The 57,671-nt window shown below is 71.4% G+C and carries 49 protein-coding genes and 3 pseudogenes (1 of these 52 running past the window's edge); 29 read left to right on the top strand and 23 right to left on the bottom strand.

Annotation, left to right across the window (positions count from 1 at the left end):
• On the bottom strand, nt 1-924 hold the 5' portion of the coding sequence (locus AC559T_RS21285) for an APC family permease (RefSeq protein WP_498869845.1). Its footprint begins 729 nt before the window's first position; 924 of the gene's 1,653 nt are visible here — the first part of the coding sequence; it begins with the start codon at nt 922-924; its stop codon lies off the left edge, out of view.
• Nucleotides 925-1,673: 749 nt separating this feature from the next.
• Between AC559T_RS21285 and AC559T_RS21280 the strand changes: the two genes are divergently transcribed.
• Nucleotides 1,674-4,097: a diguanylate cyclase domain-containing protein gene (locus AC559T_RS21280; protein WP_498869844.1), complete on the top strand. Its 2,424-nt coding sequence runs from the start codon at nt 1,674-1,676 to the stop codon at nt 4,095-4,097.
• 455 nt (nt 4,098-4,552) lie between these two features.
• Here AC559T_RS21280 and AC559T_RS21275 read toward each other — a convergent pair whose 3' ends face one another.
• Complete coding sequence (locus AC559T_RS21275) at nt 4,553-6,079, bottom strand: hypothetical protein (RefSeq protein WP_498869843.1); 1,527 nt, start codon at nt 6,077-6,079, stop codon at nt 4,553-4,555.
• 453 nt (nt 6,080-6,532) lie between these two features.
• Between AC559T_RS21275 and AC559T_RS21270 the strand changes: the two genes are divergently transcribed.
• Complete coding sequence (locus AC559T_RS21270; RefSeq protein ID WP_071066835.1) at nt 6,533-6,925, top strand: nucleotidyltransferase domain-containing protein; 393 nt, start codon at nt 6,533-6,535, stop codon at nt 6,923-6,925.
• Nucleotides 6,926-6,928: 3 nt separating this feature from the next.
• Nucleotides 6,929-7,351, top strand: a complete 423-nt coding sequence (gene hepT / locus AC559T_RS21265) for a type VII toxin-antitoxin system HepT family RNase toxin (protein ID WP_112108434.1) — start codon at nt 6,929-6,931, stop codon at nt 7,349-7,351.
• Here hepT and AC559T_RS21260 read toward each other — a convergent pair.
• Complete coding sequence (locus AC559T_RS21260) at nt 7,327-7,911, bottom strand: LLM class oxidoreductase (RefSeq protein WP_112108433.1); 585 nt, start codon at nt 7,909-7,911, stop codon at nt 7,327-7,329. The two genes, hepT and AC559T_RS21260, sit on opposite strands and share 25 nt — an antisense overlap.
• Nucleotides 7,912-8,036: 125 nt before the next feature.
• On the opposite strand from AC559T_RS21260, the gene AC559T_RS21255 reads away from it, so the two are divergent.
• Entirely contained in the window at nt 8,037-8,381 is a 345-nt protein-coding gene (locus AC559T_RS21255; protein WP_498869842.1) for an ArsR/SmtB family transcription factor, read from the top strand.
• 237 nt (nt 8,382-8,618) lie between these two features.
• On the opposite strand, the gene AC559T_RS21250 is transcribed toward AC559T_RS21255, so the two are convergent.
• The 3 genes and pseudogenes from AC559T_RS21250 to AC559T_RS21240 form a co-directional block, all read right to left on the bottom strand.
• On the bottom strand, nt 8,619-9,308 hold the full coding sequence (locus tag AC559T_RS21250; protein WP_498869859.1) for a YncE family protein: 690 nt from the start codon (nt 9,306-9,308) through the stop codon (nt 8,619-8,621).
• Nucleotides 9,309-9,476: 168 nt separating this feature from the next.
• Nucleotides 9,477-9,641: pseudogene (locus AC559T_RS21245) on the bottom strand (hypothetical protein); the annotation flags it as partial.
• A 532-nt stretch (nt 9,642-10,173) separates the two neighbouring features.
• Nucleotides 10,174-11,103 (bottom strand): class I SAM-dependent methyltransferase, encoded by a 930-nt coding sequence (locus tag AC559T_RS21240; protein ID WP_112108430.1) that lies wholly within the window; start codon nt 11,101-11,103, stop codon nt 10,174-10,176.
• A gap of 145 nt (nt 11,104-11,248) precedes the next feature.
• Between AC559T_RS21240 and AC559T_RS21235 the strand changes: the two genes are divergently transcribed.
• A complete protein-coding gene (locus tag AC559T_RS21235) occupies nt 11,249-12,646 on the top strand; it encodes a histidine kinase (protein WP_498869841.1) in 1,398 nt (465 codons plus the stop codon).
• 13 nt (nt 12,647-12,659) lie between these two features.
• On the opposite strand, the gene AC559T_RS21230 is transcribed toward AC559T_RS21235, so the two are convergent.
• Complete coding sequence (locus AC559T_RS21230; RefSeq protein ID WP_498869840.1) at nt 12,660-13,577, bottom strand: response regulator; 918 nt, start codon at nt 13,575-13,577, stop codon at nt 12,660-12,662.
• On the opposite strand from AC559T_RS21230, the pseudogene AC559T_RS21225 reads away from it, so the two are divergent.
• Nucleotides 13,527-14,410: pseudogene (locus tag AC559T_RS21225) on the top strand (sigma-70 family RNA polymerase sigma factor). The gene AC559T_RS21230 and the pseudogene AC559T_RS21225 sit on opposite strands and share 51 nt — an antisense overlap.
• A 43-nt stretch (nt 14,411-14,453) precedes the next feature.
• Here the strand turns inward: AC559T_RS21225 and AC559T_RS21220 are convergent.
• On the bottom strand, nt 14,454-14,912 hold the full coding sequence (locus tag AC559T_RS21220) for a carboxymuconolactone decarboxylase family protein (RefSeq protein ID WP_498869858.1): 459 nt from the start codon (nt 14,910-14,912) through the stop codon (nt 14,454-14,456).
• Nucleotides 14,913-15,085: 173 nt separating this feature from the next.
• Between AC559T_RS21220 and AC559T_RS21215 the strand changes: the two genes are divergently transcribed.
• Complete coding sequence (locus AC559T_RS21215; RefSeq protein WP_498869839.1) at nt 15,086-15,385, top strand: NAD(P)-binding domain-containing protein; 300 nt, start codon at nt 15,086-15,088, stop codon at nt 15,383-15,385.
• Between the two features lie 4 nt (nt 15,386-15,389).
• On the opposite strand, the gene AC559T_RS21210 is transcribed toward AC559T_RS21215, so the two are convergent.
• Entirely contained in the window at nt 15,390-15,917 is a 528-nt protein-coding gene (locus AC559T_RS21210; RefSeq protein WP_498869838.1) for a TetR/AcrR family transcriptional regulator, read from the bottom strand.
• Nucleotides 15,918-15,998: 81 nt separating this feature from the next.
• On the opposite strand from AC559T_RS21210, the gene AC559T_RS21205 reads away from it, so the two are divergent.
• Entirely contained in the window at nt 15,999-16,913 is a 915-nt protein-coding gene (locus AC559T_RS21205; protein WP_498869837.1) for a TIGR03564 family F420-dependent LLM class oxidoreductase, read from the top strand.
• Between the two features lie 202 nt (nt 16,914-17,115).
• Here AC559T_RS21205 and AC559T_RS21200 read toward each other — a convergent pair whose 3' ends face one another.
• Nucleotides 17,116-18,003, bottom strand: coding sequence for an SCO6745 family protein (locus AC559T_RS21200; RefSeq protein WP_368952780.1), 888 nt, complete (start codon nt 18,001-18,003; stop codon nt 17,116-17,118).
• 128 nt (nt 18,004-18,131) lie between these two features.
• On the bottom strand, nt 18,132-18,470 hold the full coding sequence (locus AC559T_RS21195) for a helix-turn-helix domain-containing protein (RefSeq protein ID WP_498869836.1): 339 nt from the start codon (nt 18,468-18,470) through the stop codon (nt 18,132-18,134).
• Between AC559T_RS21195 and AC559T_RS21190 the strand changes: the two are divergent.
• The 7 genes and pseudogenes from AC559T_RS21190 to AC559T_RS21160 all read left to right on the top strand — a co-directional run.
• A pseudogene (locus AC559T_RS21190) lies at nt 18,414-19,058 on the top strand (NmrA family NAD(P)-binding protein); the annotation flags it as partial. The gene AC559T_RS21195 and the pseudogene AC559T_RS21190 overlap by 57 nt on opposite strands.
• A gap of 94 nt (nt 19,059-19,152) precedes the next feature.
• Entirely contained in the window at nt 19,153-19,308 is a 156-nt protein-coding gene (locus AC559T_RS21185; RefSeq protein ID WP_498869860.1) for a hypothetical protein, read from the top strand.
• A 278-nt stretch (nt 19,309-19,586) separates the two neighbouring features.
• Nucleotides 19,587-19,961: a hypothetical protein gene (locus AC559T_RS21180; protein WP_498869835.1), complete on the top strand. Its 375-nt coding sequence runs from the start codon at nt 19,587-19,589 to the stop codon at nt 19,959-19,961.
• 204 nt (nt 19,962-20,165) lie between these two features.
• Entirely contained in the window at nt 20,166-21,380 is a 1,215-nt protein-coding gene (locus AC559T_RS21175; protein WP_498869834.1) for an amidohydrolase family protein, read from the top strand.
• Nucleotides 21,381-21,463: 83 nt separating this feature from the next.
• Nucleotides 21,464-21,904, top strand: coding sequence for a Zn-ribbon domain-containing OB-fold protein (locus AC559T_RS21170; protein ID WP_235013722.1), 441 nt, complete (start codon nt 21,464-21,466; stop codon nt 21,902-21,904).
• A complete protein-coding gene (locus AC559T_RS21165) occupies nt 21,901-23,085 on the top strand; it encodes a thiolase C-terminal domain-containing protein (RefSeq protein WP_498869833.1) in 1,185 nt (394 codons plus the stop codon). The genes AC559T_RS21170 and AC559T_RS21165 overlap by 4 nt, the downstream gene beginning before the upstream one ends.
• Before the next feature lie 25 nt (nt 23,086-23,110).
• Nucleotides 23,111-23,884, top strand: coding sequence for an SDR family NAD(P)-dependent oxidoreductase (locus AC559T_RS21160; protein ID WP_498869832.1), 774 nt, complete (start codon nt 23,111-23,113; stop codon nt 23,882-23,884).
• A 12-nt stretch (nt 23,885-23,896) separates the two neighbouring features.
• Here the strand turns inward: AC559T_RS21160 and AC559T_RS21155 are convergent, their stop codons facing one another.
• Complete coding sequence (locus tag AC559T_RS21155; protein ID WP_131626673.1) at nt 23,897-24,313, bottom strand: winged helix-turn-helix transcriptional regulator; 417 nt, start codon at nt 24,311-24,313, stop codon at nt 23,897-23,899.
• A gap of 61 nt (nt 24,314-24,374) precedes the next feature.
• Between AC559T_RS21155 and AC559T_RS21150 the strand changes: the two genes are divergently transcribed.
• A complete protein-coding gene (locus AC559T_RS21150; protein WP_235013723.1) occupies nt 24,375-25,136 on the top strand; it encodes an NAD(P)-dependent oxidoreductase in 762 nt (253 codons plus the stop codon).
• A gap of 74 nt (nt 25,137-25,210) precedes the next feature.
• Here AC559T_RS21150 and AC559T_RS21145 read toward each other — a convergent pair whose 3' ends face one another.
• Nucleotides 25,211-26,398 (bottom strand): glycoside hydrolase family 26 protein, encoded by a 1,188-nt coding sequence (locus AC559T_RS21145; protein ID WP_112105193.1) that lies wholly within the window; start codon nt 26,396-26,398, stop codon nt 25,211-25,213.
• A 1,264-nt stretch (nt 26,399-27,662) separates the two neighbouring features.
• Between AC559T_RS21145 and AC559T_RS21140 the strand changes: the two genes are divergently transcribed.
• The 3 genes from AC559T_RS21140 (at nt 27,663) to AC559T_RS21130 (ending at nt 30,605) form a co-directional block, all read left to right on the top strand.
• Nucleotides 27,663-28,196 carry a peptidase inhibitor family I36 protein gene (locus tag AC559T_RS21140; RefSeq protein ID WP_112105194.1) on the top strand — a complete coding sequence of 178 codons (534 nt, stop codon included), beginning with the start codon at nt 27,663-27,665 and terminating at the stop codon, nt 28,194-28,196.
• 140 nt (nt 28,197-28,336) lie between these two features.
• Nucleotides 28,337-29,311, top strand: a complete 975-nt coding sequence (locus AC559T_RS21135) for a hypothetical protein (protein WP_498869831.1) — start codon at nt 28,337-28,339, stop codon at nt 29,309-29,311.
• 175 nt (nt 29,312-29,486) lie between these two features.
• Entirely contained in the window at nt 29,487-30,605 is a 1,119-nt protein-coding gene (locus AC559T_RS21130; protein ID WP_498869830.1) for a S8 family peptidase, read from the top strand.
• 110 nt (nt 30,606-30,715) lie between these two features.
• On the opposite strand, the gene AC559T_RS21125 is transcribed toward AC559T_RS21130, so the two are convergent.
• The 4 genes from AC559T_RS21125 to AC559T_RS21110 form a co-directional block, all read right to left on the bottom strand.
• Nucleotides 30,716-31,699 (bottom strand): ADP-ribosylglycohydrolase family protein, encoded by a 984-nt coding sequence (locus AC559T_RS21125; RefSeq protein ID WP_498869829.1) that lies wholly within the window; start codon nt 31,697-31,699, stop codon nt 30,716-30,718.
• Between the two features lie 161 nt (nt 31,700-31,860).
• Nucleotides 31,861-32,301, bottom strand: coding sequence for a carboxymuconolactone decarboxylase family protein (locus AC559T_RS21120; protein WP_498869828.1), 441 nt, complete (start codon nt 32,299-32,301; stop codon nt 31,861-31,863).
• A 160-nt stretch (nt 32,302-32,461) separates the two neighbouring features.
• A complete protein-coding gene (locus AC559T_RS21115) occupies nt 32,462-34,519 on the bottom strand; it encodes a protein kinase domain-containing protein (protein WP_498869827.1) in 2,058 nt (685 codons plus the stop codon).
• A gap of 228 nt (nt 34,520-34,747) precedes the next feature.
• The gene (locus tag AC559T_RS21110) at nt 34,748-36,640 is read right to left on the bottom strand and encodes a protein kinase domain-containing protein (RefSeq protein WP_498869826.1); all 1,893 of its coding nucleotides are present in this window, start codon (nt 36,638-36,640) and stop codon (nt 34,748-34,750) included.
• Between the two features lie 397 nt (nt 36,641-37,037).
• On the opposite strand from AC559T_RS21110, the gene lat reads away from it, so the two are divergent.
• Both lat and AC559T_RS21100 read left to right on the top strand, forming a co-directional pair.
• Entirely contained in the window at nt 37,038-38,486 is a 1,449-nt protein-coding gene (gene lat, locus AC559T_RS21105) for an L-lysine 6-transaminase (protein WP_498869857.1), read from the top strand.
• The gene (locus tag AC559T_RS21100) at nt 38,483-40,084 is read left to right on the top strand and encodes an aldehyde dehydrogenase family protein (protein WP_112104986.1); all 1,602 of its coding nucleotides are present in this window, start codon (nt 38,483-38,485) and stop codon (nt 40,082-40,084) included. The genes lat and AC559T_RS21100 overlap by 4 nt, the downstream gene beginning before the upstream one ends.
• A 73-nt stretch (nt 40,085-40,157) precedes the next feature.
• On the opposite strand, the gene AC559T_RS21095 is transcribed toward AC559T_RS21100, so the two are convergent.
• The 3 genes from AC559T_RS21095 to AC559T_RS21085 all read right to left on the bottom strand — a co-directional run bounded on the left by AC559T_RS21095 (nt 40,158) and on the right by AC559T_RS21085 (nt 47,486).
• Nucleotides 40,158-41,639, bottom strand: a complete 1,482-nt coding sequence (locus tag AC559T_RS21095; protein ID WP_498869825.1) for a class I SAM-dependent methyltransferase — start codon at nt 41,637-41,639, stop codon at nt 40,158-40,160.
• A 330-nt stretch (nt 41,640-41,969) separates the two neighbouring features.
• A complete protein-coding gene (gene dnaE, locus AC559T_RS21090; protein ID WP_131626678.1) occupies nt 41,970-45,506 on the bottom strand; it encodes a DNA polymerase III subunit alpha in 3,537 nt (1,178 codons plus the stop codon).
• 405 nt (nt 45,507-45,911) lie between these two features.
• Nucleotides 45,912-47,486 (bottom strand): pyridoxal phosphate-dependent decarboxylase family protein, encoded by a 1,575-nt coding sequence (locus AC559T_RS21085; RefSeq protein WP_498869824.1) that lies wholly within the window; start codon nt 47,484-47,486, stop codon nt 45,912-45,914.
• A 430-nt stretch (nt 47,487-47,916) separates the two neighbouring features.
• Between AC559T_RS21085 and AC559T_RS21080 the strand changes: the two genes are divergently transcribed.
• The 7 genes from AC559T_RS21080 (at nt 47,917) to AC559T_RS21050 (ending at nt 55,689) form a co-directional block, all read left to right on the top strand.
• Nucleotides 47,917-48,846, top strand: coding sequence for a tyrosine-type recombinase/integrase (locus AC559T_RS21080; RefSeq protein ID WP_498869823.1), 930 nt, complete (start codon nt 47,917-47,919; stop codon nt 48,844-48,846).
• Nucleotides 48,847-49,372: 526 nt separating this feature from the next.
• Nucleotides 49,373-49,663 carry a hypothetical protein gene (locus AC559T_RS21075; RefSeq protein ID WP_498869822.1) on the top strand — a complete coding sequence of 97 codons (291 nt, stop codon included), beginning with the start codon at nt 49,373-49,375 and terminating at the stop codon, nt 49,661-49,663.
• 218 nt (nt 49,664-49,881) lie between these two features.
• The gene (locus AC559T_RS21070; protein WP_498869821.1) at nt 49,882-50,130 is read left to right on the top strand and encodes a hypothetical protein; all 249 of its coding nucleotides are present in this window, start codon (nt 49,882-49,884) and stop codon (nt 50,128-50,130) included.
• Entirely contained in the window at nt 50,127-52,367 is a 2,241-nt protein-coding gene (locus tag AC559T_RS21065; protein ID WP_498869820.1) for a DUF3987 domain-containing protein, read from the top strand. Before AC559T_RS21070 ends, AC559T_RS21065 begins: the two co-directional genes overlap by 4 nt.
• Before the next feature lie 91 nt (nt 52,368-52,458).
• Entirely contained in the window at nt 52,459-52,644 is a 186-nt protein-coding gene (locus tag AC559T_RS21060) for a hypothetical protein (RefSeq protein WP_498869819.1), read from the top strand.
• 268 nt (nt 52,645-52,912) lie between these two features.
• Nucleotides 52,913-55,276 carry a phage major capsid protein gene (locus tag AC559T_RS21055; RefSeq protein WP_498869818.1) on the top strand — a complete coding sequence of 788 codons (2,364 nt, stop codon included), beginning with the start codon at nt 52,913-52,915 and terminating at the stop codon, nt 55,274-55,276.
• Between the two features lie 5 nt (nt 55,277-55,281).
• The gene (locus AC559T_RS21050; protein ID WP_498869817.1) at nt 55,282-55,689 is read left to right on the top strand and encodes a hypothetical protein; all 408 of its coding nucleotides are present in this window, start codon (nt 55,282-55,284) and stop codon (nt 55,687-55,689) included.
• 523 nt (nt 55,690-56,212) lie between these two features.
• On the opposite strand, the gene AC559T_RS21045 is transcribed toward AC559T_RS21050, so the two are convergent.
• Genes AC559T_RS21045 through AC559T_RS21035 form a run of 3 tightly spaced genes read right to left on the bottom strand, consistent with a single transcriptional unit; the run spans nt 56,213 to nt 56,825 of the window.
• Nucleotides 56,213-56,386: a hypothetical protein gene (locus tag AC559T_RS21045; RefSeq protein WP_498869816.1), complete on the bottom strand. Its 174-nt coding sequence runs from the start codon at nt 56,384-56,386 to the stop codon at nt 56,213-56,215.
• Complete coding sequence (locus AC559T_RS21040; RefSeq protein WP_498869815.1) at nt 56,383-56,604, bottom strand: hypothetical protein; 222 nt, start codon at nt 56,602-56,604, stop codon at nt 56,383-56,385. Before AC559T_RS21040 ends, AC559T_RS21045 begins: the two co-directional genes overlap by 4 nt.
• A complete protein-coding gene (locus AC559T_RS21035; protein WP_498869814.1) occupies nt 56,601-56,825 on the bottom strand; it encodes a hypothetical protein in 225 nt (74 codons plus the stop codon). The genes AC559T_RS21040 and AC559T_RS21035 overlap by 4 nt, the downstream gene beginning before the upstream one ends.
• A gap of 259 nt (nt 56,826-57,084) precedes the next feature.
• Here AC559T_RS21035 and AC559T_RS21030 point away from each other — a divergent pair, with 259 nt between their 5' ends.
• A complete protein-coding gene (locus AC559T_RS21030; RefSeq protein WP_498869813.1) occupies nt 57,085-57,231 on the top strand; it encodes a hypothetical protein in 147 nt (48 codons plus the stop codon).
• Nucleotides 57,232-57,671 lie beyond the last annotated feature (440 nt).

Genomic DNA, 57,671 nt, shown 5'->3' with positions numbered 1-57,671 from the left:
GAGACGGGAGGCCATCACCATGTTCATCAGGGCGGTGTTGGCGACCGCGACCAGCGCGACCGCGGCGAACAGCTTCGACGGCACCGGCACGTCGGAGGCCTTCACCACTTCCAGCAGCGGGGCACCGGAGCCGGTGAGGATGTCGGGATCCACCAGCATCGCGCAGGTGAACGCGACGAACAGGTAGACCGTGCCGGCGATGAACATGCCGCCGAACAGCGCCCGGGGCAGGTCCCGGCGCGGCCGGCGGGCCTCCTCGACGAGGTTCACCGAGTTCTCGAAGCCGAGCATCGCGTAGAACGCGAGCGTCGTGCCGGCGAGCAGGGCGAGCGGCGCAGGCCCCTCGGCACGCAGCTCGAAGGCCCGTCCCGGTTCGCCCGCTCCGGTAGCCAGCGCGTGCACGCCGATCCCGACGATCAGCAACAGCCCGGTCAGCTCGATCACGGTGAGCACAAGGTTCACCCGGGCCGACTCCCCGATCCCACGGGCGTTGAGAACCGCGGTCAGCAGGATGAACACGACCGCGACGACGACCGTCGGGGCCGCCACGAACTCCGCGAGGTATTTGCCCCCGATGGCCCGCGCGGCCGTGGCGGTGGAGGTGATCCCGGCGGCCAGCACGGTGAAGCCGACCATGAAGGTGAGAAACGGGCGACGGAACGCCTCGTTGGCGTAGAGCGCTGCTCCGGCCGCCCGGGGGTACTTGCCGACAAGCTCGGCGTAGGCCGTCCCGGTGAGGAACGCCAGTGCGAAGGCGATCAGGAACGGTGCCCAGATCATCCCGCCGACGTCGGCGGCGATCTGCCCGGTGAGCGCGTAGATCCCCGATCCGAGGACGTCACCGAGCACGAGGAACAACAGCATCCGCCCACTCAGGACACGCGCCAGGGTGGGCTGTGCGGCGTGCGCCGTTCGTCCGGTCACCGCCGTCTCGTCATCGGTTGTCCTGTCCCCGCGGGCTTGGCCGGCCGTCGTCCGGCCGATAGCGGTCGGACGCCCGTTCATCGTGTGGGTGCCCCTGATCCGCGGGCTGGTCGCTGCCCGCCACGCCGCCGGGAGAGCCGGGCCGACGTCCCCCGGGCCGAATACTGACACCGTGCCCGCCAGCCCGCCTGTTGGAGCTTGCCCAGCTCAGATGGTCACGATCGGGAACTGTCGGACCCGGCGTGGACGATGACGGCGCTTCGCCCAGGGCGCCCCCCCCCGCGCCGCCGGCGGGCCGGTCATCCTCCCGACCGGGGCCCCGGCTGGTCGGCCCGGTCGGCCCGGTCGGCTCGCCGAAACCCGCCTGTCGCTCCGGGGGGCGCCCCCGGTGACAACGGGCGTTCCGGCTGGAGACATGTAATGCCAAGTTGCATCACACCGGGCCGGATGCCGAGCGTGTGCCGGAGCTCATGGACGAGCTGTGTGGCTGGCTCCAGGGTGGATCGCCAGGCCGTTTCGGTCTGATCGGCACTGGGATCGGGGCGAGGAACGCACGGAGGGCGTATCGGGCATCCTCGGCTCGTTGGCGGTCTTCGTCCGCCCGTACTAATGTACGTGCCATCGCTCTGGGTATATATGGCGTCGCTTTCGGTTGGATGGGTCCGAGGGAGGTTCGTCGCGGCGATCCATTCCGGCTGGCAGGACGATCCAGGCCAGATGGGCGGAAATGATCCCAGGCGGAGAGGACGATGTCGCGCGCGGAGATCGCTCGAGCGGCCGCGGCGGAGTGCGACGCACCGAACTGCGGCGCGGCCGTTTTCCGCCGAATAGTCTGTGTGTGGGCGGCAGTCGCGCCCGCAGTCATGCTTGCTTCCTTCGTCCTTCCCTCGCGCACCGCTGACCTGGTGGTCCGCGCCTGCGGCATGGCCGCTATAGCGTTCCAGGGTGGGTGCGAACTGTGGTCGGCACGGCGAGCGAAGGGTGGCGAGCGACGTTGGCGACTGCTCCTTCTCGCCGGATGGATCACGGTGGCAGCCGGCCTGGTCATCACTTCCGTCAGGGCGTTGTTCTCGGGCCAGAGCCCGGTGCCACCCTTGTCGGGGACGGAACCGGCGTATCTGGCGTTCATTCCAGCATCCGTTGCCGCGCTGCTGGCTTTTCCCACCGACCCACTCAGCCCGGAGGACGAGCCGGTGCGCCGAGCCGGCCAGCACGGCACCCATTGGCGGACTGTCACCGTCATGGACGCGGTGCTCCTCGCCGGCTCGCTGAGCCTGCTCGGCTGGGTGGTCGTCCTCCAGCCTCTGGTGCGTGCGCGAGCACCCGCACCAGTTAGTCTCGCGGCCTTGTTGGCGTTCGGCATCGGATGTCTCCTGCTACTGATCACCGTCCTGCTCGTAGCGGCGTTCCGGCGCCCGCGCCAGAAGAAGCCGTTCGCATTGCTCGGTGGCGGGCTGGCCTCCATCACCATACTTCTGCACGTGTCGCTCTACTTCATCGCGAGCGGCCAACCGGAGCCCCTGCAACTCGAAGCCGCCAACGCCATTGGCACTGTGATGATCGGGCTTGCCTGCATCGCGCCACCACGGCCATCGACTGGCTCTGTAGTTGCCGCTGCCCCCCTAAGTCTCGAATCCGCTCCTGACTCGTGGCGCGTCCGGTGGGCTGGCTGGCGGGCCGGACCCGGCGTACGCTGGGTGAGGATATTCCTCCCGTACGTTCCGCTGTCCGCGCTGGGCGTGCTGGCGGTCATTCAGATGTCAACCGAGGCGCGGGTCGAACCGATCGAGATATACGGCATCTTCGCGCTCGTGCTGATGGTGCTGATCCGGCAGATGCTGACTTTGGCGGACAACCAGAAGCTGCTGGACAGGGTTCAGCGCAGCCGTCGCCAGCTGCGCCACCAGGCGCTCCATGACCCGCTGACCGGGCTGGCGAACCGTGTGCTGTTCGGTGACCGGGTGGAAGAGGCGGTCGCTCGGCGAGCCCGCGGCCGGCCGGCTCTGCTCTTCTGCGATCTCGATGACTTCAAGAGTGTCAACGACACCCTGGGTCATCCGGCCGGGGACGAATTGCTGAGGATAACCGCTCGGCGGCTGCTTGGTTGCGTACCGCCCTCGGACACGGTCGCCCGTCTCGGTGGCGACGAGTTCGCGGTTCTTTTGGCGGACGATGCCGCGGACGCCGAGGCGGTCGGCAAGAGGGTGGCCGCGGTGGTCCGGGCACCGTGCTTTCTCGCCGGGCAGCCGTGCGCCATTCACGCGAGCCTTGGCCTGACAGTCGCCGTGCCGGCATCCTCGATAAGTGCCGAGGACCTGGTCCAGCAGGCGGATCTCGCCATGTACGCAGCCAAGCGGCGGGGGAAAAACAGTCTGGTCGTCTACGATCCTGAAATCTTCGCTCACGGCCGGTCGCCGACGGCGCAACTCGCGCTGTCCCAGTTGTTGCGGGGCGATCCCGCCGGCGGCGTCATCGATGTCCTCTATCAGCCGATCGTCGATCTGACCCGCCATCACACGGTCGCGTTTCAGGCTTCAACGTGCTGGCACCATCCGACGCTCGGGTCGTTCACGGCAGAGCAGACGGTCACGGTCGCGACCGGAGTGGGGCTAAGAGCACAGCTCGAACAGTTGATCCTCGGCCGCGCCTGCCATGATATCGGCCACTACCGAAGGCAGACAGGGCAGAACGTCGCCGTCTGCGTCGGCGTTTCGGCGGCGAGGCCGGCTGGTGACTTACTGCCCGACGTCGAGGCGGCGCTGGCGGCCTCCCGCCTCCCCGCCCAGGCCCTGATCCTCAGGCTTACGGACATGGAGTGCCTCGACGAGGAGGCCGCGCGCAGCCTGCGGACATGCGTCACCCGTGGCCTGCGCCTCGCACTGAACGCCATCGCCAGGAACCAGAGCACCTTTCTGGCGCTCGACGAGCTGCCGATCCAGATACTCATGTTCGACAGCTACTACGCCGGCGGCCTGACGGGCAGCGCCAACCGGGCCGACCTGCTCCGCCGGGCACTGCTCGCCCTCGCCAGGGACCTCGGTCTCACGGTCGTTGCCACCGGCGTCCAGAACCGAGAGCAGGCACGCACATTGGCGCGCCACGGCTGCCGCTTCGGACAAGGACAGTTCTTCGGACCGCCAGCCGCACTGCCTGGTCAGCCGCGGCAACAGTGACATTGCAGGTGCGGTCCGTGGCGTCGAGACCATCACGACTGGTCTGAGATGGAAGCGGTTGCGTGAGCCGATCACCATCGTCGGTGAGCTGACCGCTGCGGACCGCGAGGCCTGCTGGGATCTCGGCGCCACGGCCCCGCGAGCCTTGTGATGTAGGCGAGGCGCTGCGGCCCTGCTCCGTGCGGGCCGGGCCGGACGGTTCTTTGCCGTGGACCTCGGTCGCTCCGCTCTGCTCGGCTTGTCCCGGAGGCTGATGCGACTGCCGATGGAGTGGTTGATCGCTGATGCGACGTCGGTGGCATGGGGTTGGCCTGGGGCCCGGCCTACCAGCGCCGCGCCGCCCCACCTCTACAGCGTCCTGACCGTTGGCTCTACGGCGTCCTGACCGTCGGCGAGGAAAGTGCGCGCCCGCGGGGCGCGTCGCCGGACGGAACAGGCGTTGCCGACCGGGCATGTCAGAACGTCGTGGCCTCGTACGAGACGTACGCCAGGGTGTCGACGTCGCTGCTGAACCGGTCGAAGCAGTGGAAGTGGACCGTGACGTCACCCGTCGGTACGGCCGTGGCCCCGGCGGTTCCCGGGCTGGGCGGGTTCGTCGTCCAGCCATCGACGGCGCAGCGCGGCGCGCCGCGGCCAGCCTCGTCGACTGGCGTGACCTGGACGTGTCCTGCCCCGCCCTCGACATCGGGAAAGATCGCCTCGTACCGGCCGATCGCGGTCCGAACGATCCAGTTGTCCGCGCCCGCGCCCGCGCCCGCGCCATTCAGCGATCGAGCGGCGTCGGCTCGGACCCGGGCGCCGATCGGCGGCACGTCGAGTCGACCCGAGCCCGTCCCGTTTCGGTCGTCACCGGCGAGGCGGACACCGTTGACGAGGTAGGCAAGGTGGGTGAACGACCTTTCGTCGCCGCCGGCCGGCGACCCGGCGTAGGTCAGCGCGAACGGCACGTCAGCAAGGGCCCCGTCGCGGATGCAACCGACCGTGACCGTCGCAGTGTCGTGACCGTCGTCGACCGCGACGACGTCGGTCGGCGCGCAGAAGACGTCACCTTCGCCGAGCGCGTTCACCTGCAGGTTTCCCGCCATCCGTCCGAAACCTTCCGCCACCAGACGGACTTCGTGCCGACCCCGGGCGAGCCGGACCACCTCGACCGTGCCCTCCCCTGAACTCCAGCCGTCTGTGAGCCGCATCGGCTCGGCCTGCTGGTCCGAGGCCGCAGCGGATGTCGAGGCCGCGGCAGGCGGCACTGGTCCAGCAGCGATCGACGGCGCAGCAGGAGGCGAGGGTCTGTCGATCCGCAGGTACGCGAACACCTCGTCGTGTCCCGGGTCGCCGGGCAGCCGGTAGGCGAACATCACCGAGAACGCTGCGTCCACCGGCTCTCCGCCCGCCCCGACGCATACGACGTCGACCTGTTCGTCGCCCCGGTGGTCGTCCCAGTCGCTCGCCCGGCAGGTCACCGCGTCGTCGCCGATCGCGGTCACCACCGCCGCGCCATGCCGGTCCGGGATCCCGCTGCCCTCGAACAGCACCCGATAGGCGCCGGGTGCCAGCCGGACGCCCCGGTCCGGCGGCGGCGGGAAATCGCCGGCCGCCGGCGGCGCCCGATCCTCGTCGGTCGACAGGTCCTGCTCTTCGCCGATCGGGGCGTTGCGCAGGTCGACGAGGGCCGCTTCGTAGCCGGACTGGTAGTGGTCGTCCTCCGCATCGGGCTTGGTCTGGAATCGGAACGAGCCGACGAGGGCAACGACGGCCGCGATCACGATCGAGACCGCGACCGACGCCTCTGCCCGGTCGACGTCGCGCGACCAGGCCACCAGCCTCGCAGTGGGCCTGGACCCTCGGCCCGGCGCTTCGGTGTCCTGCGCCGCATCGGGCTCGGCGTCCTGCGTCGTGTCAGGCGTCGTCCGGTCGATCGGTACGGAGCCCGTGCCGTCGGTTCCCGCGTCGCCAGCCCAGACGTCGTCAGTCCCGTCGACCATGCTCACTCCCGCATGAATGGCAGCACCGCGCCGCGGACCTGTCCGATTCTGCTCAATCTGGACGACAGGGGCGCGTGACCCGTGATGCGCGAACACGGCACGGCCGCGGAAGCGCCACTTGGTCGCGGCTGCTCCGTCGTGCTCATCGCCTTGTAGAGGCCCTGGATCGCCTCCATCGTGTGCGGGAGCACCATCGCCGGGTTGACCATCCGTGATTGCATCGTCAACTCTCCTCCTGGGGCGTCCGCCCACTCGACTGACGAGTCACGGCTATGACGGATCGGAGCGACGGAAGGTAACGCGCACGGGGCTCGGTCGGACGGCCTTTCTGCGATGCCGCCGCCGGAGGGGGCTTGTGGGCGGCGGCGTGTGGCCGCCCCGCGCGCCCGGTGCGGATCGCGACGCGGGCGGAGGTGAATGCCGCACGGCCGTCCCGTCTGCGAAGATCGGGGTGTGGACGAGACATTCGCACGCACGGCGACGCACGACGCTGTCGCCGTTCTGCGTCAGGCGGGCGCGCGGTTCGCCTACCTGCACGGCAGTCGCGCTGTCGGGCGCCAGCGGGCGGACTCGGACATCGACATCGCTGCCTACTTCGGCGGGCCGCGGCCTCCCAACGCCTTCGACGTACTTCTGCCGCCTGGAGTCGACCTCCTCGTCCTGGACAACGCTCCGCTCGAGCTTGCCGGCCGGGTCGCCGTCGGCGGAACACTGCTCTTCGAAGACGACCGGGCCGCGCGCGTGCACTGGGAGGCGATGACCAGAAAGATCTACTTCGACGAACTCCCACGGATCACTCGCTCCCACCGGGAGTTCGCCGCCGCCCTGCTGCCCAGGACCGTGTAACCGGTGGTCGACCAGGTCCGGGTGCTGCGCCTGCTCCGCGCCGTCACCGACGACCTTTCCGTGCTGCGCCGCGAGGCAGACGCCGGCGACGAGCGCCGCGCGGACCCGATCTGGCTGCGCGGCGTCAAGTACACCTTCGTGACAGCGATCGAGGCTTGCGTCGACGTCGCGCAGCACATCTGCGCGGCGCGGGGCTGGGGGCCACCAGCGGACAACGGCGACGCGGTCCGCCTTCTCGGCGATCACGGAGCGATGGACCCGGCACTCGCCCGGTCGCTCCGCAAGGCCGTCGGCTTCAGGAACGTCCTCGTCCATGACTACATCGACGTCAACGACGAGATCGTCATCGCCCGACTGAGGGCCCTCGACGACCTTGACGAATTCGTCCGGGAAATGGTCGTCTATGTGTCCGAGGCGGACGCGTAGCCCACGGCCTCGGGAAGGTGCGACGGTAGCCGCCGGGTGAGGATCCCGTGGTGAAGGGCCGGATTCAGGTACCCGGTCACGAGGTAGGGATGGGCCCCGGCGGAGCGGGTTGCCGCGAGAGCAAGCGCCTTCGGGCGCAGCGCGGCCAGGACACGGGAGCCGGCCGGCACCGGCTCCGGCGCCGTGTCGAGGGTGTCGAGAAAGCCGGCCAGGTATCGCAGGGGCCGGGTGTACGTCCTGCCGAGCGCCGCCACGCTGGGGGCGTGGCTGGCGCCGAGGCCGAGCAGGAGCCGGTCCGGGTACGTCCGTGCGACCTCGTGGAAGGCGGCGGCGAGCGCGGTGGCCTCGGTGGCCCACACGTTGACGATCGCGGTGGCCACGACCATCCTGCGGGACGCCGCGAGCAGCTGTGCTGGCTGGCGCAGCTCGGGGGCGGAGGCGCCGAGCCACAGCGCCCCGTGCCCGAGCTCGTCGAGCTCCGCCGCCGCCTCGGCGGCATCCGGCGTGTTCCAGGCGAAAGACGGGGACCAGATGCCCACCCGTCCCAGCGTCGGCGTCATGGCAGCTCTCCACGATGCGTGCGAGCACCCTCGCGGGTGGCAGTGTTCGATCCAGGTCGAACACTTCAACTGTACGATAGCGGTCGAACAGTTGGGAGATTGGTGAAAGTGGGGCTGAGGGGAGAATGGCGACGAAGTCGAGACGGGTACTCGGCCTGCGGCACACGGACCCGGGCGAGGTGAGCCTGCAGGAGGCGCTCGAGGCGCTGGCCGACCCGGTGCGCCGGTCGATCGTGCGGACGTTGGCGGGCGAGGCGGACTTCGCCCTTACCTGCGGCACCTTCGACCTGCCGGTGTCGAAGGCCACCGCCAGTCACCACTTCGCCGTTCTGCGCGCCACCGGCCTGCTCGAACAGGTCGACCAGGGTCCGCGTCGACTCAACCGGCTGCGCCGGGCCGAGTTCGACGCCCGCTTCCCGGGCCTGCTCGCCCTGGTTCTCGCCGAGGGCGAGCCGGCCGCCACGCACTGAGGGCCGCCTGTCCGGGTCGGTGTAGGACAGGCCGGGCTCCGGTTGCCGCCAGGAGGTGCGCACTCCCGACAACCGGGTCGTTGCGAACGCGACTGGCCGAGACTGAGCCAGTCCGTGCTCATAATCGCCGCTTCCAGGCGCGTGCCAGGCGGCCGACCCCGGCGTCGGGCGGAGTCACGGCCCGACGCCCAACCGGCTAACTCGCACCTCGCTCGGGCGGTGAGGGTGGGCCCGCCGCTACTTCTTCAGGACCGCCACGCCGAGTGGATTGCCGCCGACGGGGACCGTCGCGACGACGGCGCCGCGCTTCAGGTCGATCACCGAGACGTCACCTGACCAGAAGTTACTGGTGTAGGCACGGGGCTGGCGATGGTCGTCGTCCAACGCCACGGTGTTGGGGGAGTCACCGACGGGAATCTCGGCAATGACCGTGTTTGTCCTCAGGTCGAGCACCGTGACGTTGTTGCTCAGCTGCTCGGGAATATAGGCGCGCGGCGCGCGCGGATTGTCGTCGATAGCGAGGAACGACGGCCCGATGTCCTCCGCTGGGAGGGCGATCGTGGCGACCACCTTGTTGCTGGTCGCGTCGATCACCGACACGGTGTTGTCGAAAAGGTTGGTGACATAGACACGCGGGTGGACGGGACGGTCGAGGACGGCGACACCGTACGGTCCTGCGCCGGCGGGGATGGTCGCGACGACCTTGTTGGTGACGACGTCGATCGCTGACACGGTGTTGTCGTCGGTGTTGGCGACATAGACCCGGGGCCGGGGCAGGCTGTCGGCGACCGCCACACCGTACGGTCCTGCGCCGACGGGAATGGTCGCGACGACCTCGTTCGTCGTGAGATCGATCGCCGAGACGATGTTCGCGGAGACGCCGGTGACGTAGGCGCGCGGTCGCGACATCCTGTCGGTGACCGCCACCTTGACCGCTCCCGCATCCTGTCCTGGCAGCAGCGGGACGCCGCCGACCGTCCTGTTGTCCCGGGGGTCGATCACTGTGAGACCGTCAATATAGTCCTCTGTCCCGAAGCCGTTTGTCCCGGCGACGTAGACACGCCCGCCGAGCTTTTTGGTCGCCGCTATGCCCTCCGGGTCGTCGTGAGGAATCGTGGCGACGAGGTTGTTGCTCCGCGCGTCGATGACCGAAACGTTGGAGGCGCCCCAGTTGGCGACATAGACCCGCGTCGAACCGACCCCTCCTCCCTCCGGGCGGGGCAGCGCGCCACCAGCCTGGCCTGGTATCGCGGCTTCCATCGGACGGGGAAACACCTTCACCGCCGGACCGGGCCTCGCGGCTTCCGCCCGGCTCGGCACCCCGGCCAGGACAAGGGTCGCGACGACAGCCTGCACCCCCAGCGCGAGGAGCCGCTTTCTCCGGGAGCTGTCGCTTCTGCCAGTCAATCTCCTCAGGTCACGTCTTCGAGTCGACACCGCTTCCTCCGGTATTGATGACGACCCTGCCGCGCGGCGCACGCCGTCGACAGAGGATTACTGGAAGTAGTCGACGCGAATCTAGTGAGATTGCAAAGAGTTTGCCTTTTTTGCCTGATTTGGCGCTGCTTTCTCGGCGCGCCGTTTCGACCTCGCCGCCGACGCCTGGAACGCGCTGGCCGAGAGATGGGCGGCTTGAGATCGTTCCCGCGCCGACACCGATGACGCTGGTGGGCGAGGGCGACGGTGTGGCCGCCGTCGCCGAGACGGAAATGCCGGTGCTGACGGGCCGCCCTGGTACGTGCCGCGCTGGAACGAACCCGGCGATGAACCGGCGCCGCCCCGAGGGGGCGGATCAGGCCGATGCCTCGGCGCGACGCCGCCGCGGTCGGACCGGGTCCGGCGTGAACACCAGCAGGAAGGAGTAGTAGAAGCTCTCCTCGCCGATCGTCTTCTGCTCCGCCACCCGGAGGCCGGCCGCGCCGGCCCGGCGCATCACCTCGAACGGATCCACCGGCGTTATGCGTAACGCCACGACGGCACCGTCCACCCAGACCTTGTAAAGCGGGTTGTCCCGGGTGTATCCGGGGTTGATGTCGGTGACGATCAGTGATCCGCCCGGCCGGAGCAGCCTTCTGAGCGCGCCGAAGTCGGGCGGCTCCGGCATCGAGGACAGCACCAGGGACAGCATGATGACGTCGTAGGAATGGGCCTCGAGCTGACCGAGTGCGCGGTTCATGTCGTCGACCACGACCTCGGAGCCGCGCCCGAGCGGATGACCCCAGAGATTCCGGCGGAATTCGGCCGCCATCGCCGGGCAGTTGTCGACGTACGTCCAGTTCATCGTCGTGTCATTGAAGAAATGGATCGCGATGACCTTGCCCGTGCCGCCGCCGAGGTCGAGCACCTTGAGGCCGGGCCGCTGGTCGCGGATGGCCTGCAACTGCGCGACGGTCGCGAGATGTGTCGACACCAGGTTCCCGGAGTTGCGCAGGTCGTAGTTCGATGCGATTTCCTGGTAGAAGTCGCGGGACTGGTCCACTCCATACTCGCGCTGGGGCGCCGCGGCACCGCCGGTGGTACCGCCGCGGCCGCCCAGCCAGCCTGAACGCGACCTCCGGGACGCGAACGGGGTCAGCCGGCGCCCGATCTGCGGCGGCCAGAACGAAATCGAGCGCCCCTGCCAGAACGCCGCCACGAACAGGAACGCCGCGAACACACCGACGGTCGCGGCGGCCCAGGGCGCTGCCGGGCCGAACACCTCGAACACGTTCGATACGTCCATAGTCACCCCGTGGTCGCGGTTGTCGGATCAGAATGGCCTGTCCGTGCGTTCCCGCCGGCTCGCCGGAGGGATCCTGGAACCGAGCATCAGATACAGCACCCCCGGTGGTGAGGGTGGAGTGTCCCGGGAGAGAAGGACATCTGACATGGACGCGACACGCTGGGTGCCCGACGCCGGAATTCAGGCGCTGGTGGCCGGCGCCGGCGAGCTGATGTCCGGGCTGTGCGGCGACCTGCTTGCCGCGGGATACGAGGCGAGGTCGGCCCCCACCGGCGCGGCCGCGCTCACGACACTCGGCGAGGCGCCCTACGACCTGATCTTCATCGATGGGGGACTGCCGGACTGCGCCGACCTGTGCCGCCAGATCCGGGCCCGGCCTCAGCACACCGACCTGTACATCACCCTCGTGGTGCCGGCCGGCGAACAGACCCTGCCCGACGGCGTGGACGACTACCTGATCAGCCCGTTCGACCGGCTCCAACTGCTGGCCCGGGCGTCTGCCGGCGTGCGCAGCGCCCAACTCCACCGCAACGAGACCCGCCTGCGGACGCTGCTCACGAACGCCCCGGGCGCCATCTACCGCTGCGCCAACGACCTCAGTTGGACGATGGAGCTGATCAGCGACGACATCGAGCGCATCTCCGGGTATCCGGCCACCGATTTCGTCGACAGCGCGGTGCGCAGTTTCGCCAGCGTCATCCACCCCGACGACCGGGAGATGGTGGAGCGCGCCGTTACCGAGGGAACCCGGCAGGGCAGGGCGTTCGTGCTCGAATACCGCATCGTCCGGGCCGACGGAACCGTCGCCTGGGTCCGCGAGCGCGGCCAGGAAGTGCACAGCGGCAACGGCCGGAGCTGGTTGGACGGGGTGATCTTCGACATCACCGAGTGGAAGCTGACCGAGGATCAGTTGGAGCAGTCGCGCCGCCAGCTCGCCGTGGCCGACGAACGCCAACGTATCGCCCGAGAACTGCACGACGGGGTGATCCAGTCACTGTCCGGGGTCCTGCTGACGCTCCAGGCGGCCGAGACACTGGCCGACCAGCCTGACGCGACCCGCGCCCGCCTGGCCGACAGCGTCGACCGCATCGACATCGCGATCCAGGAAATCCGGGATTACGTCTTCAACCTGCGCCCGGGGCTGCCGCCCGACCGGCACCTCTACGACGAGCTCCAGGCCCTGGCGGAGAGCTTCCAGCGTGATACGGGGATTGTCGTCGCCGTCGACCGCGATCCGACGGTCACAGCCGAGCTTGCCCCGCAGGCCGGCGACATCCTTCAGATCGCCCGGGAGGCGCTGTCCAACGTCCGCCGGCACGCGCAGGCCACGACCTGCCGGCTGAGCCTCATCCGGGCGACGGGTATGGCGGTGCTTGAGATCGACGACGACGGGCGCGGATTCGACCTGGCCGCGGCGGCCGGGCGGGGCCAGGGGCTGCGGAACCTCAGCGAGCGGTCGGCGAACCTGCGCGGCCGGCTCGACATCGAGTCCGGTGCGGAGGGCAGCACGGTGACGGTGCGGATACCACTTCCGCCGGGATGAGTGAGCCGTCCGCCTACCGGGTGCCCCGGCGGGCCAGGAAAGCCGCCGCCTCGCCCCGCCGGGAAAGGCCGAGCTTCTGAAGAATGACCGACACGTAATTGCGGGCGGTCTTCTCGGCCAGATTCAGATGGAGGCCGATCTCCCGGTTGGTCCGGCCGGCCGCCACGAGCGCCAGGATGCGCCTTTCCTGGGCCGACAGCCGGCTTAGCCGCTCGTCGGCTCCCGACGGTTCGCGGGCCGCCCCGAGCCGGATCTGTTCCAGCAGTACCCCGGTGACCGTCTTGTCGACCACGTGCTGGCCGTCGCCGACCGCCCGGACCGCCGAGACCAACTCATCGCGCCGGATCTGTTTCAACACGTAGCCGCTCGCGCCGGCCTGGATCGACGAGATGAGCGCCTGCTCGTCGGGGAACGATGTCAGCATCCGGACCCGGACGTCGGGAAACCGGGTCCGGACGGTCCTGGTCGCCTCGATGCCGCTGCTGTCGTCCAGCCGGATGTCCATCACGACCACATCCGGACGGTGGTCGCGGACCACCTCGACAGCGGTTGAGGCGGAGGTGGCTTCGGCGACCACGACGATGTCCGGGTGGGCTTCCAGCATGGTACGGACGCCCTGACGGACGATTTCATGGTCGTCCACGAGGATCACACGCAGACGGTCGACCACGACGACATGATCGCATGACCTCGGCCGTCTGTGGCCGTTTACCAAAGCCAAGCTCTGAATGTCAACGGCTGCGCGTGGCCGAGTGATCAGATCCGGGCCGCGCCGGCCCCTGGATGGGCACCGGAGGTCGGGGCGCGGTGATGCGCGTGTTACGTCGGCCTGATCATCCGCGTCAGGGTCGTGACGGTGGATGGCGAGACAAGGGCGATCATGACTGGACAGGACTGGCTGGCCGCGCGGTTCGACGAACATCGGGCGCATCTGCGCTCGGTCGCATATCGGATGCTCGGCTCGTTGCACGAGGCGGACGACGCGGTGCAGGAGTCCTGGTTGCGGTTCAGCTCGGCCGACACCAGCGACGTGGCGAACCTGCGCGGTTGGCTGACCACGGTCACCGGCCGGCTCTGCCTGGACATGCTGCGGTCGCGCGGCACGCGGCGAGAACAGTCGTTGGACGTCCACGTGCCGGACCCGATCGTGAGCCCGGCCGACGGCGTCGACCCTGAGCGGAGGCGCTGCTCGCGGAGTCGGTGGGGCTCGCGCTGCACGTGGTCCTGGGGACTCTCACCCCTGCTGAGCGGCTGGCCTTCGTGCTGCATGACATGTTCGCGGTGCCGTTCGACGACATCGCGGCGATGCTCGGCAGGTCGACGGCGGCGACCAAGCAGTTGGCGAGCCGGGCCCGGGGGCGGATCCGGGCCGGCGGGCCGCTGCCGGAGGCGGACCTGGCCCAGCAGCACGAAGCGGTCCGCGCGTTCTTCGAAGCGGCCCGTGGAGGTGACTTCGACGCGCTCGTCGCGCTCCTCGCGCCGGATGTCGAGATGCGTTCGGACGGCGGCGCCGCGCGTCCGCGGGCCTCTGCGGTGCTCCGGGGAGCGGCGTCGGTCGCCGGCCGGGCGCTGATGTTCGCCCGGCCGGACGCCGAGGTTCACCCGGCCCTGGTCAACGGGGCCGCTGGCGTGGTCGTCACCGTGGGCGGTCGGGCAGTCTCGATCATGGGATTCACGGTCCGGGACCGGCTGATCGTCGCGGTCGACGTGCTCGCCGACGTCGACCGGTTGGGGCGGTTCGAGTTGTCCGCCTTCGAGCGCTGACGGCAGGGCGGCCCGAGCGGGGGCCGGGCCGCCCCGCTGTTCCTCAGCCCCAGTTGGCGCCCGCCGGTTCCTTGATCGTGGTGTTGATCCGGTTGAAGAAGTTCGTGGTCGCGATCATCAGAATGATCGCCGCGAGCTGCTTGTCGTCGTAGTGCCCGCGGGCCTCGTCCCAGAGCTCGTCGGTGACCTGACCGGGCCGGTCGCTGAGTCGGGTGGCCGCCTCGGTGAGGGCGAGGGCGGCCCGTTCGGCGTCGTCGAAAAGCGGAGACTCGTACCACGCCGCCACGGCGAGCAGGCGGTCCGCGCTCTCGCCGGCCTTCGTGGCTTCGGTCACCCCGGCGTGCACGCACGCGCTGCAGCCGTTGATCTGGCTGGCTCGCAGGTGCACCAGCTCCAGCGTCCGCTGTGCCACGCCGCCCGTGCTCATCGCCTTGTAGAGGCCCTGGATCGCCTCCATCGCGTGCGGGAGCACCATCGCCGGGTTGGCCATCCGTGATTGCATCGTCAACTCTCCTCCTGGGGCGTCCGCCCACTCGACTGACGAGTCACGGCTATGACGGATCGGAGCGACGGAAGGTAACGCGCACGGGGCCTCTGCCGCGGGACTGTGGACTCGTGTCCGTGGCGACCACCGCGCAGGCGCACAGACCTCCGAGCACGGAAGGTGGACGGCGGATGGTGACAGTGGCGATCGTGAGTCCCGGCGCGATGGGCTCGGCGCTGGGGCGCGGCTACGTCGAGGGCGGGGGCAGGGTCATAGCCTGCGTGGCGGGCCGATCAGAGCGGACCCGCGCGCTCGCCCACGGACTGGAACTGGCCGACTCCCCGGAGGAGGCGGTTGGCGCGGCGGACATCGTTCTGTCGGTGGTTCCGCCCGGCGAGGCGCTCGCGGTGGCCGGGATGATCCGACGGTCGGCTGCCGCAGCGGGCGTCTCGCCGCTGGTCGCGGATCTCAATGGCGGGGTTGGGTCGTAGGCCGTCACCGCGCAGCCCGCAGGCCGTCGAGCATGACGGTGACGAGGTGGTCGTCGGCGCGGGCTCCCGGCCGGCAGACCATGAGGTTCAGCAGCCCGACGACATCGCGGGACGGGATGTCCGGGCGCAGCGTCCGCTCCCGCTGGGCCTGTTCCACGATGGCTGCGAGCAGGGCGTCGGCCTCGGCCGTCAGGCTGGCCACCGTCGGTGCGGTGGCCACCCCCTCGGCCAGCGTCTTGACCAGGGCCAGCGGCAGCTTGGTGCAGTGCTCGATGATGCGCAGCAGGACCTGCCAGCGGGGGAGGTCCCGTGCCGCCTCGGCGCGGCCGAACGCGAGGAAGCGCTCGAGGGTGTCGGCCGCGATGGTCTCCAGCAGGGCCGCCCGATCGGGGAAGTGCCGGTAGAGCGTCCCCACTCCGAGCCCGGCCGTGCTTGCGATCTCCTCCATGGAGACAGCCGCGCCACGCTCGGTGAACAGCTCGCGTGCGGCGGCGGAGATCAGCTCGCGGTTGCGTCGGGCGTCGGATCGCACAGCCTGGCTCCCCCCGGAATCTGAGCCCTCAGATTACTGTCCAAGGGGAAGCGGAACATCCGATTCATCTTGGAGGCATCGATGCGGTTGGGTGTTTACGTGGGCGGGGCCGGCTCCACCCTGGAGGAGATGATCGGGCAGGCGTGCGCGGCCGCCGACGCCGGCCTCGACAGCGCCTTCTTCAGCCAGATCACCGCGTGGGACGCGCTCACCGTCGCCGCGCTCGCGGGGCAGCGGGTGCCGGGCATCGAGCTCGGCACCGCCGTCGTGCAGACCTACCCCCGCCACCCGCTCGTGCTCGCCGGGCAGGCGCTCACCGCCCAGGTGGCAACGGGTCACCGGGTCACCCTCGGGGTCGGGCCTAGCCACCGGCACTTCATCGAGGGCGCCTTCGGCCACTCCTACGACCAGCCGGCGCGGCACACCCGGGAGTACCTGTCCGCCCTGCGCCCGCTGCTGCGCGGGGAGCACGTCGAGCACCGTGGATCCTTCCTGACCGTGGCGGGACAGGTCGAGGTGCCCGGTGCCGCCGCCGTCCCGGTCCTGCTGGCCGCGCTCGGGCCGGTCATGCTGCGCGTCGCCGGCGAGCTGGCCGACGGGACGGTGACGGTGTGGGCCGGTCCCGAGGCCATCGCCGGGCATGTCGTGCCGACGATCACCCGTGCCGCCGCGGCGGCGGGCCGGCCCGCCCCGCGGATCGTGGCCGCCGTCCCGATCAGCGTCACCGCCGATCCGGAGGGGGTGCGGCAGGCGGTCGAGGCGCACGTGGGCTTCGCCGCCAGCTTCCCGGCCTACCGCACGATCCTGGCGCGGGACGGCAGGGCGGCTGTGCGGGAGACGGTCGTCGCCGGAGACGAGGCGACCGTCGCGTCGTCGATCCGGCAGTTCGCCGACGCCGGGGTGACCGATCTGCTGGCCAGCCTCGTCGGCAGCGACGAAGATCGACGGCGGACCCTGCGGTGGCTCGGGTCGCGGCGTCGGGCCGACTGGAATTAGCTGAACGACCAGGTGGGATCGGCGCCTTCGTCGCCACCGGCCTGGTCGGCGGATTCGTGCCGGTGGTGGCCACCCAGATGTTGTGGGGGCTGTCCTGGACGTTCGCCAGCGGCGCGGACGTGGCCTGGATCAGCCCGGACGTCCGACGGTTCCTGCCGAGGGCGCGTTCTGGACGGCCTCCGGTCGGGGATGCGCCTACCGGTCAGCCGGCCCCCGGCTGACCGGTGGACGGCTCGCCGCGTGGGTCGGGGACGCCGACGGGGTTGGGCCAGAGCAGGAGGGGGGCGGTGGCCTGGGCGATCGGGGCCAGCAGGGCTGCGGTGCGCCGGGTGGCGTCCGGGCCGAGCGTGTCCCAGGGGGAGCGCGCGAGTCGGTCCGTCGTCGCCTCCAGTTCGCGGGCCGCGCGGAGGGCCGCGTCGGTCGGCGTGCCGGTGGGGTCCAGCCATCCGCGGGCGCGCAGCCGGTCGGCGGCGGCGTCCCACTCCTCGTCCGTCCAGCCGCGGATCCGCTGGTAGAAGGCACGGTCGGTGCCGCCCCTGCTGACCCGCCACACGAGGCTCTCCGGGCCGTCCAGGCCCGCGGTGACGAGGGCGGCGACGTGCCCGTCGCCGCGGTGCTCCCGGAGCACGGTGGCGGCGTGCCAGATGATCTCCAGTGGGTCCTCGGGCCAGGGCAGCGCGGCGTTCGCCGCGCCCAGCACCCGTCCGGCGACCGGGACGCGCTCCGCCGCCGCGCGCAGCAGCCCGGCGAGCTCCGCGAGTCCGGCCTGGTCGATCTCGGCGACCAGTGGGCCGAGTACCGCCGTGGCCGCGCTGAGCCGGACGGCCAGGGCCTTCTCCGGTGAGATGCGGGTCCAGACGTCCGGCAGCGCCCTGGCCACCATGGCCGGCGCGAAGCCGAAGAAGCTCCCGACCACCGGCCCTGGTCCGACCGGCCCGAGCGGGGCGACCCGGCCGGCGAAGTACGCGCGCCAGTACCCGCGCAGCCCGGCGTCCTGCCACGCTTGAAGGCAGCCCGGCGCGAAATAGGTGACGGCGTGCACCGGTTCGAACAGCCGCCACATCTCCTGGGCCACGTTCTCTTCGGCCATGACCCCACCTAATTGCGACCGTCCCCCCGGGTCAAGCTCTGAATGCCGACGGCTGTACCTGGCCGGGTGGACAGCACTTCGCCCGGAGAGCACTGTTCCTGGAGAGCACCGTGCCCCGCTCCGCGCGGTCAGGAACGGCTGAAGGTACGGCGGTAGTCGCCGGGCGACACCCCGCGACGTAGGACGAACTGTTCGCGCAGGACGGCCGCGCTGCGGTAGCCGACCCTATCCGCGGTCTGCTCGATGGACAGGTCGGATGTCTCCAGCAGTTCCTCGGCGAGGGACAGGCGCTGGCTGCGCAGCCACGCGTGGGGGGACGTCCCGGTGGCCAGCCTGAAGTGGCGGGTGAAGGAACGCCGGCTCATGAGGGCCCGGGCTGCCAGCAGGTCGACGGAGATGCGATCGCCCAGGTGCGCCCGAGCCCATGCCAGGACGGCGGCCAGCTGGCCGCCGTCGTCCGTGGGCACCGGAGCGCTGACGTACTGGGCCTGCCCCCCGTCGCGGTGCGGTGGGATCACCAGGCCGCGGGCGATCCTGTTCGCCAGCCCGGCGCACAGGTCATCGTGGGTGATCTGGACGACCGCGGGTCGCTGGACGCCGCCGCCGAAGGCGCCCACGGGGTGTTCAGCGTGCAACAGGGCGCACTGGGCACACCACCGGTTCCCTTCGAGGACGAGGTCGGACGGGGCCGGAACGTGGCGGACGCGGCGGCGGCCGCCCGGGTGCCGCACCTGGTGTACGCCTCGGTCGCCGGTGTCGAGCGCGGCGGCGGTGGCCGTGCCTTCGCGAGCAAGCGGGCGATCGAGGAGCACATCCGTCGGATCGACATTCCGGCGACGATCCTGCGCCCGGCCTCGTTCATGGAGAACTACGCGGACCCGGCGTTCGGAGTGCAGACCGGCACGCTGGCCACGCCGTTCGCGCCGGACATCCCCGAGCAGCTGATCGCCCTCGACGACATCGGCGCCTTCGTCGCGCTCGCCTTCACCGATCCGGTGCGCTATCTGGGGCGGGCGGTCGCGATCGCCGGCGACGCGCTCCGGCCGGGCCGGACGGCCGAGGTGCTCAGCCGCGCCACCGGCCGCGAGATTCGCTACGTGCACGTCCCGGTCGACGCCGGTCCGGACCCAGAGTGCGGACGGCGCGGACGTGGCGGGCTTCCTGAACGGTCACGGCGGGTACGGCGTCGACATCGCCGCCGCCCGCGCACTGCATCCGGGGCTGATGAACTTCGAGACCTGGCTGTCCGGTCAGGGCCGGGACAAGCTCGCCAAGTTGTTCGCGGGTGGGAACCGACCCGACTGAGCGCCGACTCTCTCCGGCGCTTGACCTTCACGTGGGCGTCAGGGTTCAGCGTCCGGCGGCGACCGGCCTTTCGCGTCCTGGCAGTCCGTCAGACAGCCCCACAGGCAACCCCGGAAGCAACCCTGGAGGCAGCCCCGCAAGCCTCGCCGGGGGCGGCAGTGGCTGGCAGGTGCACCTCGCCTTCGACAACACCGGCGGCGCGCGGCTCGAGGCGGCGATCGAGGTGATGAATCCGCACGGCCGGATCGCGCTGTGCGGGGCTCTGCCGGCGAAGAACGGTGGCACAGCGCAGAACGGCGGCACCGGTGCGGCCGGGGCCGTCGAACCTGACCCTGGCCATCGGTAAGCGGCTCACGATGCGGGGTTTCCTCACGAGTGATTATCTCGACCGCACGAAGCAGGCCCACACCGAAGTCGCCGGATGGCTCCGTGACGGCAGCCTGACCCTTGACCAGACGATTGTCGACGGGCTGGAGAACGCCCCACAGGCCTTCATCGCTTCAGGCACGGCCGGTGGAGGTATGTCCGGTGGAGGGGCGCCCGACGGGCTGGTCGAGGACCGCGGCGACCTGACCTCGCCGCGAAGGACACTGCAGGTCACGGCCTCGGCATTCGTGGTGCGGGAGGCGCCGGGCAAGCCGTCCACGCCTTGACTTGCATAGTGAGTATGTGCTTACTTTTGACTTGGCGTCGCGGCCCCACAGAGGTGAGTTCCGGCGGGAGGAGGATCGCCGAGCGCGCGGCCGAGTTCCTCCGCCTGGTGCGGGCGAGGTCCGCACCATCCTGTCCGTTCCGGTGTCCAGTTTTCGCGCGCCGCGAGGCGTGGGTGGGCGACGTACTGAGTGGGGAGCCTTCTCGTGAGTACCCAGCAACCCGAAACTCGTCCGGATCTCGGTTACCCGCTGATCGACGCCGACAATCACTACTATGAGCCGTACGACTGTTTTACCCGCCTGATCGAACCGGCCTTCGCCGACCGCGCCATCAACGTGCGGGTCGACGCCAGGGGTCGCGGCAAGCTCTACTTCGGCGACCGGCAGTTCCGTTTCATGCGGGTGATCCAGACCGACTACATCGGCGCGCCGGGATCGCTGCGCCAGATGCTGGACGACCCCGACAGCAAGGACGGCTTCGTCCACCGCGAGATCATCCGCGGCTGGGACCACCCCGACATGATGCAGCGCGACGCGCGCATAGCGAAGATGGACGAGCAGGGCGTCCAGGCGGGCCTGATGCTCGGCACGGCGATGCTGCAGGCCGAGAACGAGCTGCACGACGACGTCCCCGCGCTCTACGCGAACATCCGCGCCTACAACCGCTGGCTGGACGAGGAGTGGGGCTTCAACCGGGACGACCGGATCATCACCGCGCCGATGATCTCCCTGGTGGACGCCGAGCTGGCCACCGCCGAGATCGAGCGGGTCATCGCCGCCGGCGCCCGCGCCGTCGTCATGAAGCCCGGTCCGCTGTGGGGCCGATCCCCGGCCGACCCCGTGTACGACGGGTTCTGGTCGCGGTTGCAGGAGGCGGACGTCAAGCTCGTCTTCCACAGCACCGACCCGCGCTACCTGGCCACGCTCGGCGTGCAGTTCGGCGAGTCGCCGACGCCGCCCCTGCAGGGCCAGACGCCGTTCCAGTGGTACCTCGTCTCCGGCAGGCCGGTCGCCGACACACTCGCGTCCTACGTCCTGAACAACCTGTTCGGACGGTTCCCGCGGCTGACCGTCGTCGCGCTCGAGTGTGGCGTCAACTGGGTCGTCCCGCTGCTGCACGACGTCGACCACGCCGCGCACATGGGCCGTAAGGGGCACTGGCCGGGCGGTGAGGTGGTCGGCCGGCCGAGCGAGATCCTCCTGGAGCACCTCTACGTCTCGCCGTTCTACGAGGAGGACGTGGTCGGCCTGGTCAGGGCGATCGGCCCGGAGCGTGTGCTCTTCGGGTCCGACTACCCGCACCCGGAGGGGGTCCTGTGGCCGGTGGAGTTCGCGGCCAAGCTGGACGGCCTCGACGAGCGTTCGGTGCGCATGATCATGCGCGGTAACGCCGCGCGCCTGCTCGGCATCGAGGACTGATCCCGGCCGGCGCGAAACCCGACCGGGGTGCAGTCCGTCCGGCGTGCAACCCGTCCGGAATGAGAAGGGAGCGAGCGGAAACGGTGACCGAAGCTGTCAACCGGCCGGCCGGCATGCCCGACCCTGTCGTGGCCCCGGTCAACGAGGGGATGTGGCGGGCGGCCGCGGCCGGGCGCCTCGACGTCCAGCGGTGTGCGTCCTGCGGCGCGCACCGCTACCCGCCCACCGACGGCTGCTACCGCTGCAGCTCACCGGAGTGGGAGTGGTCGACGGTGCCCGGCACCGGCACCGTGTACTCCTACATCTGGGTGCCCGACCGGACGCGGGCGGCCGAGCCGCGACCGGCCGTCTACAACGTCGCCGTCGTCACGCTGGACGGCACCGAGGGAGATCCCGTGCGGATCCTCAGCAACGTCGTCGACGCCTGGACCCAGGACGACCTCCAGGTCGGGCAGCGGGTCGGGCTCGCGCCGGTGACCTTCGGCGACGGCCTGGCCCTGCCCTGCTTCCGGACGCTGGCATGAGCGGCGGGTTCATCCGGGACGCCGCGTGCATCGTCGGGATCGGTCACTCACAGTACGGAACCCGCGGCTCGCTGGCGGCGCTCGGCCTGACCCGCATCGCCTTCGACGCCGTCCACGACGCCTGCGCCGACGCCGGGCTCGACGTCAGGGACATCGACGGGTTCGCCGGCTACTGCGACGACCCGACCCTGCCCGCCGACCTGGCCGTAGCGCTCGGCACCCGGGAGCTGCGGTACGCCGGCATGACCTGGGGCGGTCGCGGCTCGGGGCTGCCCGGCGCGGTGGCGGGCGCCTACGCCGCGGTCGCCACCGGACTGGCCGACCACGTCGTGGTCGTGCGCTCGATCATCCAGCAGGCGCGGCTGGGGCAGTCGGTGGCCGCCGGTGTGCAGCCGGGGCAGGCGATTGGGCTGTCGGCGTCCTACACCTCGCCGTTCGGCATGGCGCTGCCGGCCGCGATCTACGCGATGAAGGCCCGCCGGCACATGGCGCTGCACGGCACGACGACCGAGCAGTTCGCGCAGGTCGCCATCAACGCCCGGCGCAACGCGGCGAACAACCCCGACGCGCGTTTCCGCACGGAGATCACCGTCGAGGATCATCACGCCTCCCGGCTGATCTGTGACCCGCTGCGGCTGCTGGACTGCTGCATGGAGTCCGACGGCGCCGCCGCCGTGATCGTCACGACGCCCGAGCGTGCCCGGGACCTGCGCCAGCCACCCGTGCGCCTCCGCGCGGTCGCGGCGACCGGCGAGTACAAGTGGGCCACCGCGTCGTTCAACACCGTCGACGAGGATTTCGTCAGCACCGGGCACCGCCGAGCCGCCCGCGATCTCTACCAGCGGGCGGGTCTGGGCCCCGAGGACGTCGACGTCGCACTGATCTACGACGGGTTCACGCCGTCGGTGATCATGAGCCTCGAGGATTTCGGCTTCTGCGGTATCGGCGAGGGCGGCCCGTTCGTCGAAGGGGGCGCCATCCGGCGGGAGGGCAGCATTCCCGTCAACACCCACGGCGGGAATCTCGCCGAGGTCTATCTGCAGGGCATCACCCACCTGCTCGAAGGCGTCCGGCAACTGCGCGGGACGGCCGTCAACCAGGTGGCCGGCGCCGACGTCGCCCTCTACGCTTCCGGGGTCGGCGCCTCGCCGGGCGGCGGGGTGCTGCTCCGCCGCTGGTGAGCGGCGCCCATCCGGAAGGAGAATCATGAGCTTGTTGGAGAAGTACGGACCCTGGGCTCTGGTGGTCGGCGGCTCGGAGGGAATCGGCGAAGGCTATGCCCGCAAGCTCGCTGCCCAGGGATTCAATCTGGTTCTCACGGCGCGCAAGCCGGGCCCGCTGAACGCCCTCGCCGACGACCTGCGTGAAGCCGGTACGGAGGTACGGGTCTTATCCGTCGACCTGAGCCGGCCGGACGCCCTCGAGCAGACGCGGACCGTGACCGACGACATCGAGATCGGCCTGCTCATCTACAACGCCGGGGCCAACAGCGTCCGCGGGGACCTCGTCGAGCTGGATCCAGAGGTCTACCGGGCGGTCATCGCCGTCAACGTCCTCGGCCAGACCGAGTTCGCCCGGCACTACGGCGGCCTCATGTGCGGGCGGAAGCGCGGGGGAATCATCCTGTCCGGATCGAGCGCCGGTTACATGGGCGCGCCGTCGCTCGCCGCCTACTGCGGCTCGAAGGCCTTCAGTCGCATCTTCAGCGAGGCGCTGTGGATTGAGTGCGAGAAGTACGGAGTCGATGTGCTCCACTTCTGCGTCGGCTTCACGGCCACTCCCGCGATGGCCCGGCTGGGGTACCTACTGGACGCCGCTCAGCCCGCCGACGAGGCCGCGCAGGAGGCCCTGGACAATCTCGCGAACGGCCCGGTGTGGATCGCCGGCGGGCAGCGGTCCGTCGAGAACGCGATCAACCGGTCCAGAGTCGACGACCGAGCCGAAGCCGTTCGGACCTTCGCCACCCCGGGAAGATTCTAGGAAGGGAAGCCTCTAGGAAGAACTGACGGAGCCTGGGTGCGAGACGGTGCCGTGACCGCGGAGAAGCAGGTCGTCGTGGTGCCGGCGGGCGGCCAGGAGGTCGTCGAGGTTGTCCCGGGCCCAGCTCCGGGCCGCGTCGACCAGTTGCAGCAGCGACCGGCCGAGGGCGGTCAGCCGGTACTCGACCCGGGGCGGGTTCTCGTCGAAGGCGTTTCTGCTCACCAGGCCGTCGCGTTCCATCGCGCGGAGGGTTTCGGTCAGGACCTTCGCGCTCACCGAGCCGAGGATCTGCCTGAGCTCGGTGAACCGCCGTGGCCGCGCCTCGAGACACAGGACGACCATCGCGGTCCACTTGTCGCCGATCCGCACCGGGAATGCGCTCATCGGGCAGGCCGGATCGAACGTCGGGGCTTCGGCCGCGTTCTCCATTCGGCCAAGGGTAGCCGGTCACGTTGCGGTAACCGGCCCATCGTCCCCTAGTTTCTCCACCATGACAGGAACACAGCCCGCCGGGACGGGACCCCGGCCACCTGCTCAACTGCGCGCTGCCGTGCTCGGTGCCGGTGGCCGAGCCGGACGAGCCGTCAGCCGGGAGCTCGTCATCCGGGGACATCGAGTGACCGGGGTGGTGCGGGACATCCGTCGACACTCCTCACTCGGAGACCTCGGGGTCGACGTGGCAGAGGCGGATGCCACCCGCGGCGCCGACCTCGTCGAGATTCTGCGCGAGGCCGATGTCGTCATAGTCGCCGTGACGCCCTTTTCGGCGCCGCCGCCTTCGTTCGACGATTTTGACGAGGCATTTTACGAACATGTCGTGGCCGGGGTCGTCGGCGCCGCGCGGGGGTCGCCGGCGACCCGGCTGATCACGGTCGGGCTGTTCGCCACGCTGACCATGGCCGACGGGAGCACGGTCATGGACGACCCGGCGGTCTTCCCGCCACGGCTTCTGCCGTTCGCACGGGCCCACGCCCGCGAGCTGCCCGCGCTACGCCGCCTCGCGTCGGCGCACGACTGGTTGGTCGTCACCCCACCCGCGGGGCTGCGGGCCGATGGCGTCGATGACACGGCGGGCTACGCGCTCGTCGAACCGCCCGTCGACCACCGCGTGTTCGAAGGGGTGCTCGGGTACGGCCAGCTGGCGCGGGCCGTGGCGGATCAGTCCGAGACCCCGACCCTGCACCGGACCCAGGTGGCCGTTCTGCCCGCGCCGAGCACAGCCGTGGACGAGGCGGGCACCGGAATCGGGTGACCGCGGGCCGTGGCGCGAACGGGCGGCCGCCGGACGCCGGGACGGTGGGATGCCACCGCCCCGGCGTACCCGGATCAGGACCTCGTGTACGGCCCCGTCCAGAGTTCCTTGTAGCGCTGTGCGGCCGCCTGGTGGTAGTCGTAGCCGCATTCCTTGTCGTGCAGGGTGAACTTGCAGCTGTAGGCCTTCGAGCCGTCGAAGTAGGACTCGTAGGCCAGCCCGGTCGGCGACGCGGCGGCGTTGGTGAACACCGTGCGCATCTGCGTGATGAACGCCGGGTCGGTCGAGCCCCAGTCCTGGTCGTTGACGCCCCACTCGGGCACTGCCAGCGGGACGCCCTTCTCGGCGACCCAGGCAGCCCAGGCGCCGATGCCCAGCGGTTCGCCGTGCGGCCCGCGCTTGTCCGGGTCGCGCAGCTGGCCGTTGTCACTGATCGCGTAGAAGTCCGGCCCCGCGGCGTCGACGTACTGCGCGCCCGGCCAGAACTCGGTGACGTCGACGTCCTGGTTGGAGCTCTCGGCGTTGGGGTTCCACACCAGCTTGAAGTCCGGCGAGATGGACTTCACCACGTCGTGCCAGCGGATCCAGCAGGCCTTGAACGCCTCGGCGTCGCCCGGCTGCACACTCCAGTGGTACCAGTTTCCGTTGAACTCCCAGCCGAGCCTGATGAAGGCGTTCTTGGACGGCCAGTACTCGACGAGCTTGTTCATGAGCGTCGAGATCTGGTCCTCGGTCGCGCAGTCCTTCACGTTCTGGTCGCCGGCGAACATCGGCTGGGCGAGGCTGAGCTCACCCGGCCAGGCGGCGTCGGTGAAATACTGCTTGACCGTGTAGAGACCGTTCATCGACCCCCAGGTCGTGACGCCGGTCGCCGGGTCCTTGGCGTCGTTCCAGGTCTCGGAGATCTGGACCGGCCAGCCGCGCCACGAGGCCCATTCATCGTGGTCGGCGTAGCCGGTACCGCTCAGTGCGGCCGCGGCGGGAGTCCCGCCGCCTCCGCCGGGCGCCGGGCTGGTGCCCGGCGTCGCCCCGGCGGTGGGAGTGGCACCCGCGGTGGGCGGCGTGCTCGGGCCGGGCGTGCCGGCGGGAGCGGTGCTGGTCGGGGCGGTGCTGGGCGGAACCGTGCTCGTCGGCGCGGCGGTGACCGAGGCGGTCGCGCTCGGTACCGGGCCGGCGCCGCCGCCCGAGCCCTGGGCCGGAAGGCAGGCGGACAGCCCCACCGCGGCGGCCGCGACAACGAGCGCGGCTCGCGCGGGCAGCACGGCCCTGTTTCTGGCCGCTGGTTTCGCCCGCCGGTTTTTCTTCACTGTTGACAGCATTGTCGATTCGTCTCCTCAGACGTTCGGGTATGTCCCCCTCCCCATCCCGTCTGCAATTAACGGCGCCGGTCGCCGGCTTCTCCAAGGCCATCTGTCCGGACGCAGGGCGACCGTAGGAAAACGGTCGTCGGGTTGTCAACGACCGGGGGTTGGGCAACGCCGTGACTGTTGCGGCGACAACATCGCGCGCTGTGTGGCACATCGGCGGCGCCGGCCGGAATTGTGGCCCCGTCGTTTTCGGGGTGGTGTCCGCGGTCGGGCGGTCGGCGGGTCACGGGGCGTCCCGGACCGGCTGCGGGGAGCGGACATCCCCGGTGGAGCACGTGGTCCGGGGGTGCCCGTGCGGCGGTGCCCGACGGGCCGGGCGCGACGCCGGTTGAGCTACCGGTCGGTAGCGATGCCACTGTTCGAACCGCCAGCGGTGTCAGGTTCGCGACCGGCACCTTCGGTTCATGTCTTTCGTCCCTTTCCTACCCTTGTGGCCCCTCTTGGTCTCTCCGGCTCTCGGTGCCGCGGCGCCTGGGTGGCCGTCGCCGCACCGGAGCGGCGGGCTGGGCGCCGTCGGTGGTCGCCACCGCACCGCGGTGGCGGGCCGGGTTCCACGGTCGGCGGCGGGCCGCGCGTGCGGCCGGCGAGCCCGGGTGCGGCGATCGCCCCGTTGCGATGGCCGGCGGGGTGGGCCGCCGTCGGCGAGAACACTGGGAGCCACGCGGCGGCTGGTGTCGCGGCCACGACAGGTCGCCGCGTGGCGCCGGGCGTCGAGGCGTTTCTCCGCCGCGGCCGGGGCCTCGAATGCGTGCCGTAACCCGGGCACGTCGCCCCGAATCGCCAAACGTATCCGGACTTTCCTTCTGTTTCGGCCGGACGTGTGCGACACGTGTGCGACGGTGACATTCCGCCGGCCATTGCCGTCGACACGCGCCAGGTGGGCGTCCTGGACACCGACCGCCTCGCCCTCATATTTTCGTCGCGCATACGGGTTCTACTTATCCGGGCGGTGGTTTACGGCCGAAACGTGATCCGGCGGCAGGCGCGAAATGTGTCCGTCAGGTGGCGATTCGAGTCGTTGTCGATCTCGCGGTCAGGTCGGAGGGACACCCGGCCACATGATGCGTGAACGATTTCGATCAACTTTCCGGAGAGTGATCCAGATGCCGTCGCGGGAGCGGCACGCACGAACCGACCCAACTACGCAAGGAGCTTCTTCATGAACAGAACAGCCATTCGTCGCGGCATGGCCATCGCGTTCGGCGGGGCCTTCATGGCCGGAATGGTCGCGGTCGGGCAGCCGGCCGGCGCGGCCACCGGCCCCGTCACCAGCCCGAAGGTCGACGCGCCCGCACCGGCGAGCGTCTCGAGCGTCGGGGCGGCCTCGACCAAGGCCACCCGTAACAGCACCGGGGGTGTCGGTGCCGCGCACCTGGACGGCGCCTGCAACCTGTACAGCAACGGCGACGGCGACCTCTGCCTGTGGTACTACCAGAACTACTCGGGCAGCCACGCGGACTTCTTCTTCGCGGACAGCAACCTCAACAACAACAAGTTCAACTCGCCCGGTGCCGGCCAGGGCGCCTATGTGGGCAACAACTCGGAGTCCGTCTGGAACTACGACCGCCACCTGACCGCCCGGGTCTACACCGGCGTGAACTACACCGGTACCAACGGAACCATTGCCCCGAACAGCGGGGGAAACTTCACCAGCACGTTCCGCAACAACGTCGAGTCGTTCCAGTGGATCTGAGCCGGACCAACGGCTGATCCGTCCTGATTTCACCGCTCCCGCCGACGGGACGCTGTGCGGAGCCGGTCCCCGTCACCGGTGACGGGGACCGGCTCCGGGTCCGTCGGCCGGAGTCCGGTGGTGGAACGAGAGGAGACTCGATGCCCCCCAGGGCGGGCCGCCACCGGTGCCCTGCTCCCCGCGGGTGGCTCGATGCCCGGTGGCCGCGGCGCGCCGCGCGCTGCCTGCTGGCATCCGCGCTGGTGCCGGCGGCGCTCGGCGCCGGCTGCGGTGCCGCGCCACCGCAGCCGGCGGCCACGGTGTCGGCGACAAGCCCGCCGGCGCTGCTCGACGGCGCCGCGCTGCACCTTCCGCTCGACCGCTACCTGCTCGGGCCGCAAGAGTCCGAAGCGGTCGCGCGGTCCTACCGGATCCTGCTCGCCGAGTGCATGCACCGGTTCGGGCTGCCCAGCCCGCAGCGGTCCGGCGCGGTGGACGGACCGGCCACGCTGAACGAGCGCCGTTACGGCATCACCGACCTGGAACAGGCCAGGGCGACCGGATTCCGGGTGTCGGAGCCCGGTCCCGACTCCGGTGCCGATCCCGAGTCCGGCCCGTCGAAGCCCGGGGGACCGGCGGGACCGGTCGATCCCCGGACGCTGGAGGTGCTCACCGGGACCGGCGGCGGGACGGTCGCGGGCCAGGCCGTGCCGGACGGCGGCTGCTCCGGTGAGGCGCAGCGCCGGTTGACCGCGGGCGCACCGCCGGTCGAGGACATGTACCTCGCCCAGCGGCTCGCCCAGGACAGCTATGTCGACTCCGGACGTGACCCCCGGGTACGCGCGGCGCTGCGGGCCTGGTCGGGGTGCATGCACGGCCATCATTTCGACTACCCGACGCCGCTGGCGGCCGCCGGCGACCCGCGTTTCCGCAGCGGGCCGGTGTCGGCGGCGGAGATCACCGTCGCGACCACGGACATCGCCTGTAAGCGGCAGACCAATCTGGTCGGCGTCTGGTTCGCCGTCGAGTCGGAGATCCAGCGCCCCGAGGTCGCCGCGAATCGGGAGCCGCTGGAGCGCATCAGGCGCACCAACGAGATCCAGCTGAAGGTCGCGCGGAGCCTCGGACTCGGTTAGCCCTGCCAGCCCGAGGAAGTCAGCGAAAGCGAACCGAAGTTCGGCTTCCAACCATCAAACGGAATCATGCGCGACGAGGCCGGATATCCTCCGGCCGGGTTAGGAGAAGTACGCAGCAGTGAAGAGACATCTACGCCGGGCCGCGGCTACCTGCGGATTCATCGGCGCAGTGGCGATGACCCAGTTAACTGCTCCGGGTGCCGCGTCCGCGGCGCCGCCCGACCTCACCGGCCGTTACATCGTGGTGCTGAAATCCGCGCCCTCGGCGGCCGCCTCCGCGGCGGCCGCGACCCGGGCCCGGGATCTCGGTGCCCAGGTGACCCGCGAGTTCCAGTACACGCTGAACGGGTACTCCGCGCAGCTCGACCCGGCTCAGCTTGTCGCCGTCCGGGCGGATCCCGAGGTCGCCTACGTGGAACCCGACCAGGTGGTGCGGGCCGATACCGAGCAGCGAACGGCAGACTGGGGCCTGGACCGCATCGACCAGCGCAAGCTCCCACTGAACCGGGCGTACACGTACGCCTCGACCGGCGCCAGGGTCACCGCCTACATTGTCGACACCGGTGTCCGCACCAGCCACCGGGACTTCGGTGGCCGCGCCTCCGGCGGTTTCTCCGTCATCGATGACGGTTACGGAACCGAGGACTGCAACGGCCACGGCACGCACGTCGCCGGAACGACCGGGGGAACGGCGCACGGCGTCGCCAAGTCGGTGCGGCTCGTCTCGGTGCGTGTTCTGGACTGCGCCGCGTTCGGCACCGTCAGCGGCGTCATAGCCGGCGTCGAATGGGTCACCGCCCATCACGGCAGTGGCCCCGCCGTGGTGAACATGAGCCTGACCGGCGGCGCGTCGCGGGCGTTCGACCAGGCGGTGCGGCAGTCGATCGCCTCCGGCCTGGTGTACTCGGTGGCCGCGGGAAACAGCAACGACGACGCCTGCGCCATCTCGCCCGCGCGGGTGCCCCGGGCGATCACCGTCGGGGCGACGACGACCGCCGACAGCCGGGACACCACGTACTCCAACTTCGGCTCCTGCGTGGACGTCTTCGCTCCGGGGACCGGGATCACCTCGGACTGGAACACCTCCGACACCGCCACCAACACCATCAGCGGGACGTCGATGGCGACCCCGCACGTCACCGGTGTGGCGGCGCTCTACCTGCAGCAGCATCCCGGCGCCGGGCCCAACAAGGTGCGCGACGCGATCGTGGACACCGCGACCCGCGGCGCGCTGACCAACATCGGCGCCGGCTCGCCGAACCTGCTGCTCTACTCACGCGGGTCGGGCTTCTGACCCATCAAGATAGTCAACAATGTTGACGTTCCGCCTCAGGCAAAAACGATCTTGAAAACCTGAGACAGCCCAGTGCAAGGCCGGGCTCGGCGGGGGAGACGCGCTTCGCGTCAGCCCGCCGGGCCCGGCTCGCGCAGTGTGGCCAGGCCGTCCGCGAGGACGTCGATCGTGCCCCGGGGCGGGAGCAGGGCACGTGAGCTCCAGGGGAGTTCCGCGCGGATCTCCTCGGGCGTGTGGCGGCCCCCCAGGATTCCGCCGGTGAGGGCGGCGACCGTGTCGGTGTCCCCGCCGAGACCGATCGCGGCCGTCAGCGCCGCGCCGAGCGTCGGCCGCGTCGCCACGCAGTGCAACACGGCGCCGAGGGTCTCCACCGGGTCGAGGCTGACCCCGGCCGGCGGTGGTGCCCACCGTCCCCGCTCGATCGCCCTCACCAGAGCGGAAAGCGACTGAACCGCGTCGACCCCTGCCAGCGCGGCGGGCCCGGCCAGCGCGTCGGCCTCCGCCGCCGCCACGGCCAGCAGCATCGGCCCGTCCACGCCCTCGACCGCCCAGGATGCGCAGGCGGCGGCAACGGCCGCCGCGGCCTGCGCGACCGGGTCGGGGTGGGTGATCGTCGACAGCGCGCGCACCCACTGACGGCGCCGTTCCGTCGCCTCCGGCGCGGTCGCCCAGCCGATCGGCAGCGCCCGCATGAGGGCGCCGTTGGTACGGCCGCCCCGCGCCGGTGGCCTCCCGTGTGCGCGGAAATGGTCGATCGCGGCGATCGTGCTCGGGCCCAGCCCGTAGATCGACGCCGCCCGGTCGGCCAGCGTCCCCATCAGCGCGGCCGGATCACCCGCGCCGCCGTGGGTGGTCAGGTGCTCCGCGACGAGCAGAGTCAGCGCGGTGTCGTCGGAGGTGCTGCCGCGCTCCCACCGCCCGCGGGCCGGGATGTCCGCGGCCCGCCGGAGGTCGACGTCCCGCGGTGCGCTCCCCTCCCACGGGAGCCCGAAGGCGTCGCCGCACGCGTACGCCGTCAGCGCCCCCGCGATCCGCCCCGCCGCGGACGCCGCCCCAACCGGTCCCCCCGCGAATGTCTGGCCCCTGGACGTCACGACACCCTCCCCCGGCCAGCCATCCCGACGCCCCCGGATGCCCCGACGCAGTCCGGGGCGATGCGCGGCGGCTGAGTGTCACTATGGACTCGCTCAGGCCGCCACGGTTCACCGTTCTCGCGATCCGCCTCGCCGTCCGCGGCCGGCGAGGCCGCGGACGGTCAGACCGTCGCGGGAGGCTGGGTGCGGGTCGAGATCGCGACGCGGTTCCAGACGTTGATCGTCGCGATGGCGACCACCAGGTTCGCCACCTCCTCCTCGCTCCAGACCTTCGTCGCGCCGTTCCACACGTCGTCGGGGACGCCGTCCTGGCCGAGCCGGGTGACGGCGTCGGTCAGTGCGAGCGCCGCCCGCTCCTTCTCGCTGAAGAAGGGCGACTCGTGCCAGGCGGCGACCGCGAACAGCCGCCGGCTCGACTCGCCGGCGGCGAGCGCGTCGCGGCTGTGCATGTCCACGCAGAACGCGCAGCCGTTAAGGATCGACGCGCGCAGCTTCACCAGTTCCAGCACGGTCCCGTCGACGGTCGACCGGACGTACTTCTCCAGGCCCATCACCGCCTTGTAGGCGTTCGGTACGACGCTCGCCATGTCCATGCGCTGCATGGTGACCTCCTCGTCATCGTGCGTGCCGTGGGATGGTTCCACCTCGACGACGACGTCCCGGGGCGCACCGTGACACCGTCTCGATGTGCTCCCGGTCACATGATCGGGGCTGCGTCGGGGCGCCGCCAGCGGGCGGGCCGGGCGTCGGCGGGGCGTCCTGTCAGCAGGGCTCGGGCGTGGCGGTGGCGACAACACCCTCCGGCCGGGCTCCGGCGGCGCACGGTGTCGCCGAGAGCGACGGGTCGGGCGTCGGCGGGGCGGAGGCGTCGCCGGTGGGGGAGACGGCGTGCGTCGGTGTCGCCTGCGCCGACGGGTCGGTCTGGACGCCCGCCGTCGGCTCCGGGCCGGCCGGGATGCCGGCCTGGGTCGGCGGCGCGCTGCCCTGCCCCGGCTCGGCACGGCCGGTACGCGCGACGGTGGTCGGCGCGACCACGGTGGGCCGGGAGGTGGTGGCGGGCGGGGTGGTGGCGGTGACGCCCCGCTGCGACGGGCCCGGGGACGGGCGGCTCGGGCCGCTCTCCGCCCGGGAGGCGTCCGACGCGGTGAGCAGGACGACCACGCCGACGACGAGCCCGAAGGCGACGACGGCCGCGACCATGGCGGCACGGTCCCGCCGGCCGGATGCCGCCAGCAGGCTCAGCCACGCCCGCGGGTCGGGCGGCCAGGCCCCCGGCTCCGCCCTGGCGCCACCTGGGTGGTCCGGCTCGCGGTCGCGGCCGGTCGGCTGGTCGCCGGCACCGGCCCGGGTACCGGCGCCGCCGGCGGCGCTACCGGTACTGGTGCCGGTCCCTCCGGCCCCGGTGGCGGCGGGGGCCTGGGCGGTCAGCAACGGCCCTGTCACCTCCGCCGCGTTGAACGCCGACACCGAGGCCACGGTGGCGGTCCGGCGCGGCCGGATCGACGGGTCGGTGGTCTCGTTCCGGTTGTCGGCCAGCGCCGACAACCGCGGCACGGGCACGGTGCCGAGGGAGGAGTCCCCACCCGGGGGCTCCTCCCAGGAACCGGGGTCCGCGCGGGTCGCCAGTGGCTGGGTGGGCCGGTCGACGGCGCGGAACTTCGCCGGGCCGTCCCCCTGGCCGCCGGCCGGCCCCCCGGGCCCGCGCGTCGCCGTCCGCCGGATGCCGGCGGCGGGCCCGCCCGGGTCGGCGGCGCCGGCCACCGCGCCGGCCGCGGCCGCGATCCGTCCGGCACGTTCTCCGCGCTCGCCCCGCTCCCCGCGTTCTCGTTCCCCGCGCGCCGTCTGCGTCGCCCGTTCGTCCCGGTCCGGTCGCTCGGCCCGCTCGGCGGCCGGTCGCTCATCCCGGCCGGAGTGGGCGGGGTGGTGCGCGAGTGACGCGGGCGGTTCCCACTGCCACGGGGTGAGCGCGTTCGCCGCCGCCCGGGCGGGATCAGGGGAGCCGCCGCGCGAGCCGGGTTCGGTGACCAGCGTCCGGACCAGCTCCGCCGCGCTCGGGCGGGCCTCGGGCCGGCGGGCCAGCGCCGCCCGCACGGCGGCCAGCAGGTCCGGCGGGACGCCGTCGAGGTCGGGCTGCTCGTCGCGGCGCAGCACGGTCAGCACGTCGGCCGGCTCGGCGCCGCCGAAGGGCGGGTGCCCGGTCGCCGCGTAGGTGACGCAGGCACCCCAGGCGAACACGTCGGCCGCCGGGGTCGCGCGCTCGCCGCGCAGCTGCTCGGGCGCCATCCAGGCGGGGGTGCCGACGAGGATGCCGGTGCGGGTGTGGGTCGGGGTGCCGCTGGCCCGGGCGATGCCGAAGTCGATCACCTTCGGCCCGTCCCAGGCGAGCAGGATGTTGGACGGCTTGAGATCGCGGTGCACCACGCCGACCGCGTGGATGGCGACGAGGGCGTCGGCGAGGCCCACCCCGAAGCCGTGCAGCAGCCGCTGCTCGAGCGGGCCGTGCCGGATCACCGCGTCGGCGAGGCTGGTGCCCTCGACGTACTCGACGGCCATCCAGGGCGAGGTCGCGTCGGGGTCGGCGTCGACGACCGCGGCGACGGCGCGGCCGCGGACCCGGCGGGCGGCCTCGACCTCGCGCCGGAACCGGGCGCGGAACTCGGGGTCGCCGGCGAGGCCCTCGGCGGGCACCTTGACGGCCGCGGCGCGGCCCTCGGCGGTGAACCCGAGGTACACCGAGCCCATCCCGCCGGCGCCGATCCTGTTGTGGATCTCGAACGGGCCGATGCGCCGGGGGTCACCCGCCGCCAGCGGTGTCAGCACCGTGCCCCCTCGTTACCGGCCCGGCCGGGCCGCTGCGTCGATCCTGCCGTGGGCGTCGTCCGCCCCCTGTCCGTGATGTCATGAGCGCGCTGCTTTCGCCCGACTGTGTCGGGCGTCCCACAATGCCAACTCTCGTGCCCGAATCGCGGTAGGCCCGTCCGGGTGCGTCCGTTGTGCCCGTCACACTCGCCCGGTTGGGGGGTGGGTCGCCGGTTCTCGATGGCCACGTCAGCGGTGGTTGTCCACCGTCGGATCATCGGACGGGATGGGGTCGAGGGCCACGAAATCCGTGCCGTTCCAGCGGAAACGCACCGACGTCGTCCCCGTGGGTGTCGTTCCGTTCGCGACGTAGGTCTGGTAGGTCACCGTCGCGTCGGTGTTCGTCCTGACCTCCACCGTGATGGCGTTGCTCGGCGCTTTGGTGTCGGTGCCCTGGTACTCGCCGTCGGCGAAGACGAACGCCGTCTGGCGCTGCCGGCCGTCATCCCCCTGCCTGGTGCCGCGGACGAGGTTGAGCATCCGGTCCGGGTCGTAGGAGCCCATGTCGGGGGTGTAGCCATGCTCGCGGACGACCCCGGCCGCCTCGTCGGCGCTCATCACCCGCCGTGGCGTCGAGGTGGATGTCGGCCCGCTCCCGGGTGTGGTCGGTGGCGCTGTGGTGGCGCCCGAGCCGGGGCTCGTCGGGTTCGTGACCGGCCCGGTCGGCCCGGCCGAGGTGGTGGGCCCGCCGTTGGGGGCGGTGGTCGGGCCGCTCAGGGTGGAGGTCACGTCCGGCCCCGTGGACGGGCCGGCCTGGCCGCCGTCCCCCTCGCTGCCCGACAGCAGCAGGGCTCCCGCGGTGACGCCACCGACGACGAGCAGCACCGCCAGGGCGGCGAGCACGGCCACGGGCATCCCGCGACGGCCGTGATCGGGCCGTCCGCCGCCGTCCGGACGTCCTGCTCCGGGCGGTCCCGCGCCCGGCCCGCCGAAGCCGGGCCAGCCACCGCCCGACTGGCCGGAGTCGGCCCAGCCGCCCCGCGGTCCGGAGTCCGGACCGCGGTAGCCGGCGTCCGGCGGGCCGGGGTTCGGCCGGTGGCCGGGCTGGAGCTGCGCTCCGCCCGGGTACCCGTCGTGGGGACGGGCGCCCCGGTAGGAGTCGCTGGGAGGTGGGCCGCCCCGTGGACCGGCACCGTGTGGATCGGCGTCCCGGGGATGACTGCCCGCCGGCGGGTGCCCGCGCAGCGGCGTGGCGCCCTCGGGCGGGGTCGGCGGCAGGTTCCACCACCGGCTCATCAGGAGCCCGGTCGCCGCGTCCGAGTCGGCCGGGCCGCTGACCGGCCGACCGAGCAGCCCGCCGAGGATCTCGGCGGCGCTGGGCCGCGCGGCCGGCTCCTTGCGCAGCGCGGCGCGCACGTGCGGCTCGATGGTCGGTGGCAGGCGTTCCAGCACCGGCTCGCCGGTGAGGATCTGCAGGCCGACGGCCTCGGCCCGGTCGCCGCGGAACGCCGGCTGCCCGGCCGCCGCGAACGCGACGCACGCCCCCCATGCGAAGACGTCGGCGGCCGGCCCGGCCCGCTCGCCGCGCAGCTGCTCGGGCGCCATCCAGGTCAGGGTGCCGATGAGGCTGCCGGCCCGGGTGTGCGAGGTGTTGTTCTCGGCCCGGGCGATGCCGAAGTCGATGACGCGGGGCCCGTCCCAGGCCAGCAGGATGTTGGACGGTTTGAGATCACGGTGCACCACCCCGGCGGCGTGGATGGCGACCAGGGCGTCGGCCAGACCGACGGCGAGCCCGGTGAGCAGGCGCTCGTCGAACGGGCCCCGGGTCGCGACCGCGTCGGTGAGGTTGCGGCCCTCGACGTACTCGGTGGCCATCCACGGACGCGTCCCGGTGAGGTCGGCGTCGATGACGGCGGCTACGGCGTTGCCGCGCACCCGGCGGGCGGCGTCCACCTCCTGGCGGAAGCGGGCGCGGAACTCGGGGTCGTCCACCAGCCCCGCCGAGGGAACCTTGATCGCGGCCGGCTTGCCGTCGTCGGAGAAGCCGAGGTAGACGATGCCCATGCCGCCCGCGCCGATGCGGTTGGCCAGCCGGTACGGACCGATCCGCTGCGGGTCGTCCGTGGTCAGGGGCGTCAGCACCGCGTCCTGGATACCTCCTCGTGCGGGGGCGCCCGTGCGGCGCTCGGTGGTGGCCCGCCTGGTGCGTCCGGTGACGCTGGACGTTCCAGGTGGAACCTGTCGGGGACGCCGGAACGCGACCGGTCGGACTTTTCCGGTGATCCCAGAAGGGGATGTTCCCAGAAGGCGGGGTCGACGTACCACGCCAGGTGCCTGTATTGGTGTCTGATCTGTCCTGGTAGGAGATGATTCGTGTGGCGCGATGGGGTGGCGGGCGGCCGGGTGCCGGCGGCCCGCGGGGCCGGGCTGTCCATGATCGGATCGCGGTTCCGCTCGGTAACCGCGACCCTGGTGCCCTGACGCGGACGTCCTCGTGGGACGGCCGCGCGGTGCTGGAAGGAGGCCGGCCGTGGCCGTCATGAGTGTCGCGGGCCGCCCGGGCGGGGGGAGCCGTGCCCGGGCCGAGCCGGCCGACGTGATCCCGATGTTGTCCCGACACGTCCTCACCGACGGGTACGACGTCGTCTGCGACCTGACGGCCAGCACCGGCAGCACGATCGTCGACGCCCGTACCGGGACGCGCTACCTCGACCTCTACAGCTTCTTCGCCTCCGCGCCGCTCGGGATCAACCCGCCGGCCCTGCTGGGCGACCCGGAGTTCCTCACCGAGCTCGCCCGGGCGGCCGTCAACAAGCCGGCGAACCCCGACATGGCGACCGCCGCCTACGCCGAGTTCGTCGAGGCCTTCGCGCGGGTGCTGGGCGACCCGGAGCTGCCGCACCTGTTCTTCGTCGAGGGCGGGTCGGCGGCCGTCGAGAACGCCCTCAAGTGCGCGTTCGACTGGAAGAGCCGGCACAACGAGGCACACGGGCGGCCCGCCGAGCTCGGCGGGCGGGTGCTGCACCTGCGGTCGGCGTTCCACGGCCGCGGCGGGTACACCCTCTCGGTGACCAACACCGAGCCGGTCAAGACCGCGCGCTTCCCGGTCTTCGACTGGCCCCGGGTCGACTGCCCGGCGGTGACCTTCCCCTGCACCGGCGCGGCGCTGGACGCGGTGGTCGCCGCCGAGCGGCGCGCGCTCGCGCAGGCCGAGGAGGCGTTCGCCCGCCACCGCCACGACATCGCCTGCTTCCTCGCCGAGCCGATCCAGGCCGAGGGCGGGGACAACCACCTCCGCGGCGAGTTCCTGCGCGCGATGGCGGCGCTGTGCGAGCGCCACGACGCGCTGTTCGTCGTCGACGAGGTGCAGACCGGGGTGGGCCTGACCGGCTCCGCCTGGGCGCACACCCAGCTCGGCCTGCGCCCCGACGTCGTCGCGTTCGGCAAGAAGGTCCAGCTCGGCGGGGTGATGGCCGGGCGGCGGGTGGACGAGGTCGCCGACAACGTCTTCCGGCTGCCCGGCCGGATCAGCTCCACCTGGGGCGGTGGGCTCGTCGACATGGTGCGTTCCCGGCGAATGCTGGAGATCATGGAGTCGGAGCGGCTGTTCGACCGGGCCGCCGTCCTGGGCTCCGATCTGCTGGCCGGACTCGAGGAGCTGGCCCGCCGCCACCCCCGCCTGCTGAGCAACGCCCGCGGCCGTGGGTTGATGTGCGCCGTGGACCTGCCCGACCGTGCCCTGCGCGACGAGGTCGTCCGGCTGCTGCGGGAACGCGAGCACGTCCTGCTGCTGCCGGCGGGGGAGCGGGCGCTGCGCTTCCGTCCGGCGCTCACCATCGGCGCAGAGGAGCTCGCCGCCGGGGTGCGTGCCCTCGACCGGGTGCTCACCCACCTCGTTTCGCCGGAGTCCCTCGTTCCGGCGGAGCCCGAGGCTGCTGAGAAGGCCTCGCCGCCGGTCACCGCCACGCAGGAGAAAGGACCGCTATGACGCTCGTTCATCCACGCCGGGTGGCGGCGGTGATCGGCGGCCGCCAGCACGACCTGTACGCCGCGGCCGGCCCGGCGGGCATCGCCCCGGAGACCGCGCGCGTCGTCAGCTCGACGAACCCGGCCCGCCTGAGCGACGTCGTCGCCGAGGTCGTGCTGGACGGGGCGGAGGCCATCGTCGCGGCCGCGGCCGCCGCCCGCGCCGCCCAGCGGGAGTGGGCCGACGTCCCGGCGCCGGTGCGCGGCGAGGTCGTCGGCGCCTTCGGACGGCTCGTCGAGGACAACGCGGAGACACTGGCCCGGCTGGTCACCCGGGAGGTCGGCAAGCCGCTGGCGGAGGCGCGCGGGGAGGTCCGCGAGATCATCGACACCTGCGCGCTGTTCCGCGGCGAGGGCCGGCGCCCGCACGGCCAGACGGTGCCCTCCGAGATGCCCGACCGGGAGCTGTTCACCTACCGTGAGCCGCTCGGCGTGGTCATGGTGATCACCGCCGGCAACTTCCCGGTGGCGGTGCCGTCCTGGTATCTGGTGCCGGCGCTGCTGACCGGCAACGCGGTGGTGTGGAAGCCCGCCGAGTACGCCGCCGCCTGCGCCGCGGCCCTGATGGACCTGCTGACCGCCGCCGGCGTTCCGCCCGGGGTGGCGAACCTCGTCCTCGCCGACGGCCCGGCCACCTCGCTCGGCCTCGAACGCGCCCTGGACGCCGGCCTCGTCGACAAGGTCGGCTTCACCGGCTCGACGGCCGTCGGCCGTTTCGTCGGCGCGCTCTGCGGCCGGCACCTGCAGTCGCCCTGCCTGGAACTGGGCGGCAAGAACCCGATGGTCGTGGCCCCCGACGCCGACCTGGACGCCGCCGTCGCCGCCGCGCTGTTCGCCGGGTTCGGGACGGCCGGCCAGCGGTGCACCTCGCTGGGCACGGTGATCGCGCACGAGTCGGTGCACGACGCGTTCCGGCGCCGGCTGGCCGCGGCCGTCAGCGGCGCCGTGCTCGGCGACCCGACCCGGGACGTCCTCTACGGCCCGCTGCTCGACGCGCGGTTCGCCGCCGGGTTCGAGGATCATCTGGCGTGCGTCCGCGACCACCACGAGCCGTTCGGGTCCACCGCGCTCGGCCGGATCGGCCCGGCCAGCCCGCGGCGCGGGTTCGTCGGCGACCCCGAGCCCGGCCTCTACTACCACCCGGTCGTCGTCGACCGGGTACGCCCCGACGACGAGCTGTTCACCGCGGAGACCTTCGGCCCGATCGTCGGGCTGACCACCTACCGCCACCTGGAGGAGGCCGTCGAGCTCGCGAACCTGCCCGGCTACGGGCTGTCCTCGTCGATCTTCACCGGGGACCCGGTGACCGTCCGGCGCTTCCGGCGCGGGGTGCGCGCCGGAATGGTCAGCGTGAACACCTCCACCTCCGGCGCCGAGGCGCACCTGCCCTTCGGCGGCAACGGGCGCTCCGGCAACGGCGCCCGTCAGTCCGGCCAGTGGGTCCTCGACCAGGTGACCCGCTGGCAGTCCCTGACCTGGGAACTCTCCGGCCGCCTCCAAAAGGCCCAGATGGACGTCTCCGTCCCCCCGGCCGACCTCGGCTTCCGCCTGCCGCGGTGACCGGACCGGGGACCCGACCCCGGCCCGGCCGCCGCGGCCGTTCAGGAAGGCGGCCGTTCAGTACGACGGCCGGTCAGTACGACGGCCGCAGTGGCTGGTGCGAGGCGCCGGAATCGGGGCGTACGCCGAGCACCTGGTGGATCTGCGACCGGCCGGCCTCGAAGCTGAGCGCGGAGCCGGCCATGTACAGCCGCCACACCCGGGCCCGGCCCGCCCCGACCAGCGCGACCGCCTCGTCCCACCGGTTCTCCAGGTTGGCGACCCACGCCCGCAGCGTCAGCGCGTAGTGCTCGCGCAGGTTCTCCACGTGGCGCACCTCGAAGCCGCCGCCCTGCATCAGCGTGACGAGCGCGCCGATCTCGTGCAGCTCCCCGTCGGGGAAGACGTAGCGGTGCAGGAAGTCGGCATCGCGGGGTAGTGGGAGCGGACCGAGTCGCGGCCGGCCGCGGGCGGCCCCGACCGGGTCGCCCGGGAAGGAGATGCCGTGGTTGAGCAGCCGCCCGCCCGGCCGGAGCAGGTGGAACAGGTTGTCGAAGTAGATCGGCAGCTTCGCCCGGCCGACGTGCTCGACCATGCCCACCGAGCTGATCGCGTCGAACGGGCCGTCGGTGATCTCCCGGTAGTCCTGCAGGCGGATCTCGATCCTGTCTTCCAGGCCCGCCTCGGTGACCCGGCGGCGTGCCTCGGCCGCCTGCTCCGCGGAGATCGTGATCCCCACCGCCTGGACACCGTGGTGGTGCGCGGCATGTAGCGCCATGCTGCCCCAGCCGCAGCCGATGTCCAGCAGCCGCTCGCCGGGCCGCAGACCGAGCTTGCGGCAGACCAGCTCGTGCTTGGCTGTCTGCGCGGCGGTCAGTCTGGTGGCCGGTGAGTCCCAGACCGCGCACGAGTAGGTCATGGACGGCCCGAGGACCAGCCGGTAGAAGTCGTTCGAGACGTCGTAGTGGTGGGAGATCGCGGCGGCGTCGCGGGAACGGCTGTGCTGCCGGCCGCGCCTACGCATCCGGGCCTCCTCCGGAGGCGGCTGCGGCGGCCGCGGGCCGAACTGGCGGACGAGCACCGCCAGCGCCCGCACCGCCGCCGGGGACGGCCGCAGCCGCGCGATCCGCTCCCGCAGCGCCAGCGCGGCGAAGACGTCCCCGTCGATCTCGACGTCGCCGGCCACGTAGGCGCGGGCGAACCCCAGCTCGCCGGGGTGGAACAGCGCCCGCCGCAGCGCGTGCGGCGAGCGGATGACCACCTTCGTCGAGGTGTCGGGCCCGAGGATGAACCCGTCCCACATCTCGACGCGGACTTCCGGGTCGGGCCCGAACAGGTCGAGCAGCAGGTCCCGGCCGGCCCGGTCGACCTCGGACGGCCAGTCGAAGCCCGCGGGCCGGGTCGTCGGGGGGCTCCACTGCCGAGGCGGCCCCGCGTTGGCCGTCAGCGGCGGCGCTGAGGGCCGGTCCGGCCGTGTCGCGGCGGCGGGCTGGTGATCGAGCGCGGGCTGGTCGAGCGCGGGCTGGTCGAGCGCGGATTGGTCGGGTTCTGTGTCGACGGGACGATCGACCGTCACATTCTCCTCCGGTCCCGGGATACCGGGTCCGCCTGCCGGAGGCGCCGCCACCGGGCCCGCGCGGTGCGCCACGCGGCCCGGAGGCCGGTCTCGCGGTGCACGCGGAACTCGGCCCATCAGTCTGCCAGGGGTGGCGTCGGCGAAGGCAGGGCGACGCGAACCCACGTCACCGCCCATGCTCCCCCCGGCGAGGGGTGTCGCAAACGGTGTCGCGGATCGCGTCGCGCGTGTCGCGGTGATGGGCCACCAGCCAGCGTCGCGCGGAGGAGGCGACGGCAGGCGTCGGACCGCGGCGGGAGCCCCAGGCAGGGGCCCCGGCCGGGGGTTTGTTCAGGCGACGGCGGAGGCCCCCAGCAGGGCCTTGAGGTCACCCATCAGCGCGGCCGTCCGCTGCACCTTGTAAGCGTCGTCGAGCCGGAGCAGGGTCGTGCGGCTCGCCGACTGCAGGCGCAGGTGGACCTCGGTGGTGCCGGGGTGGTCACCGAGCACCTCGCGCAGCCGATCGACGGTGGGCGGGTTGACCCGCGACGCCGGCAGAGTGATCACCACCGGCGGGCTCAGGGAGTGCTCGCTGAGGTCGGGCACGGTCAGATCCGAGGCGACCAGGCGAGGGGTGTCCTCCCGCTTGTCGACCCGCCCCTTGACGATGACGACCGCGTCCTCGGCGAGCTGGGTCGAGCAGGTCTCGTAGGTCGCCGGGAAGAACATGACCTCCAGGCCGCCCTCGAGGTCCTCCACGGTGGCCAGGGCCCACAGCTTCCCCTGCTTGGTCACCTTGCGTTGCAGGCTGGAGATGATCCCGCCGATGGTGACGACCGAGCCGTCCGGGTAGTCGCCGCCGTTGAGGGAGGCGATGCCACAGTCGGCCTTCGCGGCGAGGATGTGCTCGACCCCGAGCAGCGGATGGTCCGAGACGTAGAGCCCGAGCATCTCCCGCTCGTGGGAGAGCAGTACGGACTTGTCCCATTCCTGGTCGGAGAACTCCTGCACGCCGAAGATGGGGGCGGTGTCCTCCTCGGCGTCCTCGCCGTCGAAGGCGAAGAGGTCGAACTGGCCCTCGGCGTTCTTCTTCTTCACGCCCATCACCGCGTCGACGGCCTGTTCGTGCTTCTCCACCAGGCCGCGGCGGGTGTGGCCGAGGGCGTCGAACGCACCGGCCTTGATGAGCGACTCGATCGTGCGCTTGTTGCAGGCGACGGCGTCGACCTTGTCGAGGAAGTCGGGGAACGAGGTGAACCGGCTCTTCGCCTTCCGGTTGCGCACGATCGACTCGACGACGTTGATGCCGACGTTGCGGATCGCGGCGAGGCCGACCCTGATCTCGTTGTCGCCGTGCGCGGTGTAGTCGGCGTCGGAGGTGTTCACATCCGGCGGCAGGACGCGGATTCCCATCCGCCGGCACTCGTTCAGATAGATCGCGCTTTTGTCTTTGTCGTCGCGTACCGAGGTCAGGAGCGCCGCCATGTACTCGGCCGGGAAGTTCGCCTTGAGGTAGGCCGTCCAGTAGGAGACCAGGCCGTAGCCGGCGGTGTGTGCCTTGTTGAAGGCGTAGTCGGAGAAGGGGACGAGAATGTCCCACAGGGTCTTGATGGCGGCCGCGGAGAATCCGCTGGCCTTCATGCCGTCGGAGAACGGCACGAACTCCTTGTCGAGGATCTCCTTCTTCTTCTTGCCCATCGCGCGGCGCAGCAGGTCGGCCTGGCCGAGTGTGTAGCCGGCGACCTTCTGCGCGATGGCCATGACCTGCTCCTGGTACACGATCAGGCCGTGGGTGGTGTCCAGGATGTCGGCCAGCGGCTCGGCGAGCTCGGGATGGATCGGGGTGATCTCCTGCTGGCCGTTCTTGCGCAGCGCGTAGTTGATGTGCGAGTTGGCGCCCATCGGCCCCGGCCGGTACAACGCGAGGACGGCGGAGATGTCCTCGAAGTTGTCCGGGCGCATCATCCGCAGCAGTGAGCGCATCGGCCCGCCGTCGAGCTGGAACACCCCGAGGGTGTCGCCGCGGGCGAGCAGCTCGTAGGACGCGGTGTCGTTGAGCTCCAGAGCCATCAGATCGATCTTGAAGCCGCGGTTCGCCTCCACGTTGCGCACCGCGTCGTCCATCACGGTGAGGTTGCGCAGGCCGAGGAAGTCCATCTTCAGCAGGCCGAGGTTCTCGCAGGTCGGGTAGTCGAACTGCGTGATGATCGCGCCGTCGGCGTCGCGGCGCCACACCGGGATGTGGTCGATGATCGGTTCAGCCGACATGATCACACCGGCGGCGTGCACGCCCGCCTGGCGGATGAGCCCCTCCAGGCCCTTCGCCGTGTCGATGACCTTGCGGACGTCCGCGTCGGACTCGTAGAGACCCCGGATCTCGCCGGCCTCGCTGTAGCGGGGGTGCTTGGGATCGAAGATCCCGCCGAGCGGGATGTCCTTGCCCATGACGGCCGGCGGCATCGCCTTGGTGATCCGGTCGCCCACCGCGTAGGGGTAGCCGAGGACCCGGGAGGAGTCCTTGATGGCGGCCTTCGCCTTGATGGTGCCGTAGGTGACGATCTGGGCGATGCGGTCGTCGCCCCATTTCTCGGTGACGTAGCGGATCACGTCGCCGCGCCGACGTTCGTCGAAGTCGATGTCGATGTCCGGCATCGAGACGCGGTCGGGGTTGAGGAACCGCTCGAACAGCAGGCTGTGCGGGATGGGGTCGAGGTCGGTGATGCCCAGGGCGAAGGCGACCATGGAGCCCGCCGCGCTCCCGCGCCCGGGGCCGACCGGGATTCCCTGGCTCTTCGCCCACATGATGAAGTCCGCGACCACCAGGAAGTAGGACGGGAAGCCCATCGCGAGGATGACCCCGAGCTCGTACTCGACCCGGGCGCGGTGCTCCTCGTCGAACCCGTCGGGGAACCGCCGGGCCATGCCCGCCCAGGTCTCCTTGCGGAACCACGACTCGTCGGTCTCCCCGTCGGGGACGGGGAAGCGCGGCATCAGGTTCTGCTTGGTGAACATGCCGGCCGGGTCGACCCGCTCGGCGATCATCAGTGTCGTCTCGCAGCCCTGCTGCCAGGCGTCGGACGTGTCGATCGCGTACATCTGCTCGGCGCTCTTCAGGAAGTAGCCCGAGCCCTCGAACTGGAAGGCCGGGTTCGCCACCGTCGACGCGGTCTGGACGCACAGCAGCGCGGCGTGGGTCGTCCGCTCGGCCTCGTAGGTGTAGTGCGAGTCGTTGGTGACCACGAAGCGCATGTCGAGCGCGCGGGCGATGTCGACCAGCCCGTCACGGACCCGGCGCTCGATCTCGATGCCGTGGTCCATGATCTCGCAGTAGTAGTTGTCGCGGCCGAAGATCTCCTGGTAGGTCGCGGCGGCCTTCAGCGCGGCGTCGTACTGGCCGAGCCGCAGCCTGGTCTGGACCTCTCCGGAGGGGCATCCGGTCGTCGCCATCAGGCCCGCGGCGTGTTCGGTGATGATCTCCTGATCCATGCGCGGCCACTTGATGTAATGGCCCTCGATGGATGCCCGGGAATTGAGCCGGAAAAGGTTGTGCAGGCCTTCGGCGTTCCGCGCCCATATCGTCATGTGGGTGTAGGAGCCACCGCCGGAGACGTCGTCGCTCTTCTGGTGCGGCTCGCCCCAGCGGACGCGCTGCTTGAGCAGCCGTGATTCCGGCGCGACGTACGCCTCGCAGCCGATGATCGGTTTCACGCCAGCCGCGGTCGCCTGCTTGTAGAAGTCGTACGCCCCGTACATGTAGCCGTGGTCGGTGATCGCCACGGCGGGCATGCCCTGCTGCGAGACCTCGTTGAACATGTCCTTGAGTCGTGCCGCACCGTCGAGCATCGAGTACTCGGTGTGAACGTGAAGGTGGACGAAAGAGTTCGGCATGTCGTCGGACCTTCCCGCGCGCGGAGGGCACGCCGGTCGATGCTCTGTGGGAGGCGGTACTGGGGCGGTGGCTCAGGGTGTTCGGTGACGCGCTGAGAAACGTGTGACGAGATTTAGGTAGTTCCCTCGTTCAATTGTCCTCAGGTTGATTCTCGGGGTGACGGTGACGGCATTGTGTCTCTCGGTGTCCGTGTGGGGTGTCGGTCGTCGTCCGGCGTCTTCCCAGCAGCCTAACCCGGCCCGCTGGACGGACTTCGGGAAGATGCCGACGTGTCCCGCCCGGGGGCACGCAAACAGGCCGTCGCACACCCGCCGGCCCTTCATCGGACTACACGCAGGACTACACGCAGGACTGCGCATCGGACTGCACCGAGGACGGTGCGGCGCTGGTCGGGCCGAGTCGGGCTACCCGCCTGCCGAGCCCGTGCGAGGATGGCTGGTCGTGTGGGCGGCGGCGGCGCGGGGGCGGTTGCCGGCGCGGGCCGCGGTGGCGGCGGCCGCCACCGCGGCCACCGCCCGGTCGACGTCGGCCTCGGTCGTCATCCAGTTGCAGACCGAGACCCGCATCGCCACCCGGCCGCGCCACACCGTGCCCGACACGAACGCCTCCCCGCCCGCGACCACCAGATCCGTGGTCGCGGCAGTCGTCGCGTCGTCGTCGTCCACCCGCACCAGCACCTGGTTGAGCTCGACCTCGTTGAGCACCGCGACGCCGTCCAGCGCGGCAAGGGACACGGCGAAGCGCCGCGCGTGCGCGCAGCAGCGGTCGACCAGCTCGGTCAGGCCCGACCGCCCGAGCGAGCGCAGCGCGGCGTACAGGGCGAACCCGCGGGCCCGCCGGCTGAACTCCGGCGTCCACTCCAGGGGGTCGAGCTCGCCGTCCGTGGCGTGGACGAGGTAGTCCGCCCGGGTGGACATCGCCGCCCGGTGCGCCCGATCGTCGGCGACGATCGCGATCCCGCAGTCGTAGGCCACGTTGAGCCACTTGTGCCCGTCCGTGGCCCAGGAGTCGGCAGCCGCCATCCCCGCGACCAGGTCCCGGCGCCGGGCCGACGCGGACACGGCCGCCCACAGCCCGAAGGCGCCGTCCACATGCACCCACGCCCCGTGCTCGTGGCCGATCGCGCAGATCTCCGCGAGCGGGTCGAAGGCGCCGGTGTTGATCTCGCCGGCCTGGGCCACCACGATCGCCGGGCCGGACCCGTCCGCGAGCGCCGCGCGCAGCGCGTCGGGCCGCATCCGCCCCGCCTCGTCCGCGGCCACCACCGTCAGCCGGCGGGTGCCGAACCCCAGCAGGCGCAGCGCGACATCCACCGTGGTGTGCCGGTCGGCGCCCACGAGAACGCGCACCGGCGGGGCCCCGTGCAGGCCGTCGGCCTCCACATCCCAACCGTGGCGGGCCAGCACCCGGTGCCGTGCGGCGCCCAGCGCGGTCACGTGCGCCATCTGCGTGCCGGTGGTGATTCCGACCGAGGCGGACGCGGGCAGCCCGAGCAGCTCCTTGACCCACGACCCGGCCACCGACTCGGCGGCGGCAGCCGCCGGGGCCAGGCTGGACAGGCCCGCGTTCTGGTCCCAGGCGACGGCCATCACGTCGGCGGCCAGCGCCGCGGGCACGATCCCGCCGATCACGTACCCGAAGAAGCGGGGCGACCCGGTGGCGGTGAGCCCGTCGGCCGCCGCGGCGGCGAGCGTGTCGACGACCTCGACGGGATCGCAGGGCCCGGCCGGCAGCGGCCCGCCGAGCTGGGCGCGGATCTTCTCGTATCCCGAGGCCGGGGCGACGGGGCGCTCCCGCAGGCCGTCCAGGTACCCCGCGACATGCTCGAAGGCCCGGACCGTCGCCGCCCGGACCTGCGCGGCCTGGGCTGTCGAAGTCTGCGCGCCGTTCGGGGTGTCCGTGCCGCCGAGTGTGTCCGTGCCATCCGGTGTGTCCGTGCCGTCCAGCGTGTCTGTGCCGTCGAGTCGGCCTCCCGCCACCGGTCACCCCTCCAGTCCTGGACGGTCCGCGCCGGCCGCCGAGCCGCCTGCTTCCCGTCGGCCGTTCCGGCCCGTCCGCGAGCTGTGTCCCGAGAATGCCGGACATCCGGGCCCACCCGCGCGCCGGCGTGACCCTCCCGACTGGAGGCCGGCGCCACGCGGCCGGCCAATCGTCCGTGCTGGTGGTGGCTGTGAGTGGCACGGGACGTCCGGAGCGAGCACATCGGACCCGGCGCCGGGGGCGGGTCGGGATCACTGTGACCGCAGACACCTGGTGCGTAAGGATGTGGGTCCACTCGATACCGTTTTGGTATCGGGTCACGCCAGTGATCGCTAGGTGGCTGAAAACCGCTGTCTACCAGGGGTTATTAAGTTGATGGCCCGACCATAGCCTTGCCATACCGCTACGTCAACGGATAAGTTCCGGCACGTGCCTACCCCCGAAGATCGGGCGGCCGGACGTGCGCAGGGGACCATCGGCGCCCTGATCCCGTCCTGGCTGCGCTCGCTACGCGCCGGAGACAAGAGCAACCAGACCTGCAAGGTCTATGTAGAAGGTGCCGCCCAGCTCGACGAATTCCTTGACAGCCGCCCTGCGCGCACCGCCACCGAAGTGACCCGCGCGGACATCGAGGACTGGATCATCAGCCTGCGCGACCGCGGGATGTCTCCCGCCACCGTGTCCAGCCGCTACCGGGCCGTACAGCAGTTCTTCGCCTGGTGCGTCGATGAGGAGGAGATCGACCGCTCGCCCACGGAGCGGATGAAGTCGCCCACCGTCCCGGAGCGGCCGGTGCCGGTGGTCGGCGAGGAGGACATCCGGACCCTGCTCGCAAGCCTGAACGGCCGGACCTTCAAGGACCGGCGCGACGCCGCGGCCGTCCGGCTGTTCCTCGACACCGGGCTGCGCCGCTCGGAGCTGGCCAGCATCACCGTGGACGACGTCGACCTCGACGGCCGGGTGGTGACCGTGGTCGGCAAGGGCCGCCGGCCGCGCATGGTCCGCTACGGCGCCAAGACGGCCGTCGCCATGGACCGCTACTCCCGGGCCCGCGCCAAGGAACGGACGGCCGCCCTGCCCGCGTGGTGGCTGGCGGAGTCCGGGCGCGGCCCGATGACCGCGGACGGTGTCTACCAAATGATCGTCCGCCGAGCCAAGACCGTCGGACTCGACGTCCACCCTCACCAGCTCCGGCACTCGTGGGCCCACTACTTCCTCGCCGCCGGCGGGAACGAGACGGACCTGATGCACAACGCCGGGTGGCGCTCCCGGCAGATGCTCACCCGCTACGCCCGCTCGACGGCCGAGGAACGGGCGCGCGAGTCCGCCGGGCGCCTGGCCCTGGGGGACCGGCTGTGAGTCGCCGCAGGAAGGCGGACGGCGCCGAGGACCCATGGAAGGTCGGACGGGGAGTCCCAGCTGACTACCGCGGCATCGACATCGTCTGCCGCGGCTGCCGTGAGGTCGGGCGCGATCACCGGCTCGCGAGATACGTGCTGGGCCCTGGGACAGACCTGGGCCTGCGGCCCCTACCTGTCCCGTGGGGCTGGAAGCGCGGTGCGGTGACAGCGCGGGAGATCGTAGGAGTACCGGAGACGACCTTCGACATGTCCGGCGACCCGGACGAGTGGGACTGGGACGACCGAAAGCACCACCTTCGGTGCCAGTCATGCGGAAGGCATGTCCAGGTCCGAGAGGAACGGATCACGGCCGCCCTTCGTGTGGTCCCCCTCGGGACCACATCCCGTGTACCGCTATAGGCCAGAGCGGTACGTATGCTGAGCACCAGTAGCGCATTGCGCCGGTCTGTCACGCGGGGCCGTTTAGGGCGTGTGGGTGGTGCCTCCTCGGCGGGAGGCGTTCTTCTGCTGCCCACGGAGCCCCCGTGTCGATCCCCTCGCCTGAAGACCGTTCCCTCGTCGGTCGCTACGGCGCCAACCTGCGCTGGTCGCGGACTCCCGAGCGGGAGCGTTCCGCCGCTACTGCGCCGGCCCGAAACGCCTTCCTCGCTCGGTTCGAGAAGCAGGTCGACCCGGACGGCAAGCTGCCGCCCGACGAGCGCGCCCGGCTCGCCGAGTCCGCGCTCAAGGCCCACATGCAGATGCTCGCCCGCAAGAGCCGGACGACGCGCGCGGCGCGTAAGAGCGCCACCACGCCCACCACCGAGGCCGCGTAGCTGTGGCCGACAACAGAACGGGCCCGCCCGGGGGTGCAACCCCGGAACGGGCCCTTGATCACCAACCGCCTGCTCTACCAGGAGGTCGACGACCCGTGCCATTCTCGCGCGCCCGGACGCCATCGGGCGACCCGCCCCCGAAACGAGAAAGCCGCCCAGCCTGGGAACTGGACGGCAGACATCTCGCGGGCAGCGACGACGCTCATCACGATAACCCGGTGCTCGGCTGCGCCGCGTGCGCCGGTGCCGTTGTCCCGGCGGACGGCGACGAGGAAGTCCCGCTCGAGTGGCGGATCGACAGCCTGATCGGCGACGCCATCTCGGCCACCACCTACGCCGCGCACCGGCGTTCCGTCCTGGCGACCTGGCCGACGTGGGTCCTGCGGGACATCGTCTGGGCCCACCCCAGCGATGACACGCACCTCATGGTCAACGGCATTCTCGCGGAGCGCGGGGTGGGCTGGTGACGGAGTACGGGTTGGGTCTGTTCCCCCAGCACGCGGCGAAGCTGCGGTCGTCCGCGGTCGACCCGACGACCGCGGCTGCCCGCGGGTATGTGTCGGTGGACATCAAGAAGCGGCTGACCGACCTCGGGTTCGCCGCGGTGCAGTGCTCGGTTCCGGGCCTGCTGATCCCGGGGTGGAACACCGCCGGTGTGGTGGTCGGACATCAGTACCGGCCGGACGACCCGCGGGAGCTGACCGACGACCACGGCCGGGTCCGGGCCGTGAAGTACGAGAACGTTCCCGGGTCTCGGGTGTACCTCGACGTACCGCCGTGGGCGGCGCCGCAACTGCGCTCCGCCCGGTCGGCACTGGTCATCACCGAGGGGCCCATCAAGGCCGACGCGCTCGTCTCCCGGGGCCTGGTGGCCGTCGCCCTGCTGGGGGTGTCCGCGTGGCGCTCCGGCGGGATGCCGCTCGAGGACTTCCGCGACATCGAGTGGCGCGACCGGCGGGTCATCGTCGCGTTCGACTCCGACGTGATGGTCAAGGAGCAGGTACAGGCCGAGCTCGTCGGGCTGACGCGGTACCTGACGTCCAAGGGCGCCCGGGTCGAGCACGTGCTGTTCCCCGAGGACACCCCCGGGATGAAGGTCGGGGCGGACGACTACTTCGCCGCCGGGCACACCGCCGCCGACTTCCTCGCCCTGGCCCAGGAACCCGACCTCGACCCGGACCCGATCCCACTCGACGCCCACACCGCCCTCCCGCCGTTCCCGGTCGAGCAACTGCCCGGGTGGGTGGCCGAGCAGGTGGCGGGAGTCGCCCGGTTCACCCAGACCGACCCGGCCATGGCCGGCACATCCGCCCTGGGCGCGTTGTCGACCGCCGCCGGCGGCCGGGCGGTCGTGACGGTGCGCGGGGGGTGGCGGGAGCAGACCAACCTGTACATGGTCGGGATCGCCGATCCGGCGCAGCGCAAGAGCGCGGTGCACGACGCGATGACCCGCCCGCTCGTCCTGGCGGAGAAGGAACTCAGCCAGGACGAGTACCGGGTGAACATGCGCTTGGAGGCGCTGACTCAGCGGGAGGTCGCCGAGCAGTACGCGACCACGGCGAAGAACGCGGCCGGCAAGGAGAAAGACGCTTCCAAGCGCGCCACGCTCACGGCCGAGGCCATCGACGCCACCCAGCACGCCGAGACGATCGTCGTCCCCGATCCGCCCCAGCTGGTTGCGGACGACGCCACCCCCGAGGCGCTGGCCACGCTGATGCTGCGCAACGGCGACCGGATCGCGGTGCTCTCCGCCGAGGGCGGCATCTTCGACATGATCGGCGGCCGGTACTCCAACGGCACACCCAACCTGGACCTGTACCTCAAAGGCCACGCCGGGGACGCGAAGACCGTCAACCGGGTGGGCCGCCCGCCCGAGGTCATCGAGCGGCCGGCGCTCACGGTCTCGGTGATGATCCAGCCCGGTGTGCTGGCCGAGGTCGCGACGAACACCGTCCTGCACCGCAGTGGCCTGCTCGCCCGGTTCCTGTACTGCCTGCCCCGGGACATGGTCGGGTGGCGCGAGATCGGTGCTCCGTGCGTCGCCGAGTCGGTCGCCGCCGACTACACCGGCAAGTTGCGCCGCCTCGCGGTCACGCTGGCCGAGACCCCCGAGCTCGTCGAGCTCACCTTCGACGAGGCCGCCCGCGCGGTGATGCTCGACTACGAACGCGACGTCGAGGTCCGTCTCCGCCCGACCGGCGACCTTGGGGGCGGCGCCCGGGAATGGGGCGGCAAGCTCGTCGGGGCCACGGTCCGTATCGCTGGCCTGCTGCACATCGCAGACCACCCTGACGCGGTCGGCAAGGACCTGCTGATCCCCGCGGAGACCGCGCGGCGAGCTATCGCGCTGGGCGAGTTCTACACCGCTCACACGCTCGCCGCGTTCACCCGGATGCGGCAGGACCCAGCCACCGAGGCCGCCCGGTACCTGCTCGGAGTCCTTCAGCGCCTGGGCAAGCCGCTGGTCTCCGTCCGGGACCTGCACGTCGCCGCGTCCCGCTCCCGGTTCCCCAAGGCCGCCGACCTCGACGAACCGATCGGCCTGCTCGAGCACCACGGCTACCTCAGCCCGCTGCGCGAGGCACCGGCCGGCCGCCGCGGACGCCCCCGCTCGGCCACCTACGCCGTGCACCCCAAGGCGCTCCACCCCGCCACACAAACCACGGAACACACAGAAACCCAGCGCCCGGGACGGGTCGCATGACCGCGCCCGCGCCTTTCCGTGGCTTGCGTGGTTTCTGTGGCGACGAGAGGACCACCCGATGACGACCCCCCACCCCGATTCCGTGGCTTGCGTGGTTTCTGTGGCACCCCACGCCCCGCCGACCGCACGCCAGTTGATCGACGCCGCCCAGTGCTCCCAGCTGTGCCTGCTCGCAGTCGGCCCGCCCCGCGGGTGCACGTGCCGGTGTGGAGGTCAGCACCACGGAGCGCTGCTCGACGCCGCGGTGCCCGTCGAGGTCGAGCGGACCGCGGCGTGAGCGGCCCGCCCAGCTACGGCCAGGACGCGACGAGCGTTTCCCGGCCGGTAGCACTCCGGGCCGCGGCCACCGTGCGTCGGTACGTGTGCGATCCCGTGGAGCGGCTCGAGGTCCTGGCCGCGCTCGGCCTGACGGGTCCGGACATGACAGCGGCCCCGCGGGGAGACACCGCGGGGCCGCTGGACCGGACCAGGTCAGGGCCCATCTTTCCACACCATGAGCCCATTACTGGCAGTAATCTTGACTCGGGGCAACTGAGGGTGGACGGATGACGGACCAGGATCTGACGGCGGTGCTGACCGCTGGCGAGCGTGAGGCGCTGTTTGCCGCGCTCGACGCCGACGACCTCGATGCCGCCGCCGTGCTGTTCACGCTCGCCGAGGACCGCCAGGGCGTCACCGAGGCCGGTGGGGACGGGAACGAGAACGAACTCCGGCGGTACTGGCTGACGGGCCCGGGGGCGCGCCGTATCCGCTGGCACACGAACGGCGCGTTCACCCGGTGTGTGGCCGAGGTGTCCGGGACGGGTGCCCGGACCGGGCTCACCAACGTCAAGGGCTACTGCGCCTCCCTGTACCACGACGCCCGCGGCGAGTGGCCTGGGAAGGCCGGGCGGACCGGGAAGAAGACCGGGCCCCGAAAGATCGATTACGTGCGGCGTCCGTCCGGGGCGCCGCCGGCCGCCGATCAGAAGATCGACTATGTGCGGCGCGCACCGAGGACCAAGACGAAGGAGGGCGGCGCCGTGACGGTCGCCGATCGTGCTGTGGAGGCCGTGGCGGACACCGTCGCCGGCCGCGTGCTGGAGGCCCGGGAGACCGGGGCTGACGGGGGCCGGGTGTTCCGGATCGAGGTGATCCGGGCCGGGGAGTCCCGTAACGGCCGCTCCTACCCCCTCGACGTGCTGCACACGGCCGTGGGGCTCTATGAGGGCGCCCAGGTCTATGACGGGCACCGCGACGAGTCCGCGCTCCGCTCGTCCGCGATCGGGGGTCTGGTCGGCTACCTCGGTGCTGTGGAGGCGACGCCGGCCGGGCTGGAGGCCGACCTCCATCTGCTGCCGTCCGCCGGCCGGGTGGCCGAGGCGTTCGACGTGGCGCTGTCGCTGGCCGCCGCCGGCCGTGAGGCGCCGTTCGTGGGCATCTCGCACGACGTGATGGCGCGGTTCTCCCCGGGGACCACCGAGGCCGCCGCCATCGTCGGAGTGAACTCCGTGGACGTAGTCGCGGTGCCTGCGGCTGGGGGCCGGGCGGTGCGCGCCGTCGCCGGGGGCCTGGCCCTCGACGCCGAACTCGTGAGGCACGACCAGACGACCGCCCGGGGGCGCGACGTCATCGAGCGGGAGGTGGCTGCGCGCGGCCTGCCCGCCGGGCTCGCCGGCGCCGTCGCCGAGGCGTTGCCGGAGCACTTCACCGAGGCCGAACTCTCGGCCCGGATCGACCTCGTCCACACCGCCAGGGCGGCCGTGGAAGCCATACCGGAGGGAGTCGGCCCCGTGGCCGGAGCAACCGTGACAACCGACGAGCGCGACAGGAAGACGTCTGCGCTCGATGCGTTCTGGGAGACCTCACCGAGCAGGTCAACCGTGGGGTACCGGTCGCTGACCGAGGCCTACCTCGACATCGCGCGGCCGAAGCTGGACTTCCTGTCCGGGCAGGACGTCTCCCGGATGGTGCTCACCGACGCCGGCCGGTACGACAGCGCCCGGTCGATGGAGTCGATGGACTCCACATCGTGGGCGCAGGTCCTCGGTGACAGCGTGACGCGCCGGATGATCGCCGAGTACAACGCCATTCCGCAGTGGCGCGACTGGGTGCGCTTCGCCTCGTCGGTGTCGACCGGGATCGACTTCCGGGAGCAGAAGCGGACCCGCTTCGGCGGGTACGGCCTGCTGCCCACGGTGAACGAGGCCGCGCCGTACCAGCCGCTGACGTCCCCTCCCGACGAGCAGGCCACGTACACCGCGGTGAAGAAGGGCGGTACCGAGGACCTCACGTGGGAAATGATCAAGAACGACGACATGGACGCCATCCGGCGCATCCCGATGCGTCTGGGTCGGTCGGCCGCGCTGACGCTGTACCGGTTCGTGTTCAACATGCTCTCGTCGAACGTCACGATGACGTACGACTCGGTGGCGCTGTTCCACGCCACCCACGCGAACACCGCGACGTCGGCCGCGCTGTCTCAGAGCGCGCTGGACGCCGCCCGTAAGGCCATGCGCCGCCAGGCCGCCTACGGCGACGCCGAGGACCTGCTCTCCCTCGTCCCGCGGTTCCTGGTCGTGCCGTCCGATCTGGAGCCGCTGGCGTACCAGCTCTCCACGTCGGTGGTGGCGATCCCGGGCGGGGGCAGTGAGGGGCCGTCCGACATCCCGAACCTGCACCGCGGGCTGGAGGTGATCGTGGTCGACTACTACACCGACGTGAACGACTGGTTCCTGATCGCGGACCCGCGGCAGGCGCCCACGCTGGAGCTGGGATTCGTGAACTCCAGCGACGCCCCGGAGCTGTTCACCCAGTCCGACCCGACGGTGGGCAGCATGTTCAACGCGGACATCCTCACGTGGAAGATCCGCCACGCCTACTCCGGAACCTGGCTCGACCACCGTTCCGCGTACCGAGGCCAGGGCTGACGGCCGTGAGCGCGCTCCTGGAGGCCGTGGCGTGGCCGTCGGTGTGGTCGACCCTCGTCGATGCCGCCGACGTGTCCACGCTGGAGCGGGCATCCATCGTCTCGGCCGAGACGGACACCCCCGCCCGCGTGGTGGCGCTGCTGTGCGCCATCAACGATGCCCAGGACGGGGCTGTACGGGACGCTGTCGCCTCGGCGCTGGCACCCGAGTGTGACGCCGAGGCGGCCGGGATCGTGGCCGCCTGGATGGTCTGGATGGCGTGGGGATTCGAGATGTCCCTGTGGGCCGTCGCCGGTCACCCTGCTGTGGTCCAGCCACCCGAGACCCTGCCTGACCCCTCACTGCCCGAGCCGGGCAGCGAGGCCATGACCTGGTTCGCGCGCGCGGCCGCCCTCCCGCCCGCGAGCCAGTGACCGGCGGTGCGCCCGACCCCCTCTCTGGTCGGGCGCACCGCCGTTGTTCACGGGGCTACGAGTGGGTGAGAGGTAGGGCAGGGGTACCCACCCCTGCCGCCCCGACCCCATGTCACACATTGTGAGAATGACTCAGTGTGATGATGGTTGATCATGCTTGTGTCACAGTGCGTGAACAGTATTCGTCACACCATGTGTCTATCGATCACGCTGAGCTGACATCGCAGGACGAGGCGAGCTCGGAGGGGGCCTGCCCCCACCCCGGGGGGCCAGTTCCGTCTGAGGCCCAGATCATGACCCATCCCTATGCTTCTTCCCTCATGTACGTGACACAGGGTGACGGACGTCGCTCACGGTGATGACAGAGACGATCATGAGGGCTGCTACTCAGAGTAGTAGTCACTCGGTGTAGTTGAGATCAACTCGGCCGATGTGACCCCCTGTTACGTCACTCCGGGTGGTCGGCCTCGGCTCGACGAGCGGCCCACACCCCCCGAAGGTTGCGGGCCGCTACGCCGGTCGTTCAGCCCCCCGCCGGCGGGGCGGGTTCGAACGAGAGCTCCGTGTCCATCTGGTCGCCGTAGTACGTCACCGCATGGGTGATCACCCACCCCGCCGGCACCTGATCGGCGACCGCGGCGAGCAGCTCCTCGCGCGTCGTACCGGAGGGGAACTCGAGGTCGATCTCGTCGGTCACACCGGGGCCCGGGGAAGCTGGGCCGGGAGCACCCGGTAGGCCGTGATGCCGCTCGAGGCCGCCCACTGCCGGGCCGCCGTCTCCGACCCGAACGGGCTCACCAGCCCGGCCGGCTCGCCGGCCTCGTCGAGCAGCAACAGGCCGACGAGGATGGCCGGTCGGTCCAGCACGGCCGCCGCGCGGTGCCGGGCCTCGTCGAGGTGCAGGTGGGCGCTCACCGTTGCGACTGGAACACGAGCGTCGGCTTCCGCTTCGTCCCGCCGATGCGGACGAGCCGGGACTCCGCCGGCACGCGCAGGGCCAGGCCGCTACTGAGGTCGGCCGCGGTGATACCCAGCTCGATGTCGGCGACGGAAGCGCCGTCATCGTCGGTGCGGACGTTCATGCCGGGCCGCGGCGCAGGGGCGGCGGGGGCGTCGTCAGGGCATGCTGTGGTCACGGGTCGGTCCTCCAAGCAGGGTCGGCCACAAGAGCCCCGCCGGCGGACAGGCCGGTGGGGCTCGCCTATTCGGGGCAGGGTAGCGCGCTATAGGGCAGGTGGACAGTCCGCCCGGCGATGTCTGCTGGACGCTCCTACGTTTCGCCGCGTGGCCCGCCGACCCCGTGACGAATCCGTCACGGTTGGGGACCTTGAAGACGCGGTTGATATCGATCAACTCCGCGACCTGCTCGGCAGGACGACCCGCCGCGGTGAACGGGTGGCACGCTCCTATGCGCAGGTGGTCGCCGGACGGAAGGGCTTCCCCGATCCGATCGTCGACCGCCGCAACGTCCGCCTGTGGCTGCGCTCCGAGGTCGAGGCGTGGTTGGACGCGAACCGTAAGGGTTGGCGCGACGAGACCTGACCGCCGCCCGCGCTGGGGCCGGACCCCCGAAGATCACGCTTCCAGGGTCCTGGAAGCCTGACCGCCGCCCGCGCTGGGGCCGGACACTTCCCGACCTGCTACGCCGGACCCGCTGAACCCGCTACTGCCCAGCTCGGAGCTGCTGTACGGGCCGCTGTCGCGCTCGGCCAGCCGCTACCCACAGCGGCCTTGTAGCGGGTCTACAGCGGGTCTATAGCGGGTCTCAGGCGTTCGATTCTGAACACCTGCCGCAGGGTGCGACGGTGCGACATCCTCGACGCCGCAGCGGGTTCGGGTGCGACGCCGGGTGCGACGCGTCGCGGGCCCGTCGCACCCCCGTCGTACCCAGGTGCGACGCTTCCAGGACCCTGGAAGCGTGATCTTGGGGTCAGCCCCAAGATCGCTCCGACCCCGGGGGAGTCCTCCCCGCGCGGGGGAGT

The sequence above is a fragment of the Frankia sp. Hr75.2 genome (genome assembly GCF_949319125.1).
Lineage (GTDB): Bacteria > Actinomycetota > Actinomycetes > Frankiales > Frankiaceae > Parafrankia > Parafrankia soli.
The sequence above is the reverse complement of the archived record's forward strand: the minus strand, read 5'-3'. Positions and strand labels throughout refer to the sequence as shown.

What these genes read in the sequence shown, in the direction of transcription:
- AC559T_RS21280 (WP_498869844.1), top strand. Translation starts at nt 1,674, where the DNA reads ATGTCGCGCGCGGAGATCGCTCGAGCGGCCGCGGCGGAGTGCGACGCA.
- AC559T_RS21275 (WP_498869843.1), bottom strand. Translation starts at nt 6,079, where the DNA reads ATGGTCGACGGGACTGACGACGTCTGGGCTGGCGACGCGGGAACCGAC.
- AC559T_RS21260 (WP_112108433.1), bottom strand. Translation starts at nt 7,911, where the DNA reads ATGACGCCGACGCTGGGACGGGTGGGCATCTGGTCCCCGTCTTTCGCC.
- AC559T_RS21255 (WP_498869842.1), top strand. Translation starts at nt 8,037, where the DNA reads ATGGCGACGAAGTCGAGACGGGTACTCGGCCTGCGGCACACGGACCCG.
- AC559T_RS21240 (WP_112108430.1), bottom strand. Translation starts at nt 11,103, where the DNA reads ATGGACGTATCGAACGTGTTCGAGGTGTTCGGCCCGGCAGCGCCCTGG.
- AC559T_RS21235 (WP_498869841.1), top strand. Translation starts at nt 11,249, where the DNA reads ATGGACGCGACACGCTGGGTGCCCGACGCCGGAATTCAGGCGCTGGTG.
- AC559T_RS21230 (WP_498869840.1), bottom strand. Translation starts at nt 13,577, where the DNA reads ATGCGCCCGATGTTCGTCGAACCGCGCGGCCAGCCAGTCCTGTCCAGT.
- AC559T_RS21220 (WP_498869858.1), bottom strand. Translation starts at nt 14,912, where the DNA reads ATGCAATCACGGATGGCCAACCCGGCGATGGTGCTCCCGCACGCGATG.
- AC559T_RS21215 (WP_498869839.1), top strand. Translation starts at nt 15,086, where the DNA reads ATGGTGACAGTGGCGATCGTGAGTCCCGGCGCGATGGGCTCGGCGCTG.
- AC559T_RS21205 (WP_498869837.1), top strand. Translation starts at nt 15,999, where the DNA reads ATGCGGTTGGGTGTTTACGTGGGCGGGGCCGGCTCCACCCTGGAGGAG.
- AC559T_RS21200 (WP_368952780.1), bottom strand. Translation starts at nt 18,003, where the DNA reads ATGGCCGAAGAGAACGTGGCCCAGGAGATGTGGCGGCTGTTCGAACCG.
- AC559T_RS21165 (WP_498869833.1), top strand. Translation starts at nt 21,901, where the DNA reads ATGAGCGGCGGGTTCATCCGGGACGCCGCGTGCATCGTCGGGATCGGT.
- AC559T_RS21160 (WP_498869832.1), top strand. Translation starts at nt 23,111, where the DNA reads ATGAGCTTGTTGGAGAAGTACGGACCCTGGGCTCTGGTGGTCGGCGGC.
- AC559T_RS21155 (WP_131626673.1), bottom strand. Translation starts at nt 24,313, where the DNA reads ATGGAGAACGCGGCCGAAGCCCCGACGTTCGATCCGGCCTGCCCGATG.
- AC559T_RS21150 (WP_235013723.1), top strand. Translation starts at nt 24,375, where the DNA reads ATGACAGGAACACAGCCCGCCGGGACGGGACCCCGGCCACCTGCTCAA.
- AC559T_RS21140 (WP_112105194.1), top strand. Translation starts at nt 27,663, where the DNA reads ATGAACAGAACAGCCATTCGTCGCGGCATGGCCATCGCGTTCGGCGGG.
- AC559T_RS21135 (WP_498869831.1), top strand. Translation starts at nt 28,337, where the DNA reads ATGCCCCCCAGGGCGGGCCGCCACCGGTGCCCTGCTCCCCGCGGGTGG.
- AC559T_RS21130 (WP_498869830.1), top strand. Translation starts at nt 29,487, where the DNA reads ATGACCCAGTTAACTGCTCCGGGTGCCGCGTCCGCGGCGCCGCCCGAC.
- AC559T_RS21120 (WP_498869828.1), bottom strand. Translation starts at nt 32,301, where the DNA reads ATGCAGCGCATGGACATGGCGAGCGTCGTACCGAACGCCTACAAGGCG.
- lat (WP_498869857.1), top strand. Translation starts at nt 37,038, where the DNA reads ATGAGTGTCGCGGGCCGCCCGGGCGGGGGGAGCCGTGCCCGGGCCGAG.
- AC559T_RS21100 (WP_112104986.1), top strand. Translation starts at nt 38,483, where the DNA reads ATGACGCTCGTTCATCCACGCCGGGTGGCGGCGGTGATCGGCGGCCGC.
- dnaE (WP_131626678.1), bottom strand. Translation starts at nt 45,506, where the DNA reads ATGCCGAACTCTTTCGTCCACCTTCACGTTCACACCGAGTACTCGATG.
- AC559T_RS21055 (WP_498869818.1), top strand. Translation starts at nt 52,913, where the DNA reads ATGACGGACCAGGATCTGACGGCGGTGCTGACCGCTGGCGAGCGTGAG.